We start from the raw sequence: 57,026 nt of genomic DNA on the forward strand, positions 1-57,026 counted from the left end.
GGGTAGGCCGCCACTTCGATGTGGAAATGGTCGCCGGTTTCCTCGCGAATGAACTCCACCAGGTCGTTGGCATGGCGCATTTCGCCGCTGGCCATGCCCATGCCGGAAGGCAGGTCGCCGCGCAGGGCGACGATGCGCTGGATGCCGGCGTCCTTGTAGTGGGCCAGCAGGGCGCGCAGTTCGGCCTTGCTGTCACCGACGCAGGAGAGGTGCGGCGCCGTCGGTACCTGCACTTCGCCGTCCAGTTGCAGCACGGTCTGCAGGGTGCGGTCGCGGGTGGAGCCGCCGGCCCCGTAGGTGCAGGAGAAGAAGTCCGGCTTGTAGCTGGCCAGGTTGCGGGCGGTGGCCAGGAGTTTTTCGTGCCCGGCTTCGGTCTTGGCGGGGAAGAATTCGAAGCTGTAACGGCGTTCTTGGGACATAGGTCTTTCCAGGCTCGAAAGCGTGGGGTGGATGGCGTTCGTCCATCCACCACGCGGAAATGGGCAGTGGACAAGCCGTGGGCTCATCCACCGTACACATCAGTAACGGTAGGAGTCCGGCTTGAACGGGCCTTCCACGGTCACGCCGATGTAGTCGGCCTGCTGGCGGGTCAGCTGGGTGACCACGCCACCGAAGCCCTTGACCATCTCCAGCGCCACTTCTTCGTCCAGCTTCTTCGGCAGCACTTCAACCGAGAGACGGGCGGCCTTCTCGGCGGCCGGCAGCTCGGCGAACTTGGCTTCGAACAGGTGGATCTGCGCCAGCACCTGGTTGGCGAAGGAGCCGTCCATGATCCGGCTCGGGTGGCCGGTGGCGTTGCCCAGGTTCACCAGGCGGCCTTCGGCCAGCAGGATCAGGTAGTCATCGTTCAGCGGATCGAAGCCATCCTTGCCGGTGCGGTGGATCTTGTGCACCTGCGGCTTCACCTCTTCCCAGGCCCAGGTCTTGCGCATGAAGGCGGTGTCGATCTCGTTGTCGAAGTGGCCGATGTTGCACACAACGGCGCGCTTCTTCAGCGCCTTGAGCATGTTGGCGTCGCAGACGTTGACGTTGCCGGTGGTGGTGACGATCAGGTCGATCTTGCCCAGCAGTACGGCGTCGACGCTGGCTTCAGTGCCGTCGTTGAGGCCGTTCTTGTAGGGGGATACCACTTCGAAGCCGTCCATGCAGGCCTGCATGGCGCAGATCGGGTCGACTTCCGCGACCTTCACGATCATGCCTTCCTGGCGCAGGGACTGGGCCGAGCCCTTGCCCACGTCGCCGTAGCCGATCACCAGCGCCTGCTTGCCGGACAGCAGGTGGTCGGTGCCGCGCTTGATGGCGTCGTTCAGGCTGTGACGGCAGCCGTACTTGTTGTCGTTCTTGCTCTTGGTCACCGAGTCGTTGACGTTGATTGCCGGGACTTTCAGGGTGCCGGCCTTGAGCATGTCGAGCAGACGGTGCACACCGGTGGTGGTTTCTTCGGTGATGCCGTGGATCTTGTCCAGCATTTGCGGGTATTTCTTGTGCAGGATCTCGGTCAGGTCACCACCGTCGTCCAGCACCATGTTGGCGTCCCACGGCTGGCCGTCCTTGAGGATGGTCTGCTCGATGCACCACTCGTACTCGTCTTCGGTTTCGCCCTTCCAGGCGAATACCGGGATGCCGGCGGCGGCGATGGCAGCCGCAGCCTGGTCCTGGGTGGAGAAGATGTTGCAGGAGGACCAGCGCACTTCGGCGCCCAGGGCGATCAAGGTCTCGATGAGCACGCCTGTCTGGATGGTCATGTGGATGCAGCCGAGGATTTTCGCGCCTTTGAGCGGCTGCTGGGCAGCGTACTTGCGGCGCAGCCCCATCAGGGCCGGCATTTCGGACTCGGCGATGATCAGCTCGCGGCGGCCCCAGGCGGCCAGGGAAATGTCGGCGACCTTGTAATCGTTGAAATCTGCAGGCGTCATGACAGCGCTCATGCGTAACTCTCCATTCGTAGTGTGCGAATGGGCGCCGTTGATGCGTTTTTCGGTCAGCGGGAGCCGGCCGGGTCGACGCCCCATCCGAGCCTGACAGGCTGAGCCTGCTGCAGCGCCCCTCGGACGGGTGGCGGGAGCGACCGGAGCGGAGCCGGCCGTTTGAAGCCTGCGGATTATAGCGATGGCAGTGGGTAAGCCCAAGGTCTTCCGTCGCCCTGAGCCGAGGCTGATGGTAGCCTTGCGGAATTTCGCGGTAATGGAACAGCCATGGGCAATCACAAGATTGAGATTCGTCGGCGTAACGTCGAGAAGATTCTCCTGGCGGCTGAGCAGGTTTTTGCCGAAAAAGGTTACGCCGGGACCTCCATGGGCGATATCGCCGAAAAAGCCGAACTGCCACGCTCCAACCTGCATTACTACTTCACCACCAAGGACGAGCTTTACCGCGAGGTGCTGTTCGGGCTGCTGGGGGTCTGGAAACAGGACGCCCTGTGCTTCGAGATGTTCGACGACCCGCGGGTCGTGCTGACCAGCTACATCCGCGCCAAGATGAACCATTCGCGCACGCGGCCCCACGGCTCCAAGGTCTGGGCCAACGAGATCATGCACGGCGCTCCGCGGCTCGGCGAGGCGCTCGACGAGCAGCTCTACGGCTGGGCGAAGATGAAGGAGGCGAAGATCCGCCAATGGGTCGAGGACAAGCGCATCCTATCGGTGGAACCGTCGAGCCTGCTGTACATGATCTGGGCCGCGACCCAGCATTACGCCGACTTCGATCATCAGGTGATGATCCTCAACGACCATCAGCCGCTCTCTGACATGCAGTTCGAGCGAGCAGTGCAGACCGTGACCAGCGTAATCCTGCGCGGCATCGGCCTGGAGCCCTGAGGTTTTCAGGGTTGCGTCCCGGCATGCAGGCTGCCGGGGCGCAATCGGCCAGGGTCAGGACGCTTCGCGATAGGGGTTGCGCGGGTCATGCAGCCAGTCCATGAATGGCTTGCCGTTCTCCTGGGGTACCATCTCGATGCAGTCCTGCACCGGGCAGGTGATCTGGCACAGGTTGCAGCCCACGCACTCTTCGTCGATCACTTGGTATTTATGGGTGCCGTCGGTCTGTTTGAGGCTGGCGATGGCCTGGTGTGAAGTGTCTTCGCAGGCGATGTGGCAACGGCCGCAACCGATGCAGGCGTCCTGATCGATCCTGGCAATGACCTGATAGTTCATGTCCAGGTACTTCCAGTCGGTGGTATTGCTCACCGCACGCCCCGAGAACTCCTGCAGGCTGGCGTAACCCTGGCTGTCCATCCATCGCGACAGGCCGTCCTTCATCGCGTCGACAATCCGGAAGCCATGAAGCATCGCTGCCGTGCACACCTGCACCGCGCCGCAGCCCAGTGCGATGAATTCCGCCGCATCGCGCCAGTTGCCGATTCCGCCGATACCGCAGATGGGCAGGCCGTGGGTCTGCGGATCACGGGCGATCTCGGCCACCATGTTCAGGGCTATGGGCTTCACCGCCGAGCCGCAATAACCGCCGTGGGTGCTCCGGCTGCCGACCATCGGATGCGCGACCATGCGCTCCAGGTCGACGCTGGTGATGGAGTTGATGGTGTTGATCAGCGACACCGCATCAGCACCGCCACGATGGGCCGCGCGAGCCGCCATGCGGATATCGGTAATGTTCGGCGTGAGCTTGACGATCACCGGCAACGAGCAATAGGTCTTGCACCAGCGGGTGACCTGCTCGACGTACTCCGGCACCTGGCCGACGGCCGCGCCCATGCCGCGTTCCGGCATGCCGTGGGGGCAGCCGAAGTTCAGCTCGATGCCGTCTGCGCCAGTGGCTTCCACCAGAGGCAGGATGTTTTTCCACGACTCTTCAACGCAGGGCACCATCAGGGAGACGATCAACGCTCGGTCCGGCCAGTCCTTCTTCACCTGGGTGATTTCTCGCAGGTTGATCTCCAGCGAGCGGTCGGTGATCAGTTCGATGTTGTTGATGCCCATGACTTCACGGTTGGCACCGTAGTGGGCCGAGTAGCGCGACGAGACGTTGACCGCTGCCGGGTCCTCGCCCAGGGTTTTCCAGACCACGCCACCCCAGCCAGCCTCGAAAGCACGGATCACGTTGTAGGCCTTGTCGGTGGGAGGGGCGGAGGCGAGCCAGAACGGGTTGGGGGCTTTGATGCCGGCGAAGACAATCGAGAGATCGGCCATTTATGCAGCCTCCTGGTTGAGCATGAGTCGGGCATGGATGGCCTCGGCGGCCAGCTTGCCGTGCTGGACCGCCTGGACCGTGAGGTCCTGACCGAGGCTGGTGCAGTCGCCGCCGGCATACACGCCGGGAATGCTGGTGCGCAGTTGTTCGTCGACCTGGATGCGCTCGCCCGAACGCTTCAGTTCCCGGGCCAGCGGGTCGCTCAGGGCGGAACTGTCGAAGGCCTGGCCAATGGCCTTGAAGATGGCGTCCGCCGCCAGCTCGAAGGTCTCGCCGGTGGTTTGCAGGCGACCTTCTTCCAGCCGGGTGCGGACGAAGCGCATACCGCGTACCTGACCCTGTTCGTTGAGCAGCACTTCCTCCGGCGCGGCCCAGGTCAGCAGGCGTACCTGGTTGGCCTTGGCGATCTCCTGTTCGTGCTCGGTGGCGCCCATTTCTTCCACGCCACGGCGATACACCAGATTGACGTCGCGGGCGCCGAGACGGGCCATCTGCACCGCCATGTCGATCGCAGTATTGCCGGCGCCAAGGACGATGCAACGGTCGGCCAGGGGTAGCTGGCTCAGGTCATCGGCCTGGCGCAGTTCGCGAATGTAGTCGGTGGCGGCGAGCAGGCCGGGGGCATCTTCGTGGGCCAGGCCCAACTGTTTGCTGGCAGCGAGGCCCAGGCCGAGGAACACCGAATCGAACTGCTGATGCAGTTCGGTGAGGCTCAGGTTGTCGCCGAGCTTCTGGCCGTGGCGAATTTCGATACCGCCGATCTCCAGCAGGAACTCCAGCTCGCGCTGGGCGAAGTCGTTCACCAGCTTGTATTTGGCGATCCCGTATTCGTTGAGGCCGCCGGCTTTCTCCCGGGCTTCGAAAATCACCACCTCGTGGCCGTGCAGGGCACAGCGGTGGGCGCAGGACAAGCCCGCCGGACCGGCACCGACCACGGCGATGCGCTTGCCGGTGGAGGCGGCACGCTTGAACGGGTGCTCGGTGAAGTTCGCGTTGTCCAAGGCATAGCGCTGCAGCAGGCCGATCAGTACCGGCGCGCACTCCTGGGCGTTGTTACGCACGCAGGCCTGCTGGCAAAGGATCTCCGTGGGGCAGACCCGGGCGCAGCTGCCACCGAGGATGTTGGCCGAGAGGATTTTCTGCGCCGCGCCCTGGACGTTTTCCTGATGGATATTGCGGATGAAGGAGGGAATATCGATCTCGCTGGGGCAGGCGTTGACGCAGGGCGCGTCATAGCAATACAGGCAGCGCGAGGCTTCCAGCTGCGCCTGACGGTCGTTGAGGGGTGGCGCCAGATCGCGGAAATGATCTGCGAGGGTGGCTCCGTCCTCGTGCGGGCGGGGCAAGTGGTCCAGGGGCTTGATCACGGTTATGGCCTCACAGTTATTGTGGTTTTGCAGCGCCGGTTCGGGAACCTGAGCCGGTGCTGAGGCAGTGAACAGTTCATTGGTAACCACCCAGCCTCTGGGGGCGGGTGTGGCAATGGAGGCGCGGTTTAGCGCTCGACCGCCACCGGCCGTTGCAACTCGGCGCGTTTGTTCAGCAGGTCGAACACCGCTGGGTAGGCCGGTCGCTCGACATAGCGCCCGGCGCCGCGTTCGGCCCGCAGGTCGCCATCGGCCCAGACCAGCTTGCCCTGGCTGATGGTGTGGCTCGGCACGCCGCGCACGGTCTTGCCTTCGAAGATGTTGAAGTCCACCTGCTGGTGGTGGGTCTTGGCCGAAATGGTGCGGGTGCCTTGCGGGTCCCAGAGTACCAGGTCGGCATCGGCGCCAATGCGGATCGCGCCCTTGCGTGGATAGAGGTTGAAGATCTTTGCGGCGTTGGTGGAGGTCAGGGCGACGAAGTCGTGCATCGACAGGCGCCCCGTGTTGACCCCTTCATCCCAGAGTACGGCCATGCGGTCTTCGATGCCGGCGGTGCCGTTGGGGATCTTGCTGAAGTCGTCGCGGCCGGCAGCTTTCTGCTCGGCGCAGAAGCAGCAGTGGTCAGTGGCGGTGGTGTGCAGGTTGCCCGATTGCAGGCCGTGCCACAGCGCATCCTGGTGGCCGCGCGGGCGGAAGGGCGGGCTCATCACGTAACCGGCGGCGGTCTGCCAGTCGGGGTTGCGGTAGACGCTGTCGTCCAGCAGCAGGTGGCCGGCCAGCACTTCGCCGTAGACCGGCTGGCCCTTGCCACGGGCGTAGGTGATTTCGTCCAGGGCCTCCTTGGTCGAGACGTGCACCAGATACAGCGGCGTGCCGAGGGTTTCGGCAATGCGGATGGCGCGGCTGGCGGCTTCGCCTTCGACCTGCGACGGGCGCGACAGCGGGTGGGCTTCCGGCCCGGTGATGCCCTGGGCCAGCAGCTTGCGTTGCAGGTGATAGACCAGCTCGCCGTTTTCCGCATGCACCGTTGGCACCGCGCCCAGTTCCAGGCAGCGTTCGAAGCTGGCCACCAGGGTATCGTCGGCGGCCATGATCGCGTTCTTGTAGGCCATGAAGTGCTTGAAGCTGTTGACCCCGTGATGGCGAACCAACTCGGCCATCTCCTCGCGGACCTGTTCGCTCCACCAGGTAATCGCGACATGAAAGCCGTAGTCGGATGCGGACTTCTCCGCCCAGCCACGCCACTGATGGAAGGCCTCCAGCAGCGACTGCTGCGGATTGGGAATCACGAAGTCGATGATCGAGGTGGTGCCGCCGGCCAGGCCCGCTGCCGTACCGCTGAAGAAGTCTTCGCTGGCGACGGTGCCCATGAAGGGCAGTTGCATGTGGGTGTGCGGATCGATGCCGCCAGGCATCAGGTACTGGCCGCTGCCGTTCAGTACTTCACAGTCTGCGGGAATATCCAGGTTGCTGCCGATGGCCTGGATCAGGCCGTCGGTGCAGAGAACGTCAGCGCGATAGCTATCTTCATGAGTGACAACGGTGGCGCCACGGATCAACAGAGACATGCCGATTTCCTCGCAGGCGGACCGGTCGTGCCGGTTCTTGGTGTTGTTCTGGGTCTGGCATGGGGATTTCGTGATCCTGTCAGACCTGACAGGAATTGAATCTAGTTGCCGATAATGAATTGATCAAGGTTATTTGTTGATCAAATTTATCTTATATAACTACTTGATTAACAAGATAAAAAAATAATTAATCACCAAAATGGTGAGGATGCTCACCGTTTTGACGCACTTGACAAGAACAGAAAATGGTCAAGATTTTCCATGGAAAATCAGCCGCTTGAACCCGGCATGGGAAGGGGCGGGGAAGCCGCAAGAAGGCCCGTCTGCACCAGATTGACCCTGACTGGGCGGACAGGCTGGGCGTCCGCCTGGCACTGATGGCGATGGAGGACATCTCCGTCGGGGTCATCGTTTGGGCAAATTTGTTTCAGATCAGCCAGTTATCTCCAGGTAGCGGGGCTTTCCAGGGTGATTGCGAGCTTTTCGGCATGTTTATTGACTGCCCTCGCAACCGAACTGGCCGGCCTGGAGGTGCTTTACTGGCGATGCACGTACTCCGGCCATCGCATTAGCCCGATGAGCTAACAATCAGAAAAATACTGGAGAGGCCTATGCAACAGATCAGATCGGAAGTGATCGAGCGGGGCGGCCTGTACGAGCTCGCCGCAGGTGAAGATGTCCTCGACAGCCCCCGATACAACCACGACATAGCGCCGACCAAGGTGCAGGAGCGCACCTGGAACAAGTGGCACATCACTGCGCTCTGGGTCGGCATGGCCATCTGCGTGCCCACCTACACCCTTGGCGGGGTGCTCACCGCTTACTTCGGACTCACGGTAGGCGAGGCACTACTGGCGATCCTGCTGGCCAATATCGTGGTACTCATCCCGCTGACGCTTAACGCCTTTGCCGGCACCAAGTACGGCATTCCCTTCCCGGTACTGTTGCGCTCGTCCTTCGGCATGGTTGGCTCCAACGTCCCCTGCCTGATTCGCGCCGTGGTCGCCTGCGGCTGGTTCGGCATCCAGACGATGTTCGGCGGCCTGGCCATCCACCTGCTCCTCGGTTCGCTGTTCGACGGCTGGAAGGCCCTGGGGGGGACCGGCGAGGTGATCGGCTTCATGATCTTCTGGGCCCTCAACCTGTGGGTGGTGCTGCGCGGTGCGGAATCGATCAAATGGCTGGAGACCCTCTCCGCCCCCCTGCTGGTGCTGGTCGGTGCCGGGCTGCTGGTATGGGCGCTGCCCCATGTGTCGCTGACAGAGCTGATGGCGCAGCCGCCGAAGCGCCCTGAAGGGGCTAGTGTCACCGGCTACTTCTTCGCCGGGCTGACGGCGATGGTCGGCTTCTGGGCCACCCTGTCGCTGAACATCCCGGATTTCAGCCGCTACGCGAAAAGCCAGAAGGACCAGATAGTCGGGCAGATCATCGGCCTGCCGCTGACGATGTTCCTGTTCGCCGCCCTCGGTGTGGTGATGACTGCCGCCTCGGCCTCGCTGGTGGGCGAAACCGTGGCCGACCCGGTGAACCTGATCGGCCATATCCAGAGCCCCATCTGGGTCGCCCTGGCGATGGCGCTGATCATCATCGCGACGCTCTCCACCAACACGGCGGCGAACATCGTCTCGCCGACCAACGATTTCCAGAACCTCGCGCCCAAGCGGATCGGGCGCACCAAGGCGGTGATGCTCACCGGGCTGGTGGGATTGGCGCTGATGGCTCATGAGCTGCTGAAGAAGCTTGGCCTGCTGGTTTCCGATGTCAGCCTGGAGACGGTGTATTCCAACTGGCTGCTGGGCTATTCCAGCTTGCTGGGGCCCATCGCCGGGATCATGGTCGTGGACTATTTCTTGATCAGGAAACAGCAACTCGATCTGCCTGGCCTATACCGTGACGGCGTCTACCCGGCCTGGAACCTGGCCGGCTTCATCGCCTTCGGCATGCCTGTGGCGCTGACCCTGATGTCGCTCGGCAGCGATATGTTCAGCTGGTTCTATGACTACGGCTGGTTTACCGGCTCGCTGCTGGGTGGGCTGCTCTACTACGGGGTCTGCAGCCTGCGCAGGAGCCTTGCGGTGCGAGTCGCCAAAGCATCGGTATGAAAATACGCTCGCCCCGGTGCGCCGGGCGGGCCGATACGACCTGTCCTGCTTGAGGAAATCGTCATGACTGTCCTGCAAAGCGTCCTGCAGTCCGCCCATTTACATATCGACAGCCAGAGGCTCTGGCAGTCGCTGATGGAGCTTGCCAGGCTCGGAGCCACGGCCAAGGGCGGTGTCTGTCGCCTGGCCCTGACCGATCTGGATCGTCAGGCCCGCGACCTGTTCGTGCAGTGGTGCGAAGCGGCAGGCTGCACGGTGAGCATCGATGCGGTTGGCAACATCTTCGCTCGCCGCGCCGGGCGCAACGCGCAGCTGCCACCGGTGATGACTGGCAGCCACATCGATACCCAGCCCACGGGCGGCAAGTTCGACGGCTGTTTCGGCGTGCTGGCCGGTTTGGAGGTGATTCGCACCCTCAACGACCTCGGAGTGGAAACCGAGGCGCCGTTGGAGGTCGTGGTCTGGACCAATGAAGAGGGCTCGCGCTTCGCCCCCTGCATGATGGGGTCGGGTGTGTTCGCGGAAAAATTCACCCTTGAGGAAGCCCTGGCCAAGACCGATGCCAATGGCGTGACGGTTGGCGAGGCACTCAACGCTATCGGCTACGCGGGCAGTCGCCACGTCAGCGGACATCCGGTTGGCGCCTACTTCGAAGCCCATATCGAACAGGGGCCGATTCTCGAAGACCAACACAAGACCATTGGAGTGGTGCTCGGTGCGCTGGGGCAGAAATGGTTCGACCTCAAGCTGCGGGGTGTCGAAGCCCACGCTGGGCCGACGCCGATGCACCTGCGCAAAGATGCCCTGGTGGGCGCAGCGACGGTAGTCGCTGCGGTCAATCGCGCCGCTCTGGGCCATCAGCCCCATGCCTGCGGCACTGTCGGCTGCCTGCAAGCCTATCCGGGCTCGCGCAACGTGATTCCGGGGGAGGTGCGCATGACCCTGGACTTCCGTCACTTGGAGCCCGAACGCCTGGATTCGATGATCGCCGAGGTGCGTCAGGTTATCGACAACACCTGCAATGAACACGGCCTGAGCTACGAGCTGACCCCGACGGCCGACTTCCCGCCGCTGTACTTCGACAAAGGTTGCGTGGCTGCCGTGCGCGAAGCCGCTGAGGGGCTCGGCCTGACGCACATGGACATCGTCAGCGGCGCCGGGCATGACGCCATCTTCCTCGCCGAACTCGGCCCGGCCGGGATGATCTTCGTGCCGTGCGAGGGCGGCATCAGCCACAACGAGATCGAGAATGCCACTCCTGACGACCTGGGGGCCGGTTGTGCGGTGCTGTTACGGGCGATGCTCAGCGCCTCGGTGGCGGTCGCCAAGGGTCGGTTGGCCGCCTGATTGGCCGATCTGCCAGAAGATAGCGTCGCGCGGTCAAGGATCGTTCCCAGGGGGTGGGAGAAGCTGGCGGGCCTCTTCTCCTCCTCCTGGAACCTCCATGACCCTTGCCAACTGGTGCGTATTCATCGCCCTGTTTCTGCCTTACCTGTCCACGGCTACGGCCAAGTTCTCCGGGGGTGATTTCGACCCCCGGCAGAACCATGACCCGCGCACTTTCCTCGAGGAGCTTCCGGGCTGGCGCAAGCGCGCCGATTACGCCCAGCTCAACGCCTTCGAAGTGACCTCTACCTTTGCCGCGGCGGTGATCATCGCGCTGTTCGTGGTAGCGGCCTGAGCCTGCGACCATCTGTCGCGAGGGTTGGCATCTTTGCGCGAGGTGCGGATACTGGCGGCCCGCCGTCAGCCCGACCCGTGATTTACGCCGATGAACGTCAAGACGCTCCTGATCGTTGCCGCCACCTGCCTGAGCCTTGCTGCGTGTGGTGGCGTGGACCCCAATTCGCCACTGGGCAAACGCCAGGCCATCTTCAAGGACATGCTGCGCACCAGCGAAGACCTCGGTGGCATGCTGCGTGGGCGCATCACCTTCGACGAGCAGCGCTTCGCCACCGGGGCGACCAAGCTCGACCAGCTTTCACGCCAACCCTGGCAGCACTTCCCGCAGGTCCAGGAAGGCGACTCCGACAGCGCCGCCCGCGACGAGGTCTGGCAGCGCCAGGAGCGCTTCCAGGAACTGGTGCGTGAGCTCGAGGCCAGCACTGGCCAGCTGGCCAGTGCGGTACAGACCCGTCCGTTCACCCAGGCCGGCGTTGCGCCGCTGGTGCAGAAGGTCGAGGACAACTGCGAAGCCTGTCACCAGGAATTCCGCGCTTACTGAAGCGCGGCGAAGCCTGCCACTCCAGTCGCCTCGAGTTGAAGTCGCAGGCTCCGGACTTCCGGATGCCTGAAGAACGAGACCAGCTGCCTGGCGCGGGTCGGCCCGATGCCGGCCATCTCGCGCCACTGGCGTTCGTCACGCTGGCTCAGCAGATCCCAGTGTTCGCCCAGTCGGGCCTTGCCCGTGGGTGGCAGGCCCAGCGCCTTCAGCCAGACTGCAAACGACTGTTGACGGGCATCGCGGAAGCGCTGTGCCGTCGCCATTGCGCTGCGCTCGGCAAAGCCGGGAATTCCTGCCAGAGCGGATTCATCGAGGGCCAGCCAATCGAGCAGCCGCTCCAGTTTTCCGGCCGCCCGGAGCTTCGCCCAGGTGCCTGGCCCTACTCCGCGCAGATCCAGTCCCTGCTTGCTGCTCAGCCATTGCAAGCGTGCGAGGAATTGCTCCTCGCAACCGGGAGTGGGGCGCCAGCAGCTCAGCGTGTGGTAATCCTGCGGGTCCGGAACGTCCAGCGGTTCGCGCAGCGAAGCCCGCGTCACCACTGACTCCAGGCGCGGGATGGTCAGCCCGGCCAGGGCGATGGCGACCCGGTCGCCAGGGCGGATGTCCAGGCGCTGCCACCGCTGCAGCGAGCCCAGCCCGACCCGCTCGATGCGTCGGTCATCCAGTTCGACCGGGGCAAGGCGCAGCAGCGGGGTGATGCGGCCGGTGCGCCCGACCTTGAATTCCACCGCGCGGACTTCCGCCAGCGCCTTGGCGAAGGGGTATTTCCAGGCCATCGCCCAGTTCGGTGGTTCAGCTCGCCATCGGCTCGGATCGGGGCGTGACCCTTGGCGAATCACGACACCATCGCTGGCGAATGGCAGGGCAGTGCGATACCAATGCTCACGCCATTCGGCGACGTCGTCCGCGCGGGTGACCGGTTGGCTGAATGCGACGCTGTCGCTGAAGCCCAGGGCTTTCAGGCCCTTGAGGCGGTCGCTCATGTTGAGCGGGCCGGTTGGCCAGTCCCAGACGAAGAGGCCAATTCCGGCCGCATCCATCTCACTCAGGCTATGCCGCGCCATGAGTCCGGCGACCCGGCCGCGCGCATCCTGGCTGCCGGCACTGGCCTGTATGTGTCCCGGTAGCCGCCAATAAAGCTCGCCTTGCAGGATCAGTTCGCCGCTGCTGGGGAGCTGTTGCGCGATAGCCGGGATGCGCCGTGCCTGGGCCGTCCAGTCCTGCCCTCGGCTGCCGTCGCCCCGGCTGATGGCCTGGGTCAGCCGGCCTTGTCGATAGACCAGGGTCACGGCGACGCCATCCACTTTGGGCTGCACCCAGAGGTCCTTGCGTTCGCCCATCCAGCGCCGCAGGTCGGCGAGGTCCTTCAGCTTGTCGAGGCCAGTCTGGGGTATCGGGTGGGGTATCTGGCCCTTGTTCGTGGCCAGTGGGTCATTGGCTGCCAGGGTGCTGGTAGAGAAGCAGCTGCGCAGTTGCTCCAGGCGGACGCGGGCCTGGTCGTACAGCTCGTCGTCGATCAGTGAACGGCCCTGGCGGTGATACGCATCGTCCCACTCGGTGAGCTGGCGGCTCAGGGCGGCCAGTTCGGAATCGGCGCGAGCGATTGTCCAGTCGGGGCATTCTCCGGCCAGCGCAGTCAGGCAAGGGAGAAGGAAAAGAAGCGCAATACGCTGCGTCATGGCGAGCCTCCGTGCTCGTGTGGTCGGCGGCCAGTCTAGGGCGGGCCGGTGTGGGCGGAGGCTGGAGGGGCTGTCGGGAGCGGCTGGGTTTGGTTGCGGAAATGGCTTGGGACCGAGGTGCCAACGAAAAAGCCCCGCACGAGGCGGGGCTTTCGTCGACCGGTTGGGCTTACAGACCTGCGGCGACGCGCAGGGCTTCGGCCTTGTCGGTGCGTTCCCAGGTGAACGTGGTGAAGGTGTCGTCACCATAGGTCGCTTCGTGGGGAGTACGGCCGAAGTGTCCGTAGGCGGCGGTAGCCTGGTACATCGGGTGCAGCAGGTCGAGCATCTTGGTGATGGCGTACGGACGCAGGTCGAAGTGCTCGCGAACCAGTTGGACGATGCGCTCGTCGCTGATCTTGCCGGTGCCGAAGGTGTTGATCGAGATCGAGGTCGGCTGGGCCACACCGATGGCGTAGGACACCTGGATTTCGCAACGGTCGGCCAGACCCGCGGCGACGATGTTCTTCGCCACGTAACGGCCGGCGTAGGCAGCGGAACGGTCAACCTTGGACGGATCCTTGCCGGAGAACGCGCCGCCACCGTGACGGGCCATGCCGCCGTAGGAGTCGACGATGATCTTGCGGCCGGTCAGGCCACAGTCGCCCACCGGGCCGCCGATGATGAACTGGCCGGTCGGGTTGATGTGGAACTGGGTGTCCTTGTGCAGCAGTTCGGCCGGCAGGGTGTGCTTGACGATGAGTTCCATCACCGCTTCCTGCAGGTCGTTGTGGCTGACGTCCGGGCTGTGCTGGGTCGACAGCACCACGGCGTCGATACCGACGACCTTGCCGTTCTCGTAGCGGCAGGTGACCTGGCTCTTGGCGTCCGGGCGCAGCCACGGCAGCAGACCCGATTTGCGCGCTTCGGCCTGGCGCTCGACCAGACGGTGGGAGAAGCAGATCGGCGCCGGCATCAGCACGTCGGTTTCGTTGCTGGCGTAGCCGAACATCAGGCCCTGGTCGCCAGCGCCCTGGTCTTCCGGCTTGGCGCGGTCAACGCCCTGGTTGATGTCCGGGGACTGCTTGCCAATGATGTTGATGATGCCGCAGGTGGCACCGTCGTAGCCGACGTCGGAGCTGTTGTAGCCGATGTCGATGATGACCTTGCGCACCAGCTCTTCCAGATCGATCCAGGCACTGGTGGTGATTTCGCCGGCAACAATGGCCACACCGGTTTTCACCAGGGTTTCACAGGCGACGCGGGCGTGTTTGTCTTCAGCGATGATGGCGTCGAGGACGGCATCGGAAATCTGGTCGGCGATCTTGTCCGGATGGCCTTCGGACACGGATTCGGAGGTAAACAGGGAGTATTCGCTCATCTATCGGTTTTCCTATTTAGTTACCGGTGGGTGAGTTCGCTTCGTGAATCTGGTTTGGCGAATTGCCTCACCTGAATCTGAAAGCCATTTCGTAAGCCAATGTAGAGGCTCTCGCCGGGCGTGAGCCCCGCGGCATTGGCCCAACGGGCCAGATCGTCCTGTTCGAAGCCCAACCAGAGATCGCCGCAGGCCTCCCTGGCCCAACTCTGATTGTGGCTGCACAACTCGGTCACCAGCAGGCTGCCTCCCGGCTTTACCCGCTGTGCCAACAGCTTCATTGCGTCGGCTGGCGTGGCGAAATGATGCAAGACCATGTTCAGCACTACGCAGTCGGCTGCTATGTGTTCGTCATTCAGGGCGTCGGCGAGCTTGAGTTCGACGTTGCCCAGTCCTGCTGCGTTACAGCGCATCCGCGCCAGCTCCAGCATCGCCGGGCTGTTGTCCAGCGCGGTCACCTGGCTGAAGCGTCGGGCCAGGTCCGGCAGGAACCCGCCGTCGCCAGGGCCGACTTCCAATGCGGTGGCATCGCGCGCAAAGGCCAGGGCATCCAGCACGGCCAATACGCTGTCACGGTATTGCGGCAATCCTGCGATCAGGTCTTGCTGCGCCTGGAATTTCTCCGCCGCGCGGGTGAAGAAGTCGCGGCTGACGGCTTCTCGTTGCGCATGCACTTCCTTGATGCGCGCGCCGACCTCGGCTGGGAGGTCCAGTTCGTCGACCTCTGCCAGCAGGGCCGCGTGCAGCGTGCCGCCGAAGCGTTCGTTCTGCGGCAGGGCGCGGCGATAGAAAATCGCGTTGCCTTCGCGTCGTGTGGCTACCAGGCCAGCCTGGGCCAGCACCTTGAGATGGTGGCTCATGCCTGATTGACCGGTGGCGAAGATCTGCGCCAGTTCCAGTACGCCAAACGAGTCGTTGGCCAGGACGCGCAGCACAGTCAGGCGCAGCGGGTCACCGCCGGCTTTGCACAGGGCGGCCAGCTCATCGCTGTCGTCGTGGCGGATCTGGGGTACGCGCAGGCTCATAAGGCGCGCAGTCTAGCCCCCGAGTCCAGGTGTCGCAATGCCAATATCAAAAAGTTTTGATATTGGCTGATCAAAGGTCAGGCCGCGCCGCGCGCGAGCTTCGCGGAAGGCGGTTGGCGCCGGGCTCAGGGTTTGCCCTGGCCGCCATGAAACTGGGAGGAGTCACCGGGCAGGCGTTTTTCGCGTCCCTGGGCGTTGCCCTGGCGCTAATGCTGGCTGTGGTCTGGTTGCGGTGATGTGCCATACGCTGGCTGGTTTGTGGCACGGCGAGCTGTTCCACGCCCCCTGTCTGACGGCCATCGAGGGGCTTGTAATGCGCTGAATGCGCAAACAACGACCATCTGTCATTGCCCGCGACCTGCCGGCTGGGCGAAAATGGCCGCCTTTTTTCGATTAGCCGTCTATTCAGACCTGCAGGAGATAAGCGATGCCCAGCCGTCGTGAGCGTGCCAATGCCATTCGTGCCCTGAGCATGGATGCGGTGCAGAAAGCCAACAGCGGCCACCCCGGCGCACCCATGGGCATGGCCGATATCGCCGAAGTGCTCTGGCGGGATTACCTGCAGCACAACCCGAACAATCCGCTGTGGCCCAACCGCGACCGCTTCGTGATGTCCAACGGCCATGGCTCGATGCTGGTCTACTCGCTGCTGCATCTCAGCGGCTACGACCTCGGCATCGAAGACCTGAAGAACTTCCGCCAGCTGCACAGCCGCACTCCGGGCCACCCGGAATATGGCTACACCCCAGGCGTCGAGACCACTACTGGCCCGCTGGGCCAGGGCATCGCCAACGCCGTCGGCTTCGCCCTGGCGGAAAAAGTGCTGGCTGCGCAGTTCAACCGTGAAGGCCATGCCATCGTCGACCACAACACCTACGTGTTCCTCGGCGACGGCTGCATGATGGAAGGCATCTCCCACGAAGTCTGCGCCCTGGCCGGCACCCTGGGCCTGGGCAAGCTGATTGCCTTCTACGACGACAACGGCATCTCCATCGACGGCGAAGTCCATGGCTGGTTCACCGACGACACCCCGAAGCGCTTCGAAGCCTACGGCTGGCAGGTGATCCGCAATGTCGACGGTCATGACGCCGACGAGATCACGACCGCCATCGAGACCGCGCGCAAGAGCAGCGACCGTCCGACACTGATCTGCTGCAAGACCGTGATCGGCTTCGGTTCGCCCAACAAGCAGGGCAAGGAAGAGTGCCACGGCGCTCCGCTGGGTGCCGACGAGATCGCCCTGACCCGCGCAGCCCTGGGCTGGAATCACGCGCCCTTCGAAGTTCCGGCTGACATCTATGCGGAGTGGGACGCCAAGGTTGCCGGCGCTGCCCGCGAAGCTGCCTGGAACGAGCGCTTTGCCGCCTATGCCGCTGCACACCCAGAGCTGGCCGCCGAGTTCCAGCGCCGTATCAAGGGTGAGCTGCCGGCTGACTTCTCCGCCAAGGCCGACGCCTACATTGCCGAAGTCGCTTCCAAGGGCGAGACCATTGCCAGCCGCAAGGCCAGCCAGAATGCACTGAACGCGTTCGGCCCGCTGCTGCCGGAATTTCTCGGCGGCTCCGCCGACCTGGCCGGCTCCAACCTGACCCTGTGGAAAGGTTGCAAGGGCGTCTCCGCTGAGGACGCTACCGGCAATTACATGTACTACGGCGTGCGTGAGTTTGGCATGAGCGCCATCATGAACGGCATCGCCCTGCATGGCGGCTTCATCCCCTATGGCGCCACCTTCCTGGTGTTCATGGAATACGCCTGCAACGCCGTGCGCATGGCTGCCCTGATGAACAAGCGTGTGCTGTTCGTCTACACCCACGACTCCATCGGCCTCGGCGAAGACGGCCCGACCCACCAGCCGGTCGAGCAGCTCGCCAGCCTGCGCTGCACGCCGAACCTGAACACCTGGCGTCCGGCCGACGCGGTGGAATCTGCCGTGGCCTGGAAGTCCGCCATCGAGCGCAATGACGGCCCGTCGGCGCTGATCTTCTCGCGCCAGAACCTGCCGCACCAGCCACGTGATGCCACCCAGGTGGCGAACATCGCCCGCGGCGGATACGTGCTGAAGGACAGTGATGGCGAGCCGGAAGTGATCCTCATCGCCACCGGTTCCGAAGTCGGCCTGGCTGTTCAGGCCTGGGACGCACTCACTGCCCAGGGCCGCAAGGCTCGCGTGGTGTCCATGCCGTCCACCAACCTGTTCGACCAGCAGGACGCCGCCTACAAACAGGCCGTGCTGCCAGTGCAGGTTGGCGCGCGCATCGCCATCGAGGCTGCGCACACCGACTTCTGGTACAAGTACGTCGGCCTGGAAGGCCGCGTCATCGGCATGTCCAGCTTCGGCGAGTCGGCTCCCGCGCCGGCGCTCTTCGAGCACTTCGGTTTCACCGTGGACAATATCGTCGCTACCGCCGAAGAACTGCTGGACGTCTGACCCACCCGTAGGAGCGAGCTCTGCTCGCGAAGCTTTTTTGCGTCGCGCAGAGTTCGCGAGCGGAGCTCGCTCCTACAGGGATTCCTTCCCCCAGCCCAGCGAGCGCCCATGCCTAGCAATCGCCTCTTCAAAGTCGCCCTCAACGGATACGGCCGCATCGGTCGCTGCGTGCTGCGCGCGCTGTACGAGCGCAGTGGTGGGGCTAACTTCGAGATTGTCGCGTTGAACGATCTGGCCGATCAGGCCAGCGTCGAATACCTGACCCGCTTCGACTCCACCCACGGCCGGTTCCCCGGCGAAGTGCGGGTGGACGGCGACTGCCTGCACATCAACGGCGATTGCGTGAAAGTGCTGCGAAACGCCGACCCCGAGGGTATCGACTGGGCGAGTCTGGGCGTGGACCTGGTGCTGGAATGCTCCGGTCAGTACACCCATCGCGAGCAAGCCGAACGCTTCCTCGCGGCCGGCGCGCCTCGGGTGCTGTTCTCCCAGCCGATGGCCAGCGAGGCCGATGTCGACGCCACGATCGTCTTCGGCGTGAACCAGGCGAGCCTTACCGGCGGCGAAAGACTGGTGTCCAACGCCTCCTGTACGACCAACTGCGGGGTGCCGCTTTTGAAACTTCTCGACGAGGCTGTGGGTCTGGAATACATCTCCATTACCACCATCCACTCGGCGATGAACGACCAACCTGTAATCGATGCCTATCACCATGAAGACTTGCGCCGCACGCGTTCGGCTTTCCAGTCGGTGATTCCGGTCTCCACCGGCCTCGCCCGGGGCATCGAGCGCCTGCTGCCGGAACTGACCGGGCGCATCCAGGCCAAGGCCATCCGCGTACCGACGGTCAATGTGTCCTGCCTCGACATCACCCTGCAGACCGCCCGTGACACCTCGGCCGCCGAGATCAACCGGGTGTTGCGCGAGGCCGCCGAAAGCGGTCCGTTGAAGGGGCTGCTGGCTTACACCGAGCTGCCCCACGCCAGCTGCGATTTCAACCACGATCCCCATTCCGCCATCGTCGACGGCAGCCAGACCCGCGTGTCCGGCCCGCGCCTGGTCAACCTGCTGGCCTGGTTCGACAACGAATGGGGCTTCGCCAACCGTATGCTCGACACTGCAGATCACTACCTGCAGGTTTCCGCTGTTTCTCGTTAACAACCAGCCCCGTGAAGGACTGACCCCCATGACCGTGTTGAAAATGACCGACCTCGACCTCCAGGGTAAGCGCGTGCTGATCCGTGAGGATCTCAACGTGCCGGTGAAGGACGGCGTCGTGAAGAGCGATGCGCGCATCCTTGCTTCCCTGCCGACCATCAAACTGGCACTGGAGAAGGGCGCGGCGGTAATGGTCTGCTCGCACCTGGGTCGTCCGACCGAAGGCGAGTTCTCCGAAGAGAACAGCCTCAAGCCGGTCGCCGACTACCTGGCCAAGGCCCTGGGCCGCGACGTGCCGCTGGTCGCCGATTATCTGGATGGCGTCGACATACAGCCCGGCCAGGTCGTGCTGTTCGAGAACGTGCGTTTCAACAAGGGCGAGAAGAAGAACGCCGACGAGCTGGCGCAGAAGTACGCCGCCCTCTGTGACGTCTTCGTGATGGACGCCTTCGGCACCGCCCACCGCGCCGAGGGCTCGACCCATGGCGTGGCCAAGTTTGCCAAGGTTGCCGCTGCCGGCCCGCTGCTGGCCGCCGAGCTCGACGCCCTGGGCAAGGCCCTGGGCAGCCCGGCCCGCCCGATGGCCGCGATCGTCGCCGGCTCCAAGGTTTCCACCAAGCTCGATGTGCTGAACTCGCTGAGCCAGATCTGCGACCAGTTGATCGTCGGTGGCGGCATCGCCAACACCTTCCTTGCCGCCGCGGGCTACAAGGTCGGCAAGTCCCTCTATGAGGCCGATCTGGTCGACACTGCCAAGGCCATCGCCGCCAAGGTCAGCGTGCCGCTGCCGGTCGACGTGGTGGTTGCCAAGGAGTTTGCCGAGACCGCCGAGGCGACCGTCAAGGCCGTCGCGGATGTTGCCGACGACGACATGATCCTTGACATCGGCCCGCAGACCGCTGCTCAGTTCGCCGAGCTCCTGAAGTCGTCCAGGACTATTCTGTGGAACGGCCCGGTTGGCGTCTTCGAGTTCGACCAGTTCGGCAACGGCACCAAGGCCCTGGCCCTGGCCATCGCCGACAGCCCGGCCTTCTCCATCGCTGGTGGTGGCGACACCCTGGCCGCTATCGACAAGTACGGTGTGGCCGAGCAGATCTCCTACATTTCCACTGGCGGCGGCGCTTTCCTCGAGTTCGTCGAGGGCAAGGTGTTGCCGGCTGTGGAAGTGCTGGAGCAGCGTGCCAAGGCTTGAATCAACGGGGGCGCAGCGCCGCCCCTGGCTCAGGGAAGGAGAATCGGATGAGAGCTGTGTTCGCTCTGGCGGCACTGGCCCTGATAGGCGGTTGTGGCAGCCAGCCGCCGTCGGATGACAATTGGACCCACTGGGTCTGCGACAGCCAGGTCGAGCTACTCTGGCGTTTCGCCGACAGCGACAAGGAGCGCGTCGACCTGCGTCTGGGGGGCAGCGATGTCGTCCATCGCCTGAAGCTGGAGCGCTCCGGCTCCGGCAGCTTGTTCACTGACGGTAACCTGGCCCTTCACACCAAGGGTGATGAGGGGCTGGTCTACTGGGCCGCTACGGATGATCTGATCGGGCGAGGCTGCAAAGCCCCCTGACGTTGTTTCTGCCGGGGCAGGATGCACGACCGCTCCTCCCGGAAACTTGAACCCGGCCTGCCCGTGCGGCAGGCTTTGCACTTTGACAGCCCACCCACTCGGGAGACTGAAACACCATGGCACTCATCAGCATGCGCCAGTTGCTGGACCACGCCGCCGAATTCGGCTACGGCGTACCGGCTTTCAACGTCAACAACCTGGAACAGATGCGCGCCATCATGGAAGCGGCCGACAAGACCGATTCCCCGGTGATCGTGCAGGCCTCCGCCGGTGCCCGCAAATACGCTGGCGCCCCCTTCCTGCGCCACCTGATCCTGGCTGCCATCGAAGAATTCCCGCACATCCCGGTGTGCATGCACCAGGACCACGGCACCAGCCCAGACGTCTGCCAGCGCTCCATCCAGCTGGGCTTCTCCTCCGTGATGATGGACGGCTCCCTGCGTGAAGACGGCAAGACCCCGTCCGACTACGAATACAACGTGCGCGTGACCCAGCAGACCGTTGCCTTCGCCCACGCCTGCGGCGTGTCCGTGGAAGGTGAACTCGGCTGCCTGGGTTCCCTGGAAACCGGCCAGGCCGGTGAAGAAGACGGCGTTGGCGCCGAAGGCATCCTGGACCACAGCCAGATGCTGACCGATCCGGAAGAGGCCGCCGACTTCGTCAAGAAGACCCAGGTGGACGCCCTGGCCATCGCCATCGGCACCAGCCACGGCGCCTACAAGTTCACCAAGCCGCCGACCGGTGACATCCTCGCCATCGACCGCATCAAGGAAATCCACAAGCGCATCCCCAACACCCACCTGGTGATGCACGGTTCTTCCTCGGTTCCGCAGGACTGGCTGGCGATCATCAACGAATTCGGCGGCGACATTAAGGAAACCTACGGTGTCCCGGTCGAAGAAATCGTCGAAGGCATCAAGCACGGCGTGCGCAAGGTGAACATCGACACCGACCTGCGTCTGGCTTCCACCGGTGCCATCCGTCGCTTCCTGGCCCAGAACCCGGCCGAGTTCGATCCGCGCAAATACTTCGCCAAGACCGTCGAAGCCATGCGCGACATCTGCATCGCCCGTTACGAAGCCTTCGGCACCGCCGGCAACGCCTCCAGGATCAAACCGATCTCCCTGGACGGCATGTTCGCGCGCTACGCCAAGGGTGAGCTGGTCGCCAAGGTCAACTAAGGCGTCGAGCTGTTCCCTGGGAGCCCCGCATTGCGGGGCTCTTTTGTATTCGCCCTGAGGAATGCCGATGCGCCTACCGTTAACGATCGGCCTTGCCCTGTTTCTGGGTGGCTGCGCCGCTACGCCGACCTTGGCCCCCGCGCCTCCACCCGGGCCGTTGCCCGGCGATCCGCAGCAGTGCCTCAGCCGCGCGGACTGCACCACCAAGACCTCGCGCACGTTGATGTTCGTCTTCGACTACGCCGAGGCGGGAGGTGCGCTGGTGCAGCGTAAGGGAAGTTGGTTGTTCACCCCGTCGGCGGCCAAGCCCACGGGCTGGCCCAGCCTGAAAATTCGTCTCGCGGATCCACCGACAGGGCGCTTCGAGTTCGCCAGCCAGTGTCCGGAGGGGGATTGCCGGATCGGTGAAGGTGACCTGCTGCGCGTCTATCGCAGCTATCTGGGCGAGCAGCCTTGCTCGTTGCTGGATTCCAAGGCTTTGGCTCGGTGCCTGGAGTCGACTTCCCGATCCCCCTCTCCCTGAAGAAAGAGGGGAGAGGCCCGTCATAACCCCCGATGCTCAATCCTCAGGTCATAGAAGGTCGCCGCACCGGCCTCGGTTTCGTATCCCGTGTTGTCCTGCACATAGGTACCCGCCTTGAAGTACAGCGACTTGGGCGCCCAGTCCGGCGACAGCTGCTGGCTCCAGAGATTGCCGTTGACCAGCACGCTGAGCTGGCCATTGGGTGAGAGGTTGATTACGTAGCTGAAGCGCTGGTTGAGGGGAACGCCGCTGAGCAGTGGGATCACCGTGCTGGTCTCGTCATCCGGCGAGTTGCGCACTTTGGCGACGATGTTGGCGGTGCTGGTCCTGGTCTTGAACTGGTACTCGAGCTTGAGCAGCGGGCTGGTGCTGCCGAAGGCGTGGATCTGACCGATGACGATCTTCCCGGTCGAGGGCACTTGGCTCACGCGCAGGTTGGCGCTGAGGTAATTGTCGGCGTTGGAATATGTCCAGTTGCGCAGTTTGCCGTCGGCGTAGGTTTCGCGCAGCTCAGTACGGGGATAAGTCGCGTTGCTGGTGGTCGTGCCGTTCACCGGCGTCCAGAAGAACAGGCTGTCGGGCGTGGATTGAAAGTGCTGGTCCTGATAGCCACCCACCAGCAGCGGCGTCTCGATCGTGACGGCGGGCACGCCAACGGGGAGGGTCAGGTTCCAGGTGGCAAGGTCGATCATGACTGTGTTCTCGAAAGAACCTTCAGTCGGGCGCTGCGTATCCACGACGCTGCTTTCGCTCTGACGGCAATCCGGCCAACTGCGCACGAACTAAAAGTGGAGGTTGCTGGTGTGGCAGTTGTCTGCCCTGTCGTCCGAAGGCGTGAATGGCCGCCTCGCGAGGGCTTTATAGGGCCTGCCCGGTGGTTTGTCAGCCACTGATAGCCATTATGTTGGCGTCAATAAATTGGTGTTTTTCTCATTTGCCAGCATTTCGCTATTGGTCCGTGGCCGGACTCCGATGGGTGACAGGAATCGGAGCGCTTGATGGGCAAGGAGTTTCTTCCCGCGGGGGCGTCATTTTTTTGGAGGCCTGCCGGCATCGGCTCTTGAGGTAAGTGCGAAATATCCGACGAGCGGCAGCGTGATTTGTGAGTGATCCGCAGATGGGCATTCCAGAGACCTCGCACCCCAGGCATATCTCCGACGGCACGGTCCTCGTGGTAGGTCGACGTCGGGTAGACTGTCGCGCCTTTCCCGTTACCGATACCTGTTGCATGACGCCGCTCAAATACCTCCGGGGCTATCCCGCCCACCTGCAGGAACAGATTGCCCTGATGATCGAAGCGGGACGCCTGGGCGATTACCTCGAGCGGCGCTACCCCGGTCGGCATGAAGTGCAGAGCGACAAGGCGCTGTACAGCTACGCCATGACCCTGAAGCAGGAGCACCTGCGCAACGCCCCCGCGCCGGACAAGGTGCTCTACGACAACAAGCTGGACGTGGTGCACAAGGCCCTCGGCCTGAACACGGCGATCTCGCGGGTGCAGGGTGGCAAGCTCAAGGCGAAGAAGGAAATCCGCGTGGCCTCGTTATTCAAGGAAGCGGCGCCGGAGTTCCTGCAGATGATCCTGGTGCATGAACTGGCCCACCTGAAGGAGCGCGACCATAGCAAGGCCTTCTACCAGCTGTGTGAGTACATGCTGCCGGGCTATCACCAACTGGAGTTCGACCTGAGGGTCTACCTGACCTGGCGCGAGCTGCCGCGCTGATAGGTCTCGGCGCTGCCTGCTAGGCTGAACAGAGTTCAGTAGCGGCCTGAGGTCCCTGGACATGTACCTTGGCAGACGCGCGCTCGGTTTATCTTTCTGCCTGCTGTGCCTGATCCCCCTCGCCAGTGCGCGTGAGTGGATTGCCGTGGGCACGGACTTCCCTGGGATCTTCCAGATGACCCCCGCCGGCGAGCCGCGTGGGTTGGGTGTCGATGTCCTGCGCGAAGTCGCTCGTGAGCTGGGAGATCAGGTGCGTTTCGAACTCTACCCTTGGGCGCGGGCGCAGAAGCGGGTGGAGGATGGGCTGGCCGACGTATTGATCGGCCCCTATCGGACGGCCGCCCGCGAACGACGCTTCCTGTTCAGCGAACCGGGCTTCTATCGCGATCGCATCGTCTTCTATGCCCGCGCCGGCACCACCAATGCCTGGGACGGTAGCCTGGGTAGCGTCCGGGGCCAGCGTATCGCGATCATTCATGGCTGGGTCTATGGCGAGCACTTCGAGGCCATGCGTGGTGGGCTCGATCTGCAAATGGCGGCTTCGGTGGAGAATGCCTTGAAGATCCTGATGGCCGAACGGGCCGACCTGGTGGCCAGTAACGAGCGCGATACCCGCCCCCGCATCACCGCCCTCGGCCTGGATCGCGAGGTCATCCGACTGGAGCCGGCCATCGACACCCAGATCGGCTATTTCGCCCTGCCCCGAGACTCGGGCCACAGCGCCCTGCGCGAGGCGATCGGGGGTGTACTGCGCAAGATGCGCGAAGATGGCCGCTTGGCGACGATGGCCGAACCCTACGCCATTCCCTTGCCTTGAGGCGGGCAGTTCAATCCGGGAAAAATGGCCATGGGCTAGCAGGGCTCGTCCGGCTACACTTGCCCGCAGCCAAGGGGGAGGGTTGGGGTGAGCGCAGCAGAGTCGGATTATTCGGTCTATCGCCGGGTCGTCACCCAGTTCATGAATGGCGAGGAGCAGTTGCCCAGCCTGCCGACCATCACCCTGGATATTCGTCGGGCTCTGGTCAACCCGAACACCAGCGTCCTGGGTCTGACTCGGGTCATCAGCAAGGACCCGGCCCTGAGCGCCTTGTTGATGAAACACGCCTCCAGCATTGCGTTTCGCACCACCCAGGCGCCGAAGACCCTGGAGCAGGTGATCCGCCTGCTGGGCATGCTGGAAGTTGACCGGGTAACCCTGGTGCACAGCCTGAAGAGCCTCTTCACGCTGCATGGCGTGGCGCACAGGAACCTGTTCATCAGTGTCTGGGGTCGCATGACCCAGCAGGCGAGCATCAGCGCGGTGCTGGCGCGTCCGCTGGGATTCCCCTCCGCCGATCACGCACTGCTCGCCAGCCTGCTCAGCGATGTGGGAGAGCTGGCGATACTCTCGGCCTTCAAGGACGCCAGCCAGGTGCCGTCGCCTGAGGTCTACGCCCGTCTCTGCCGAGAGTACGGCAAGTCACTGGGCATCATCGTGTTGAAGAAGTGGGCGGTCGACGAATGCTACATCGACGTCGTGCGCAATGCTGGCGACTGGACCTTCACCGAGGGGCGTGGCGTTTGCCTGATCGACCTGGTCAACCTTGGCCGCTACCACGCGTTGCGCGATGAAGACGTGCATGGCCGGCTCCCGCTCCTGGGCGAACTGGCGGCCCACCGGAAGCTGGTGCCGCCGCTGGACGCGCAGGATGCCACGGGTGCCTTGGCCCTGGTCGCCAGCCAGCAGGAAGCGATCCAGCGGATGACCAGTTCGCTGCGCTGAACCCGGTTGGGCTGGCACGCCTCTCAGAGCCGCCAGAATGGCTTCAGCGCTTCATCCAGCGCCTGTTCGCGAGTCAGACCGACATCACGCAGGGCCCGGGCGTCGAGGTCGAGCAGGGCCTTGCGGGTGTGCAGTCTCAGCCAGAAGCGCGTCCAGCGGCTGCCCCCAATGCTCGTCGTTGTGCAAATCGGCTGCTGCTGTGCTTCTTCCAGCTCATGTGTGTGCAGGGTCAGGCGTATATCGCTCAGGCCGTTCATGGTGCGCTCCTCTTGCCCTCTGGCGGTGGGGTGGGACCATGATGGCGGTGTGGTGAAATTAGATACAGACTCACGCTTTCGGTATTTTTCTAATACAGATTGCATGATTAGCTGTCTGAATCGTAAATTTACTGACCATCTGTACTGGCTGTATCAATCTATATGGCACGGCGAGGGCACAGTCATGAAGCTCTACATCAAGCTGGCGGAAACCCTTGGCGAGCGCATCGAGCAAGGCTATTACCAACCGGGTGACCGACTGCCTTCGGTGCGCTCGCTGAGCGTGGAGCACGGCGTCAGCCTCAGCACCGTACAGCAGGCTTACCGGATGCTGGAGGACAGCGGCCTGGCCGAACCACGGCCGAAGTCGGGCTATTTCGTCCCGCAGCGTCGCCACGCCCCGGCACTGCCCGCCGTCAGCCGAGCCCCGCAGCGGCCGGTCGACGTCTCCCAGTGGAATGACGTGCTGGATCTGGTCAAGCGCAGCGCGCAGGACAATGTGGTGCAACTGGGGCGCGGCATGCCGGACATTAGTTCACCGACCTTGCGACCCCTGCTGCGCAGCCTCGGGCAGATCAGCCGTCGACAGGACAGCAACGGCCTGTATTACGACAGCATCTACGGCACCCAGGCCCTGCGCGAGCAGGTGTCGCGGTTGATGCTCGATTCGGGCTGTCAGATCCCCGCCAGCGATATTGTGATCACCACGGGCTGCCACGAAGCGTTGTCGGTGTCGATCCGCTCCATCTGCGAGCCGGGCGACATCGTTGCCGTGGATTCGCCGAGCTTCCACGGCGCCATGCAGGCCTTGAAAGGCTTCGGTATGAAAGCCCTGGAGCTGCCGACCGACCCGGTCAATGGCATCAGCCTGGAGGCGTTGGAACTGGCCTTGGAACAGTGGCCGATCAAGCTGATCCAGCTCACGCCTAGCTGCAACAACCCGCTCGGCTACATCATGCCGGAGGACCGCAAAAAGGCGTTGGTGACCCTGGCGCAGCGCTATGACGTGGCGATCCTGGAAGACGACGTCTACGGTGACCTGGCCTACCGCTACCCGCGCCCGCGCACGATCAAGTCCTTCGACGAGGATGGCCGCGTGCTGCTCTGCAGCTCCTTCTCCAAGACCGTGGCGCCGGGGATCCGCGTGGGCTGGGTCGCGCCGGGCCGCTACCTCGACCGGGTGCTGCACATGAAGTACATCTCCACCGGCGCCACCGCCACTCAGCCGCAGATGGCGCTGGCCGAATTCATCGGCAAGGGTCATTACGAACCTCACCTGCGGCGAATGCGCAGCCAGTACCAGCACAGCCGCGACCAGATGATCGACTGGGTGATGCGCTACTTCCCCGAAGGCACCCGCGCCAGCCGTCCCCAGGGCAGTTTCATGCTATGGGTGGAGCTGAGTGAGGACTTCGACACTCTGCGTCTGAACCGCGCCCTGCTGCCCAAAGGTGTGCAGATCGCCGCTGGCAGCATCTTCTCCGCCTCCGGCAAGTACCGGAACTGCTTGCGCATGAACTATGCGGCCAAGCCCACGCCGGCGCTTGAGGCCGCGGTGCGGGCGGTGGGGGAGACGGTGAAGGAGTTGATGGGGGAGTAACGGCTATGCGGGGGTGTCGACTTTTGTGGGGGCGTAGCGTTGCCCCAACTCAAAGCCAGTGAGCATCCCAGAAGGGGTAGTCGCCTATCTGTTCCACCAGTCCGGCCCGCAGGGGATTAGCCACGATATAGCGGGCGACCTTGCGGATGTCTTCCTCCCTACGCAGGGCGTGATCGTGAAATCCCTTCTGCCAGATCGGTTGGGAACCCGGCAGAAAATGGCCCAACTGCCGGGAAGAGCGCCCCTTGAGCACCTTGACCGCAGTGGATATGGCAACCGGCCCGTTGAGTTGCAGCAGCCAGTGCAGGTGCTCAGGCATCAGTACCCAAGCGATGGAATGGAGCAGGTTCTGTTCTTGCAGGCGTCGCATTTCGGCGATGACCAGGCGGGCCATAGCGAAGTTCCTGAACAACGGCGCTCGCCCTTTAGTGGTAGTGGTGATGTGGTAGATCTGGCCGGCTCGAGATGCACGGCCCTTCAGACGATCGTCGCTCGGCATTTCCATTGCCCTCAGGGTGCAGAAGGCAATGACTCTATGGGGTGGGGAGTGACGGCTGGGCTGGAGCTGGCTGGGAAACGGATGATCCAGGAATGGGAAGCTGCCGAAGGCCGACAAGAACAGCAGGGCAAGGCCCTGCCAAGCGCTTTCACGCCACCTTCCTCTCACTCAACAGGTGCGCCGCCAGGGTCCGCAGCGGGCCGAGCTGGCGGCAGATCAGGCCGAGTTCGGTCTGCACCAGGCGGGGGCGGTCGTTCATGTCTTCCGGGAGCTGCTCCAGAGCCTTGGCCAGTGTCTCTTCTTCATCTCGATGGATGCTGATTGGGCGCCGGTCGGCGAGCCCCTGGGCGATGCAGTCGAGACTCTCGGCTATCTGTTCGGCGGCCTGTTCGGAGACCGGGGTTAGGGCTTCCCCCGGCTGTTCGCCACGATGCGCGCCAAGGGCAGAGAGGTAGCTGAGCAGGGTGTGGGAGAGCACCAGGAAGCGGAAACCGATATCCGCCTCCTTCCGGAAATGGCCGGGCTCCATCAGCATGTTCGATAGCGTGGTGGACAGCGCTGCGTCGGCATTGTGTGCGTTGCGCCGGGCCAGGCGGTAGGCGAGGTCGTCGCGCTTGCCGCTGGCGTACTGCTGCATGATCTGGCGCAGATAGCGGCTGTTGCAGCTCAGAGTGTTGGCCACCACCTGGTTGAGGCGTCGACCTTGCCAGTCGGGGAGGATGAAGATCACCGCGAGGCCGGCGATCAGGCTGCCCAGCAGGGTATCCACCAGGCGCGGGAGGAACAGCCCGTAGCTGTCGCCGATCTGGTTGAAGCAAAACAGCACCAGCAGGGTGATGGCGGCCGTGGCCAGCGTGTAGCGCGTGGCGCGAGTGGCGAAGAACACCACGCCGGCGATCACCGCAAAAACTGATTGTGCCAGGGCGTTGGGGAACAGATCGAACAGCGCCCAGCCGAGGGCCAGGCCGATCAGGGTGCCCGCGATCCGTTGCACGAGCTTACGTCGTGTCGCGCCGAAGTTGGGTTGGCAGACGAAGACTGTAGTCAGCAGGATCCAGTAGCCCTGGGTCGGGTGTATCAGGTGCAGTACGCCATAGCCGGCGGAGAGCGCCAGGGCCATGCGCAAGGCGTGACGAAACACCAGCGAGGTAGGCGTGAGGTTCTGTTTCAGACGTTCCCAGACATCCTTGAGCCCTTTCGGCGAGCGGTCCAGCAGGCTGCTGTCCTGTGCCTCTGCGAGGGCATCGGGGTTGCTCGCGTCGGTCAGCAGTCGGTCGAGGGTGGCGAGGTTGCCGGCCAGCGCGCTGAGCGAGCGCAGCAGGCCGCGCCAGGCGGGGTTGCTCTGCAGACGCAGGTGGTCGAGCGATTTCTTGAGGTCTTCCAGGGCCTGGGTGCCGTCCAGATAGTCGAACGGCTGGCGCATCTGGATGGCCCGACCCAGGGCCTGACAGGCGCCGCCTTGCTGGCGCAGCAGACGCTGGCAGCGGAACAGCACGTCGCTGTGGAAGAAGGTCTCGGCCAATTCGTTGTAGGGGTGGTGTGATGAGCTGGCGCGCTCGTGGATGTCCTGGGCCAGGAAATACAGCTTCAGGTAGCGGTTGACCTTGGGGCCGGGGCGGCCGTTGCCAACCCGGTGCAGAATGATTTCCTTGGCGGCATTGAGCGCGGCGACTACGCGGCCGTTCTGCTGGGCCAGGGCCAGGCGGCGCGCTTCGACATCCAGGTGGCGCACTGGCTCGAGCAGGGCGGACTTGAGCTTGAGGTACTGCCCCAGTTCACGGTACAGCCGGGCTAGGCTCTGTTGCACCGGCTGGTGGGTGAACAACGCTTGCCAGAGGACGGAGAGCAGACCGTACCAGGCGGCACCGGCCACCAGCAGCAGCGGTTCTTGCCAAAGGTTGGTGGGGGCGCCGTCGCGCTGGTCGACGCCAATCATGGTGTAGATCGAGAGAATCAGCGTGGCCGAGGCGATGGTGGCGTAGCGCTCGCCGAGAGCGCCGAGCATGGTCAGGCCGAAACTGGCCAGGGCCAGGGCGCTGACGAAGACCCAGGGATAGGGAAACAGCAACTCCACCGACAGCGAGGCCAGGCTGAAGCAGCCCAGGATCACCAGCAGTGCGGTCAGGCGGCCCTGCCAGTTGTCGTCGGTTTCGGCCAAGGCACTGGCGATGATGCCGAGGAACAACGGGATCAGCAGGTCCATGCGGTCCTGCTGCCAGCACAGCGCCATGCTCCCGGTAAGGGCAACGAAGACGCGCAGGCTGTAGCTGAATTTGTCCAGCGCCCACAGGCGGCGAAGTGATTCTGTAAGTCGGGTCGAGGGCATGGCGGCCTTGTGGGCTGATGTCCGGTTGCGGCTGTGTTGCCGGCTACAGCCTAAGGGCTTCGGCGCGTGCTGTCAGCCGCATCGTGGATGGGAGATCGATTTGTCTTCTTGCAGGTGCGTCGAGTCAGATCCAGGGTTCGTGTTTGCTTGCACGATGGTGCTGGCTTGACTGGCCGCGCCCCAGGATTTGGTGCAGGCTAGGTGGGTCTACCGGCCAACAATCACTTTCGGATGCCATGGATGAGAAGACGCTGTGGTGTAGTCTTTATCGCCCTGCTTTTCGCCCTGGGCGGTGCCCGGGCTGAGCAACTGCGCATGGCTGCAAATGTCTGGCCGCCTTTTACCGATGCGCGCCTGGTCGGCAACGGCCTGGCGAGCGAGGTGGTCAGCGCCGCATTCAAGCGGGCCGGGCATACCACCGAATATGTCGAGGTGCCTTGGGTCCGAGCCCTGCGCGGGCTGCAGCAGGATGATTACGACCTGATCGTCAGCGCCTGGTACAGCGATGAGCGGGCCCGCTATGGCCTGTTCTCCGAACCCTACCTGACCAACCGGATCCTGTTCCTCAAGCGCAAGGGTACGCCTGTCGAGTTTGCCAATAGGGCAGACCTTGGCTCGCACAGCATTGCCGTCGGGCGCGGCTACAGCTACTCCGCTACCTTCGATAACGATGCGACGCTGAACAAGGTGCCGGTGCAGGACTTCCTGATGGCCGCAAGGATGCTTGCGGCCGGTCGCGTCGACTTGACCCTGGAGGACGAGTGGGTTGCGCGCTTCCACCTCAAACGCGAGCTCAAGGCAGTCAGTGATCAACTGGAGTTCCTGCCCCGGCCACTGAGCGAGAACGGCCTGCACATCCTGGTCCGCCGCAGCCACCCGCGCCACCGGCAGTTGGTCGAGGACTTCAACCGCTCAGTGCGGGCAATGAGGGAGGACGGCAGCTACGCGGCGATCTTCAGGCGACACGGTTTCGAGTGAAGACCGTGCGCCTCCCGATTGTTCAGAGGGTTCGCACCTTGTAGGAACGGCCCTTGATCTTGCCATCGCTAAGGCGCTTGAGTGCCTGCTTGGCGATACCGCGCTCCACCGCGACGAAGGCCTGGAAGTCGAAGATAGCGATCTTGCCCACCTGGCTGCCGGGAATGCCTGCCTCGCCGGTCAGGGCGCCGAGAATGTCGGCAGGACGCAGCTTCTCCTTGCGGCCACCGTTGATGCACAGGGTCACCATGGGCGGCAGCAGCGGCTCTTTGTTCTTCACCACCAGCTCGTCCAGCCGCTGCCAGTTCAGCGGGGCCTTCTGCAGGTCTTCGATGGCCTGGGCGCGATTGGCCTCGGCGGGTGCTACCAGACTCAGGGCCAGACCTTTCTCACCGGCACGGCCGCTGCGACCGATGCGGTGAATGTGCACTTCCGGGTCGCGCGACAGTTCGACGTTGATCACCGCTTCCAGCCCGGCGATATCCAGCCCGCGCGCAGCGACGTCGGTGGCCACCAGCACACTGCAACTCTGGTTGGCGAACAGGGCCAGCACCTGGTCACGCTCGCGCTGTTCCAGATCGCCATGCAGCGACTGCGCCGATACACCATGGGATTGCAGATGGGCCTCCAGCTCCTGGCACTGCTGGCGGGTGTGACAGAAGGCGACGCAGGATTGCGGGCGCACCTGTTGCAGCAGGCGCAGGACGGCGTCCATCCGCTGGCGTGGGTCGATTTCGTAGAAGCGCTGCTCGATCTGGTTGTCGTCGTGCAGGGCTTCGACCTTGACCTGTTGCGGGTTGCGCATGAAAGTCTTGGCCAACTGTTCGATCCCGGCCGGGTAGGTCGCGGAGAACAGCAGGGTCTGCCGTTTCGCCGGTGTCTGCCCAATGATCTCGGCGATGCTGTCGTAGAAGCCCATGTCGAGCATGCGGTCGGCTTCGTCCAGCACCAGGGTGTTCAGCCCGTCGAGGACCAGGGTGCCCTTGCGCAGGTGTTCCTGCACCCGGCCCGGGGTGCCGACGATGATGTGCGCGCCATGCTCGAGGGAGCCGACCTGCGGGCCGAAGGGCACGCCGCCGCACAGCGTCAGCACCTTGATGTTGCCGTGGCCGCGGGCCAGGCGGCGAATTTCCTTGGCAACCTGGTCGGCCAGTTCGCGAGTGGGGCACAGGACCAGCGCCTGGCAGCCGAAGAAGCGCGGATTGAGCGGCTCCAGCAGGCCGATGCCGAAGGTGGCAGTCTTGCCGCTGCCGGTCTTGGCCTGGGCGATCAGGTCGTGCCCTTTGAGGATCAGCGGCAAGCTCTGCGCCTGGATGGGCGTCATTTCCCTGTAGCCGAGGGTGTCGAGATTGGCCAGGGTAACGGCGGACAAGGGCAGGGTGCTGAAGGCGGCGGTGGTCACGTTGATGGTCTGCTGGGGCGAATGGCTGCGCAGTTTAGCAGGAAGGCGCCTCGGCTCCCCGCTCGGAGACGGAATGAGCTTTCATCCCACGTCAAAGATGGATTGCGCTGGCCTGCTACCCTTGCGACAGTTCTTCTTCCTACCGTTGGCTGCCAAGGCGCTTGCGATGCGTGTGCTCTGCCTCTTCAGTTTGCTGCTGTTGCACCTGCCTCTGCGCGCGGCGGAATGGTTTCCGCTGGAGGCCCAGGTCGATGGCCGTTCGGCCAGCTACCGACCGTTGATGCAGGCGAGCAAGCCCTGGCGTATTTGTGCGTTGCTGCCCCATGGCATGGACCGCTATTGGTGGGGCGTAGCCTGGGGACTCCACGAGGAGGCGCGACGCCAGGGCGTGCAGCTTGGGGTCTATGAAGCGGGCGGCTACCAATACCCAGATATGCAGCGGGCGCAGCTGACTCGCTGCATCCAGCTTGCCGCCGATGCCTATGTGGTCGCCGCCATCAATACCCAGGGGTTGTGTGACGAGATCGCCCTGCTGCACCGCGATGGCGTCCCGGTGATCGATCTGGTCAACCGCATCGACTGTCCCGGCATCAGTGCCCGCTCACAGGTGGACTTCGCCGATATGGCCAAGGCGGCGCTTGCCTATATCCAACGTCACAGTGGCGGACGCGCGGTGCGCGTAGGCTGGCTGCCCGGGCCACAGGATGCCGGCTGGGTTGCGGACGCCGAGCGTGGTCTGCAGGCTGCACTCAAAGGTGGTTCGGTGACGCTCGTATCGGGCGGTTATGGCCCGGTGGATCGCTCGACCCAGGCGGTGCTGGTGCGCCAGCTGCTGGCGCGCGAGCCCGAGCTCGATTACATCCTGGGGAATGCCGAGGCTGCGGCCTTCGCGGCCCAACTGGTGCGCAGCGGTGGTTCGCGCTATCGCGCCCAGGTGGTGTCGCTCTACGCCACTGAGCGGATTCTGGAGTCCATCAGGGATGGCGGGATCCTCGCAGCGCCTACGGATTCGCCAGTCATCCAGGCGCGGGTCGCAATCGACTTGGCAGTGCGGGCCCTGGAGGGAAAGCAATCGCCGGTGCGGGTCAGCCCGCTGATCGAGGTAATCGACCAGGCGAATCTGAAGCGCTTTGACTTCGGTCGCCTGATGCCACCCTCGGGGCATTGGATGATTCGGCAGGAGTTGCCGGAGTAGGGGGGGCTAGCGGGGCGGGGCTACCCTCACCCCCGGCCCCTCTCCCAGAAGGAGAGGGGCGCGGTTCGTGCAGTCCATAGGCACCGCGCATGTCCCGTCGGGGCGAATTCATTCGTGATGCAGCCTGCAAGGCTGCCTGTCTCCAAAACGAAACGGCCCCTGGCGTGGTGCGCCAGGGGCCGTTTCATTCAGGCGGCTACCTTACAGCTGGCGAGCGGGGGTGCCGCGCACCGGCTTTTCACCGGCAACGTAGTACTTCGCCTTGCTGCGAGGCAGGCCTTTGCGGCCGCGGATTTTGTCGGCGATCTTCTCGGCGATCATGATGGTGGTCGCGTTGAGGTTGCCGGTGATGATCTCCGGCATGATCGAGGCGTCCACCACACGCAGGCCTTCCATGCCGTGCACGCGGCCCTGGCCATCCACTACCGCCATGTCGTCGGTGCCCATCTTGCAGGAGCAGGAGGGGTGGAAGGCGGTTTCCGCGTGGGTGCGGATGAATTCGTCCAGTTCGGCATCGCTCTTGAGGTGTGCGCCCGGGCTAAGTTCGCGGCCACGGAACGGGTCCAGCGCAGGCTGCGCCATGATCTCGCGGGTGATGCGGATACCATCGCGGAATTCCTGCCAGTCCTGTTCGGCGGACATGTAGTTGAACAGGATGCTCGGGTGCTTGCGCGGGTCCTTGGACTTCAGGTGGATGCGACCACGGCTCGGTGAACGCATGGAGCCCATGTGGGCCTGGAAGCCGTGCTCCTTCACCGCGTTGCTGCCGTTGTAATTGATCGCTACTGGCAGGAAGTGGTACTGGATGTTCGGCCACTTGAATTCCGGACGGGTGCGGATGAAACCGCCCGCTTCGAAATGGTTGCTGGCGCCCTTGCCACTGCCGAGGAACAGCCACTCGGCGCCGATCGCCGGCTGGTTCCACCATTGCAGGGCGGGATACATGGATACCGGCTCCTTGCAGGCATATTGCAGGTAGAGCTCCAGGTGGTCTTGCAGGTTGGCTCCGACGCCCGGCAGGTCATGCACTACGGGTATGTCGAGGTCGCGCAGCAGGGACGCCGGCCCCACGCCGGAGCGTTGCAGCAGTTGCGGCGAGGCAATGGCTCCGCTGCACACCAGCACTTCGCGGCGGGCATGCACGGTCACTGGGCTGTTGTCATCGCCCTTGAGGTAGGCGACGCCGATGGCACGCTTGCCGCTGAACAGCACGCGGTCAGCCTGGGCGTGGGTAACGATAGTCAGGTTGGAGCGGTTGCGCGCCTGGTCCAGGTAGCCGCGGGCGGTGCTGGAGCGGCGCCCCTTCGGGGTCACGGTCCGGTCCATGGGACCGAAGCCTTCCTGTTGGTAGCCATTCAGGTCTTCGGTGCGCGGATAACCGGCTTGCACGCCGGCCTCGATCATGGCGTGGAACAGTGGGTTGTTGCCGGCCTTGGGCGTGGTCACGCTCACCGGGCCTTCGCCGCCGTGATAGTCGTTCGGGCCGATGTCGCGGGTTTCCGCCTTGCGGAAGTAAGGCAAGCAGTCCAGGTAGGTCCAGTCTTCCAGGCCCGGCGCCTTGGCCCAGCTGTCGAAGTCCATGGCGTTGCCGCGGATGTAGCACATGCCGTTGATCAGCGAGGAGCCGCCCAGGCCCTTGCCACGGCCGCACTCCATGCGGCGGTTGTTCATGTAGGGCTCTGGATCCGTCTCGTAGGCCCAGTTGTAGCGGCGGCCCTGCAGTGGGTAGGCGAGGGCGGCGGGCATCTGGGTGCGGAAGTCCAGGCGATAGTCAGGGCCGCCAGCTTCGAGGAGCAGCACGCTGACGTCGGCGTCTTCGGTCAGGCGGGTGGCCAGGACGTTACCGGCAGAACCGGCGCCAACAATGATGTAATCGAATTCTTGTGACATGTGACTTACCTGCTAAATGACCCGGAGTGGCTCCGGGGCGCGGCAAACTTCTTCCCGGATTACGCCGGGCTACCGGGGCCATAGCCCGGAGGAAGGCTGGAAGCATGGCGTTCACGCTTCCAGGGCTTCGTCCAGGCTGGCATGGGTCAGAACACCGAGTAGTAGTCGCCCAATTCGACTTGGACAGACTTGATGCGGGTGTAGTGAGCCAGGGTGGTCAGACCGTTCTCGCGACCAACGCCGGACTGCTTGTAGCCACCGACGGGCATCTCGGCAGGCGACTCGCCCCAGGTGTTGATCCAGCAGATACCGGCTTCCAGCTTGTGGATCACTCGGTGGGCGCGGGCCAGGTCGCGGGTGACGACGCCGGCGGCGAGGCCGTATTCGGTGTCGTTGGCGCGGCGAATGACTTCTTCCTCGGTGTCGTAGGCGAGGATGCTCATCACCGGCCCGAAGATTTCTTCGCGAACGATGGTCATGTCATCGGTGCAGTCGGTGAATACGGTCGCGGCGACGTAGGCGCCTTTGGCGAATTCGCCGTCGGTGACGCGCTCGCCGCCGATCAGCAGGCGCGCGCCTTCCTTGCGGCCGGCTTCGATATAGCCAAGCACGCTTTCCATGTGGGCGAAGCTGGTCAGCGGGCCGAAGTTGGTGTTGGCGTCTTCCGGGTTGCCCAGGCGAATGCGCTTCACGCGCTCGACCACCTTGGCTTCGAATTCGGCCTGCAGGGCGCGCGGGATGAATACGCGGGTGCCGTTGGTGCAGACCTGGCCGGAGCTGAAGAAGTTGGCCATGACGGCGATGTCGGCGGCACGGTCGAGGTCGGCGTCGTCGAAGATGATCAGTGGCGACTTGCCGCCCAGCTCCATGGTCACTTCCTTCAGCGAGGAACTGGAGGCGCTGGCCATAACCTTCTTGCCGGTGGAGGTGCCGCCGGTGAAGGAGATCTTCTCGATCAGCGGGTGCTCGGTCAGCCACTGGCCGACTTCACGGCCGCTGCCGGTGAGGACGTTGAACACACCGTCCGGCACGCCGGCTTCGGTGTAGATTTCGGCTAGCTTCAGGGCGGTCAGCGGGGTGACTTCGCTGGGCTTGAAGATCATGGCGTTGCCGGCGGCCAGGGCCGGGGCGGATTTCCACATGGCGATCTGCACGGGGTAGTTCCAAGCGCCGATACCAGCGACCACGCCCAGGGGCTCGCGGCGGGTGTAGACGAAGCTGGTTTCGCGCAGCGGGATCTGCTCGCCTTCAATGGCAGGGATCAGGCCGGCGTAGTACTCGATCACGTCGGCGCCGGTCACGATGTCCACGGCGCGGGTTTCGGCCAGCGGCTTGCCGGTGTCCAGGGTCTCCAGCTCGGCCAGTTCGTCGTTGCGCTCACGGAGGATCTCCACTGCGCGGCGCAGGATGCGCGAGCGCTGCATGGCGGTCATCGCAGCCCAGACCTTCTGGCCTTCGACAGCGCTGGCGACGGCGCGCTCGACGTCGTCCTTGCCGGCACGCTGGACAGTGGCCAGCACTTCACCATTGGCTGGGTTCACGGTCTCGAAGCTGCTGCCGCTGGTGGAGTCGACGTAGCGGCCGCCAATGTAGAGCTTCTGTTCTTCGAATCGGGCCATGGTGGTTGTCCTCTCTAGGTCTTGTGGGCGCAAGGCGGCCGGGCGGTTCAAGCCGCCTGCTTGGCCAGTTGTTGATCAAGGAATTCGTAAGCGAGCCGGCGGGCCTGCTCAGTATCGAAGGCCTCTCCGGACAGCGCGCCGCGCAGCCACAGGCCGTCGATCAGCGCAGCCAGGCCACGAGCGGCGGTACGGGCGCTTTCTACGTCGAGCTCGCGGCGGAACTGCCAGCAGAGATTCGAGTAGAGGCGGAGGTCGTTGATGCGCTGCAAACGGCGCAGCGATGGCTGGTGCATGCTGCTGGCCCAGAACGCCAGCCAGGTCTTCATGGCCGGGCCGTTGACCTGGGTTTCGTCGAAGTTGCCGTCGATGATCGAACGCAAATAGCCGCGCGGGGATTTATCGCGCATGGCTTCGCGGCGCTTGCGCACCGCCTCCTGCAAGTCGTTCATGAGGAAGCGCATGGTGGCTTCCAGCAGGCCGTTCTTGTCCTGGAAATAGTGGCTGATGATGCCGTTGGAGACCCCCGCCAGGCGGGCGATGTAGGAAATGCTGGCGTCACTCATCCCAACCTGGTCGACGGCCTCGAGGGTCGCGTGGATCAGCTGGGTGCGGCGCAGTGGCTGCATTCCAATCTTGGGCATGGGGGCTCCTCCTCTCCGGCGTATCCGGGTGGGTTGAAATCCAGCCTACTTTATTTTTATTGAACGTTCAAACAACAAAGAATAAGCTGCGCACCATGGAACGGGATGCGGCAGTTCGCCGCACCTTTTTCAGGCCATCGACCTGACCTCGGACGGTGGTGTGGGACTGTCGTTGCGCCCAACAGGCGCCTGCTTTCACTGCCCCTGGAGCCAATCTCCAAATGAGTACTGCTTCTCCAACAACAAAAAGCCACGGGAAGGTGCGCCTGAATCCGGTCGTGTTCTTCGGGTCCACTGCGCTGATCGTGCTTCTCACGGTTGCCTTGATCGCATTCCCCGACAGCGCAGGTGCCTGGCTCGGCCAGGCCCAGAGCTGGCTGTCGCGCAGCTTCGGCTGGTACTACATGCTGGCCATCGGCGCTTATCTGTTCTTCGTGCTTTACGTGGCGTTCTCCCGCTACGGCCATCTGCGCCTGGGTGCCGATGACGACAGGCCCGACTTCAGTTACGGCGCCTGGGCCGGCATGCTGTTCTCCTCCGGGATCGGCATTTCGCTGCTCTATTTCGCCGCCTCCGAGCCCATCGACCACCTCTACAACCCGCCGGAAGGCGAGCCGGGCAGCCAGTCCGCTGCGCGCCAGGCGCTGCAGCTGACTTTCCTGCACTGGGGCGTACACGGCTGGGCGATCTATGCGCTGGTGGGCCTGGCGGTCGGCTATTTCGCCTATCGCCACAAACAGCCGCTGGCCCTGCGTTCAGCGCTCTATCCGCTGTTCGGCGAGCGCCTGATGAAGGGCTCAGTGGGTAACGCGGTGGATTGCTTTGGCATCTTCGTGACCCTGCTGGGCCTGGTGACCAACCTCGGTATCGGTTCCCTGCAGGTCTCCTCCGGCCTTGAGTACCTGTTCGGCTTTCCGCACAGCCAGGGCGCGCTGTTGTCGGTGATCCTCGTGATGAGCGCGGTGGCCACCCTGGCTGCGGTGTCCGGCATCGAGAAGGGCATCCGTCGCCTGTCGAACCTGAACATCATTCTGTTCAGCGGTCTGCTGGTGTTCGTGCTGCTCGCGGGGGATACCCTGCACCTGCTCAACGGTTTCGTACAGAACCTGGGCGACTACCTCAACGGCCTGGTGCTGAAGACCTTCGACCTCTACGTCTATACCGGCCAGTCCGGCAAGAGCGAAGAGTGGATGGGCCTGTGGACCCTGTTCTACTGGGCGTGGTGGATTTCCTGGGCCCCCTTCGTGGGCATGTTCGTGGCCCGTATCTCGCGTGGTCGTACCGTGCGCGAGCTGGTGTGTGGTGTACTGCTGATCCCGCTGGGCTTCACCCTGGCCTGGCTGTCGGTGTTCGGCAACAGCGCCCTGGAGCTGGTGATGAACCAGAACGCGGCAGATCTTGGCAAGGCGGCGCTGGAACAGCCGGCGATGTCGATCTACCTGCTTCTGGAGCATTACCCCTGGTCCAAGGTGGTGATCGGCCTCTCGATCTGCGTCGGCTTCGTGCTCTTCCTCACTCCGGCTGACTCCGGCTCGGTGATGCTGGCCAACCTCTCTCGTGAGGAGGGCGATCTCGACGAAGACGCGCCGAACTGGCTGCGGATCTTCTGGTCCGCGCTGGTGACCCTGGTGACCATCGGCCTGTTGTTCGCCGGTAACTTCACCGCCATGCAGACCGTGGTGGTGTTGGCGGGGCTGCCGTTCTCGGTTGTGCTGTTGCTGTATATGTTCGCCCTGCTCAAGGCGATGAAGGCCGACCTGGCGGCGACCCAGCCGGTCCCGACGGTGCGGCCAGCACTGCGTGGCGAAGCGGCCTGATCCTTTGCCAGTGGTAACGAAAAAGCCCAGTCCAGTGACTGGGCTTTTTCGTTTCGCATGGGTAGGACGGGTCAGGCAGCACTCCGGTGAGCGCAGCGATACTCAACGAAGGGAATTGGCAGCTGCTTGATGGGTATCGCAGATGTCCGGCCAGGATGATCATGGGCAAACCCTTGCCTACGTGTCCCGGCAATCGTTATCTAGCTGTCCTGGCAGCACACAGGCTCAACCCATCCTGCGGGGTGCTGCCTTGGCCAACTGCAGGTCGAGGTATTCGAAGGCGATCCGCAGGGCCTGCTCGGTTTGGAACGCATCGCCAGATAGCGCACTTCGCAGCCACAGGCCGTCGATCAGCGCGGCCATGCCCCGCGCCGCGGCGCGGGCCTCGTCGAGCGGCAGTACACGGCGGAACTCACAGCAGAGATTGGAGTAAAGCCGGTGGTCGTTGATCCGCTGCAAGCGGCGCAGTGCCGGCTGGTGCATGCTGCTGGCCCAGAACGCCAGCCAGGTTTTCATGGCCGGGCCACTGACCTGGCTGTCATCGAAGTTGCCTTCAACGATGGCCCGCAGCTGCGCACGTGGGCTATCGTCCCGCAGCCTGGTGCGACGCTGGCGCACCGCACTGCTGAGGGCGGCCATCAGGTGACGCATTGTGGCTTCCAGCAGGCCGTTCTTGTCCCGGAAGTAGTGGCTGATGATGCCGTTGGAAACGCCGGCGAGACGGGCGATGTAGGCGATGCTGGCATCGCTCATGCCGACCTGGTCGACGGCCTCGAGGGTGGCCTGGATCAACTGCGAACGGCGGATCGGCTGCATTCCGACCTTGGGCATCAGGGATTTCCACCATGCTCTGCGGATTTGGGAGGGCGCAGTCTAGGGGGTATTCGATTGATCGATCAATCGATGGGATTGATCGATCCTGGTCGGGCCAACCCCCTCGCGTTAACGAAGGGGCTACCGTCAGCTTCGCTCAGCGCTGTTGCGGCGCCGGTTGCTGCTGGGTGATGCAGTGGATGTTACCGCCGCCGAGGAGGATCTCCCGGCCTGGCACCATGACCACTTCATGCTCCGGGAACACGCGCGCGAGGATCGCCTCGGCCGTGGCGTCCTTCGCATCGTCGAACTTCGGCGCGATGATGCCGCCGTTGACGATCAGGAAGTTGACGTAGGATCCGGCAAGGCGGATCGACGGATCGCGCTCCTGGGTGCCTTCCACCAGATCGACGCCCGCGCATTCTTCCTCGGTGGCGTAGATCGGGCCTGGAATTGGCATCTTGTGCACGACCAGCTGGCGGCCCTTGGCGTCGCGGGCGCTTTCCAGCACCTTCATCGCTGCCTGGCAACGCGGGTAGTTCGGGTCCTGCGGGTCGTCGGTCCAGGCCAGCAGCACTTCACCCGGGCGAACGTAGCAGCAGAAGTTGTCCACATGGCCGTCGGTCTCGTCGTTATACAGACCGTCCGGCAGCCAGATGATGGTGTCTACCGCCAGGTGCTCGCGCAGCACTGCCTCGATCTGCTCGCGGTCGAGGTGCGGGTTGCGATTCTTGTTCAGCAGGCATTCTTCAGTGGTGATCAGCGTGCCTTCGCCATCCACGTGGATGGAGCCGCCTTCCAGCACGAAGCCGTCGGTGCGGTAGCGCTTGCTGTGCTCGATCTCGAGGACCTTGCGCGCCACCTGGTCATCGCGGTTCCAGGGGAAGTAGAGGCCGCCGTCGAAGCCGCCCCAGGCGTTGAAGGTCCAGTCCACGCCACGTACGTCACCCTGGCCATTGACCACGAAGGTCGGGCCGGTGTCGCGCACCCAGGCGTCGTCGGTGCTGATTTCCACCACGCGGATGTTCGGCTCGTCCAGGCGGGCGCGGGCGTTCTCGTACTGGCCGGCGGAGACGCAAACGGTCACCGGCTCGAAGCGTGCGATGGCCTTGGCCACAGCGGTGAAGGCTTCCTGCGCGGGCTTGCCGCCCAGGCGCCAGTTATCCGGCCGCTCGGGCCAGACCATCCAGGTCTGGCTGTGCGTTTCCCACTCGGCAGGCATGCGGAAGCCGTCGTCGCGCGGGAGGCTGTTCAGTGTGTTCATCGGTCCACCTCTATTTGCGAACTGGGGCCAGGGCCGGGCCCGCTACAGCAGGCATCCTGCGGCAGCGGACCAGGGCCCCGTGGCTGGAATCAGGACGCCAGCGAGCCGTCCAGGGTCTTGATCGGGCCATAGAGGTTCGGGCGACGGTCACGGAACACACCCCAGGCGCTGCGTACGCGCTCAAGCTGGTCGAGGTCGAAGCTATGCACCAGGATACCTTCCTCGGTCTGGTCCAGTTCCTCGACTTTTTCGCCGAACTGGTTGGCGATGAAGGAGGAGCCGTAGAAGGTGATGTCGTAACCGTCCTGCTCTTCCTTGCCGATGCGGTTGGAAGCCACCAGCGGCATCAGGTTGGCGCCGGCATGGCCTTGCTGCACACGCTGCCAATGATCGCGAGAAATGATGTTGGGGTCATGCGGCTCGCTACCGATGGCGGTCGGGTAGAAGAGAATTTCGGCGCCGAGCAGTGCCATGCAGCGCGCGCTCTCTGGGTACCACTGGTCCCAGCAGATACCGACGCCGATCTTGGCGTAGCGGGTGTTCCACACCTTGAAGCCGGTGTCGCCCGGGTTGAAGTAGTACTTCTCGTGGTAGCCCGGGCCATCCGGGATGTGGCTCTTGCGGTAGATGCCGAGGTTGCTGCCATCGGCGTCGATGATCGCGATGCTGTTGAAGCGTGCGCGGCCGGCCAGCTCGAAGAAGCTGATGGGCAGCACGACTTCAAGCTCTTTGGCGACCTTCTGGAAGTGCGCGATGGCTTCATTGACTTCAGCTGGGGTCGCCAGCAACAGGTAGTCCGCATTGGGCTTCTGGCAGAAATAGGGGGTCTCGAAGAGTTCCTGGATCAGGATGATCTGCGCGCCCTTGGCGGCGGCCTGGCGGACCAGCTTCTCGGCGTTGGCGATATTCGCGGCGCGATCCCAGGAGCAGGCCATCTGGGTAGCGGCGACGGTAACGATGCGGGACATGGAACACCTCGTAAGGACGATTACGAATAGGTCGTTAGAACCTAGCAGACGACCTGTGGCAATGCCGTGTCGGCGGGGCGGTGCCCGCCGTTCGGATGCTGACTTTATAGTCGATAAAAATCCGTATTAGAAGCGTAATTTTTCTATTGCAGCGCAGTGATCGATTATTAAACGGATAAATATCCGATTTATGTCCAATTAGTCCGCTTTCGGGGCCGGGCGTTTGGGTAGGAAGGGCGGCAGGTAGAGGCCGAGGTAGGCATCGAACACCCGCATGCCCTCCTCGGCCAGGCGCGGGGTGATTTCGCCGTGTAGCTGCACCGAGCGGGCATAGACACGGTCGCCCAGTTCCATGGCCAGAGCGAAGACGTCGATATCGTCGGGCAGGGTCGGCAGTTCGAAATGGCGCTCGAAGAGGATGTGCATCAGCCGGCCGAGTTCGATGTCGTGCTGGCGGTCGGCCTGGGTCACCTCGGTGAGGCCGTGTTGGGCCAGGATCAGTTGGCGCGCCGCGGCATCGGCGGCATAGATCGACAGCATGCGCTCCTCCACCAGCCGTGATAGATCGCGCCAGTGGCGCAGGCCGTCATGGGCGATGGGTTGCTGCAGGCAGGCGCGGAAAGCGGCATGCACGTCTGTGGTAAGGGCCTCGAGGATGGCCGGCACGCTGGAGAAGAAATGGTAGACGGAGGAGGGGGGCATCTCCGCGCGCTCAGCGACGGTGTAGATCGACAAGTTGGCAACGCCTTGCTCTGCGAGCAGGGTGCGGGCGGCGTCGAGTATCCCGGTGATACGCAGTTGGCTGCTGGCGCGAGGCTTGCGGGTAGTGGCGTGACGCGACATGGGAGGCTCCTCTCCTTCGAGCCGCTATTGGACGTCAGGCCGCGGGGCGGCGGCAAGTGCGGGGAATGGGCAGGGCGCTGCGCTGGCCGTTTGTCGTAGGAGCGAATTCATTCGCCTGGTAATCAAAATGGCGGCGGTGCAGCCCTTTGCGAATGAGTTCACACCCACAGGAGCAGGGCGCCACCTTGGGCGCTATTTCCCTGCGCGAAACGCGGCCCAGACCTGGTCGCGGGTGGCCCCGAGCTTTTCCGGCAGGGCCTCCAGTGGGAACAGCCGGCGCTTCGTGTCCTTGTCCGGGTAGAGGCCTGGCTGGTTGCGCAGAGCCTCGTCCAAGTACTGACGAGCATCCGCATTGCCACTGGGGTAGAGGGTTTCGCTGGTGATCCTGGCCGCGACCTGAGGCTCAAGCAGGTAGTCGATGAATCGGTGCGCCAGGTCGGCGCGGTAGGCGCTGGCAGGAATCACGAGGTTGTCGATGAACAGCACCGAGCCTTCCTGCGGGACGATGAAGTTCACCGGCTGGCCGGCTGCTGCGGCATTCAGGGCATCGCCGACCCAGGCCATGGCGATGCAGAGTTTTCCGGCATTGAGATCGGCGATGTAGCGCTGGCTATCGACGTAGCGCAGGTTCGGACGCAGCGCGGCGAGCAAGTCGCCGCTGCGTTTCAGTCGGCTCGGGGCGCTGCGGGCGAGGCTGCGCCCCTGATAGTTGAGCAGGACCGCCAGGGTTTCGTCCGGGGCGTCCAGCAGGCTGATCCCGCATTGGCTCAGGCGAGCACTTTGCTGTGGATCGAAGAGCAGGCTCCAGCTCTGGGGAAGTGGGCCGCCAAAGGCCTTTTCCGCTTTCGGAGTGTTCACGGCCAGGCCAACAGCGCCCCAGAGGTAGGGCACCGCGTGCTGGTTATTCGGGTCGGAGGCGGCCACCTTGCTCAGCAGTTGTTTGTCGAGGTGCTTGCGATTGGGTAGCAGCTTGAAGTCCAGCGGCTGCAAGCGCCCGCTGGTGATTAGTCGAGGCAGTTCGTTATGCGAGGGAACCGCGACATCGATCGGCTCGCCACCGGCCATGGCCTGGTCCAGTTCTTCGGCGCTGCTGAAGGTGCGGTAATCGACACGAATGCCGGTGTGTTGCTCGAAGTCCTTGAGCACCTGGGGGGCGATGTAATCGTTCCAGTTGTAGACGCGGATCAGGTCTTCGGCCTGAGCCAGCGTGGGGAGCAGTGCGAGCAACAGCGGGGCGAGCAAGCGGGGCATGACTTCCTCCCTGATGTGAACATGCAATCTCGGTCTTTTGGGGTTTTGCCGGTCGGAGAAGCCGAGCGAGCAATTGCGAAGAGGCAGATAAAACGACGCCGGCCCTTGGGGCCGGCGTTGTGGACTCGCTTACACGGTATGCAGATACCAGTTGTATTCGAGGTCGGAGATGGAGTGTTCGAACTCCTCCAGCTCGCTTTCCTTACAGGCGACAAAGATGTCGATGTAATCCGGGCTGATGTACTTGGCCAGAATTTCGCTGTCGTCCAGTTCGCGCAGTGCATCGCGCAGGTTGTTCGGCAGGCTCTGTTCCAATTGCTCGTACGAGTTGCCTTCGATGGGGGCGCCGGGCTCGATCTTGTTGGTCAGGCCGTGGTGGATACCCGCAAGGATCGCCGACATCATCAGGTAAGGGTTGGCATCGGCACCGGCAACGCGGTGTTCGAGGCGTACCGAGTCCGGGCTGCCGGTCGGCACGCGCAGCGCGACGGTACGGTTGTCCAGGCCCCAGCTCGGTGCGTTCGGTACGTAGAACTGCGCGCCGAAACGGCGGTAGGAGTTCACGTTCGGGCACAGGAAGGCCATCGACGCTGCCATGGTCTCGAGCACACCGCCGACCGCATGACGCAAAGCGGCGTTCTGCTCGGGATCATCGGCGGTGAAGATGTTCTTGCCGGTCTTCTTGTCGATGAGCGAAATGTGCACGTGCAGGCCGTTGCCCGCCTGGCCCGGATAGGGCTTGGCCATGAAGGTGGTGTCCATCTCATGGTCGTAGGCGATGTTCTTGATCAGGCGCTTGAGCAGCACCGCGTAGTCGCATGCCTTGATCGCATCGGTGACGTGGTGGAGGTTGACCTCGAACTGCGCCGGGGCGCTTTCCTTGACGATAGCGTCGGCCGGAATGCCCTGGACCTTCGCCGCTTCGAGGATGTCCTGGAGGCAGTCGGCATATTCATCCAGGTCGTCGATCAGGTAAACCTGGGTCGACTGCGGACGCTTGCCGGAGATCGGCGAGCGAGGCGGCTGCGGACGGCCGTTCAGGTTCTCCTGGTCGATCAGGTAGAACTCCAGTTCGAAAGCCGCGCAAATAGTCAGGCCCAGCTCGTCAAACTTCTCCACGACCTGACGCAGTACTTCACGTGGGTCAGCAAAGAAGGGCTGGCCTTCCAGTTCGTGCATGGTCATCAGCAGCTGCGCGGTAGGACGCTTCTGCCAAGGCTCGTCACTGAGGGTTCCCGGGATGGGATAGCAGATGCGGTCAGCGTCGCCGATGTCCAGGCCGAGGCCTGTACTTTCGACGGTGGATCCATTGATGTCGAGAGCGAAGAGTGAAGCAGGGAGGTTGATGCCCTTTTCGTAGACTTTGTGGAGGCTGGCGCGTTCGATTCGCTTGCCTCGTACCACTCCATTCATATCTGCAATTAGTAGGTCGACGAACTGGACCTCAGGATGTTCCTTAAGGAATTCGTTCGCTTCTTGAAGCTGAACGGCACTCGGGGGTACCGACATGATGCAACACCTTTTTTGTTAAAAATATCAATCACGCAGAATCTAAGGTGAGAGTCAATCCGAATCACCCCAGGTTGTCAAGCTGACCCTATTTTGCCCTAAAAGTGGGCCTGATGGCCAGTTTTGGGGCGTTCCAGGGCGTTCATACTTCTCTCGGAGCCATGCCGGGCGCGGTGCTCAGTGGAGTGTGTTCAATTTTTTACGGCCCTATTGTGTAAAAAAATGAACAACGCTAAGCTCGGTCGAAACCCATAACAGCAATAAAACGGGTGTCTCATGGCTCGCCTGCCGTTGATCGGCGTAACCGCTTGTACCAGGCAGTTAGGATCTCAGTCCTACCACACTGCGGGTGACAAATACGTTCGTGCGGTGGCGGTCGGAGCCGGGGGGCTTCCCCTGGTGATTCCGGCCCTCGCGGAACTCATTGATCAGCCAACTCTCCTGGCCAGCCTGGATGGACTGCTTTTCACCGGCTCTCCTTCCAATATAGAACCTCATCATTATCAAGGCTCGGCCAGTGAGCCGGGCACGCCGCATGACCCGGGGCGCGATGGCACCACTTTGCCTCTTATTAGCGCAGCAGTAGCGGCAGGTATTCCGGTGCTGGGGATCTGTCGCGGCTTCCAGGAGATGAATGTGGCATTCGGCGGCACCCTGCATCAGAAGGTGCATGAAGTAGAAGGACTCATGGATCACCGCGAGCCGGACGATCAGCCGCTCGAGGTCCAGTACGCCCCCCGTCATCCGCTGCATGTGCAGCCGGGGGGCATTCTCGACGGCATCGGCTTGCCGTCCGAGATCCAGGTCAACTCCATTCATGGCCAGGGCGTTGAACGTCTGGCGCCGGGCCTGCGTGTAGAGGCTCTGGCGCCAGATGGGTTGGTCGAGGCCTTTTCGGTCGAAGGCGCCAGCAGCTTTGCCCTCGGAGTGCAGTGGCACCCCGAATGGCAAGTTCGATCCAACCCAAACTATCTCGCCATCTTCCAGGCCTTTGGTGAGGCTTGCAGGAAGAGGGCGGGGAAACGCTGAACGGGGAGATCGCCTGCAGTTAGCCGATGAGTTTGCCGGGTCATGGAGTTCGGACTGTACTGTCCGTGGCTGGAAGCCCCTGTGTGGACGATCGGTAGCAAACCTGCAGATGCCTTCTTGTGAAGCTCTCAATCCTGAGGTCTTTATGACTACCAAGCTCGACCAGCTCACAAGCTGGCTGAAAGAACGCAAAATCACCGAAGTTGAATGCATGATCAGTGATCTTACTGGTATTGCACGAGGTAAGATCTCGCCGACGAACAAGTTTCTGGACGAGAAGGGCATGCGCCTCCCGGAGAGCGTGCTGCTGCAGACCGTAACCGGCGACTACGTCGAAGACGACATTTATTACGAGCTGCTCGACCCGGCCGACATCGATATGTTCTGCCGTCCTGACGAGCATGCCGTCTATCTGGTGCCTTGGGCTATTGAACCCACCGCGATGGTGATTCACGACACCTTCGACAAGCAGGGCAACCCGATCGAGCTGTCCCCGCGCAACCTGCTCAAGCGCGTGCTCAAGCTCTATGCCGACAAGGGCTGGAAGCCCATCGTTGCGCCGGAGATGGAGTTCTACCTGACCAAGCGCTGCGATGACCCGGACTTCCCCCTGCAGGCGCCGTTAGGCCGCTCGGGCCGCCCGGAGACTGGTCGCCAGTCCTTCTCGATCGATGCGGCGAACGAATTCGACCCGCTGTTCGAGGACATGTACGACTGGTGCGAAATGCAGGACCTGGATCTGGACACCCTGATCCACGAGGAAGGTCCGGCGCAGATGGAGATCAACTTCCGTCACGGTGATGCCCTGGAACTGGCCGACCAGATCCTGGTGTTCAAGCGCACCATGCGTGAGGCCGCGCTCAAGCACAACGTGGCAGCCACCTTCATGGCCAAGCCGATCACCGACGAGCCGGGCAGTGCCATGCACCTGCACCAGAGCGTGATCGACATCAAGACCGGGAAAAACATCTTCTCAAATGAAGATGGCTCCATGAGCGAGTTGTTCCTGCACCACATCGGTGGCCTACAGAAGTACATCCCCGAGGTGTTACCCCTGTTCGCGCCCAACGTGAACTCGTTCCGCCGTTTCCTGCCGGATACCTCGGCGCCGGTGAACGTGGAGTGGGGCGAAGAGAACCGTACCGTGGGCCTGCGCGTACCGGATGCCGGGCCGCAGAACCGGCGTGTGGAAAACCGCCTGGCCGGCGCCGATGCCAACCCTTACCTGGCCATCGCCGCCAGCCTGCTGTGTGGCTACATCGGCATGGTGTCGGGCGCCAACCCGAGCGCGCCGGTGAAGGGCCGTGGCTACGAGCGCCGCAATCTGCGCCTGCCGCTGACCATCGAGGCGGCGCTGGAGCGGATGGAAAGCTGCCGGGATATTGAAGAATACCTGGGCAGCAAGTTCGTGAAGGCCTATGTCGCGGTCAAGCGCGCCGAACATGAAAACTTCAAACGGGTGATCAGCTCCTGGGAACGTGAGTTCCTGCTGCTCTCCGTCTGATCCAGAACGGAGTGTCGGCCACGCCGGCCGGCACTCCAGATGTGTGTATATCGAGGTATGGATATGAACAGCCAAGTGACCAACCCCCAGACCCGTGAGTGGCAAGCGCTCGGTCGCGACCACCACCTGCCACCGTTCACCGACTACAAGGCGCTGAACGCCAAGGGTGCGCGGATCATCACCAAGGCAGAGGGCGTTTACATCTGGGATAGCGAGGGCAACAAGATCCTCGACGGCATGGCGGGCCTGTGGTGCGTCAACGTCGGTTACGGCCGTGAGGAGCTGGTGCAGGCTGCGGCTCGCCAGATGCGCGAGCTGCCCTTCTACAACCTGTTCTTCCAGACCGCGCATCCGCCGGCACTGGAACTGTCCAAAGCCATCGCCGACATCGCCCCGGAAGGCATGAACCATGTGTTCTTCACCGGTTCCGGCTCCGAGGCCAACGACACCGTGCTGCGCATGGTTCGCCATTACTGGGCCATCAAGGGCCAGCCGCAGAAGAAAGTCATCATCGGCCGCTGGAACGGCTATCACGGCTCCACAGTTGCCGGCGTCAGCCTGGGCGGCATGAAAGCGCTGCACGGACAGGGCGACCTGCCGATCCCCGGGATCGAGCACATCGCGCAGCCCTACTGGTTCGGCGAAGGCGGTGACATGGCGCCGGAAGAGTTCGGCGTATGGGCGGCCGAGCAGCTGGAGAAGAAGATTCTCGAAGTGGGTGAGGAGAAGATCGCGGCCTTCATCGCCGAGCCTATCCAGGGCGCAGGTGGTGTGATCGTTCCGCCGGAAACCTACTGGCCGAAGATCCGCGAGATCCTCGCCAAGTACGACATCCTCTTCGTCGCCGACGAAGTGATCTGTGGCTTCGGCCGCACCGGCGAGTGGTTCGGCAGCCAGTACTACGGCCTTGCCCCGGACCTGATGCCTATCGCCAAGGGTCTGACCTCCGGCTACATCCCCATGGGCGGCGTAATCGTGCGTGACGAGATCGTCGATACCCTGAATGAGGGTGGAGAGTTCTACCACGGCTTCACCTACTCTGGTCACCCGGTTGCGGCTGCGGTAGCGCTGGAGAATATCCGCATCCTGCGCGAAGAGAAGATCGTCGAGAAGGTCAAGGCGGAAACGGCACCGTATTTGCAGAAGCGCTGGCAGGAGCTGGCTGACCACCCGTTGGTTGGCGAGGCGCGTGGGGTCGGGATGGTTGCGGCCCTGGAGCTGGTCAAGAACAAGAAGACCCGCGAGCGTTTCGCCGACGGCATCGGGATGCTGTGCCGTGAGCACTGCTTCCAGAATGGTCTGATCATGCGCGCGGTCGGCGACACGATGATCATTTCGCCGCCGCTGGTGATCAACAAAGATGAGATCGACGAACTGGTGACCAAGGCACGCAAGTGCCTGGACCTCACCGCGAGTGCAGTCAAAGGCTGAGAAAAAGGGCTGGCTTACGGCATTTCGCGATTGCGACTGTTGTAAGCAAGCCCTCGACCTTGCCAGACTTCGCCGGTGCGTTGGCCAGGCTCACCGAGTGGTGGCGTATTCGGTACGACGCCGCTCGGACACTTCAACAAAAAATGGAGCTACCCGCATGATCAAAAACTTCGGCAAAACCCTGCTCGCCCTGACCCTGGCTGGTGCCGTGGCCGGCATGGCCCAGGCTGACGACAAGGTACTGCACGTTTACAACTGGTCGGACTACATCGCCCCGGATACCGTCGAGAAATTCACCAAGGAAACCGGCATCAAGGTCGTCTACGACGTATTCGACTCCAACGAGACCCTTGAGGCCAAGCTCTTGGCCGGCAAGTCGGGTTACGACATCGTGGTGCCGTCCAACAACTTCCTGGCCAAGCAGATCAAGGCCAAGGTTTACCAGCCGCTGGACAAGTCCAAGCTGCCGAACTGGAAGAACCTGGACACGAACCTGCTGAAGACCGTCGAAGTGTCCGATCCGGGCAACAAGTACGCCTTCCCCTACATGTGGGGTTCCATCGGCATCGGTTACAACCCGGACAAGGTCAAGGCCGTACTGGGCGACAACGCCCCGGTGGACTCCTGGGACCTGCTGTTCAAGCCGGAAAACATCGAGAAGCTGAAGGCCTGCGGCGTTTCCTTCCTCGACTCGCCCACCGAGATCCTGCCGATCGCCCTGAAGTACCTGGGCCACGATCCGCTGAGCCAGGACCCCAAGCAGCTGAAGGAAGCCGAGGCGCTGTTCCTCAAGATCCGTCCGCACATCACCTACTTCCACTCTTCCAAGTACATCTCCGACCTGGCCAACGGCAACCTCTGCGTGGCCGTGGGTTACTCGGGTGACGTGTACCAGGCCAAGTCCCGCGCCGAAGAGGCCAAGGCCGGTGTGAACGTCGCCTACAACATTCCGAAAGAAGGTGCTGGTACCTTCTTCGACATGATCGCCATGCCGGCAGACGCGGCTAACCCCGAAGCTGCCTACGCCTTCATGAACTTCCTGATGAAGCCGGAAATCATGGCGGAGATCACCAACGAGGTGCAGTTCCCCAACGGGAACGCCGCCGCCACCGATCTGGTCGACGAGGCGATCCGCAAGGACCCGGGTATCTACCCGACCCAGGAGACCATGGCCAAGCTCTACGCCTTCCCGGACCTGCCGGCCAAGGTGCAGCGCGCAATGACTCGTACCTGGACCACCATCAAGTCGGGCAAGTAAGCACGGCTCCCGTGCCCGGCGGGGACTCCCCGCCGGTGCCCGGACCGAGAAGCAGAGAACCGTGAGTTCATTGGTCCGGGTGCGGGAATAACCTGGGCTCCTTCCGGCGACGCCGGAGACCACAAGAGGACGAACCTGTGCATTTCCAGATCCGCAAGATGATGATCACTGCCGTCACCACCTTGAGCCTGGTCGCCCAGGCCCAGGCCCAGGCGGATCAGTCGGTGCATATCTATAACTGGTCGGACTACATCGGCGAGACCACCCTGGCGGATTTCCAGAAGGAAACCGGCATCAAGCCGGTGTATGACGTCTTCGATTCCAACGAGACCCTGGAAGGCAAATTGCTGGCGGGCCACACCGGCTATGACGTCGTGGTGCCGTCCAACCACTTCCTCGGCAAGCAGATCAAGGCGGGCGCGTTCCAGAAGCTCGACCGCAGCCAACTGCCCAACTGGCAGAACCTGGACCCGAACCTGCTCAAGCAGCTCCAGCGCAATGATCCCGGCAACGAGTACGCCGTTCCCTACCTGTGGGGCACCAACGGCATCGGCTACAACGTGGAGAAGGTCAAGGCTGCGCTTGGCGTGGACCACATCGACTCCTGGGCGATGATCTTCGAGCCCGAGAACATCAAGAAGCTGAGCCAGTGCGGCGTGGCGTTCCTCGACTCGGCCGATGAGATGATTCCGGCCATGCTCAACTACCTGGGCCTGGACCCCAACAGCAAGAACCCGGACGACTACAAGAAAGCCGAGGCCAAGCTGATGGAGATCCGTCCCTATGTGACCTACTTCCACTCCTCCAAGTACATTGGCGACCTGGCCAATGGCGACATCTGCGTCGCTGCCGGTTTCTCCGGCGACATCTTCCAGGCCGCGGCGCGTGCCGAGGAAGCGGGCAAGGGTGTGGAAATCGCCTATTCGATTCCGAAAGAGGGCGGCAACCTCTGGTTCGACATGCTGGCCATTCCGGCCGGGGCGACGAACGCCAAAGAGGCCCATGCCTTCATCAATTACCTGCTCAGGCCCGAGGTGATCGCCAAGGTCAGCGACTACGTTGGCTATGCGAACCCAAACCTCAAGGCCAGTGAGCTAATGGATCAGGAAGTACGTACCGACGAGTCCGTCTACCCGCCACAAGCGGTGCTGGACAAGCTCTATGTTTCGGCGGAGCTGCCGCCGAAAGTCCAGCGGCTGATGACCCGCAGCTGGACCAAGGTCAAGTCGGGCAAATGACGCACGGCCGGGACGCCCGCCATCCGCGGCGGGCCCACCGCGCCACCAAGGCGTAGCCATGCAGGATGCTTGGCTCTCGCCCATGCTGTAAAAACGCGCCCGGCCGCGGTGGTCGGGTAGTAAATTCTGGGAGTGTGGTAATGGCAATAGCCTCCGGTGCCTACAAGAAAGCCCTCGAGGGCAACCAGCAGCCTAAAGAGGTGCTGGTGAAAATCGACCGGGTGACCAAGAAGTTCGACGAGACGGTGGCTGTGGACAGCGTGTCCCTGGACATCAAGAAGGGTGAGATCTTCGCCCTGCTCGGCGGTTCCGGTTCGGGTAAATCAACGCTGCTGCGCATGCTCGCAGGCTTCGAGCGGCCGACCGATGGACGCATCCTCCTCGACGGCGTCGACATCACGGATATGCCGCCCTACGAGCGCCCGATCAACATGATGTTCCAGTCCTATGCGCTCTTCCCGCATATGACTGTTGCGCAGAACATCGCCTTCGGACTTAAACAGGACCGTCTGCCTGCCGCCGAGATCGACCAGCGCGTCAACGAGATGCTCAAGCTCGTACAGATGACCCAGTTCGCCAAGCGCAAGCCGCATCAGCTTTCCGGCGGTCAGCGTCAGCGCGTGGCTCTGGCTCGCTCGCTGGCCAAGCGTCCGAAGTTGTTGCTGCTCGACGAGCCGATGGGCGCCCTGGACAAGAAACTGCGTTCGCAGATGCAGCTGGAACTGGTGGAGATCATTGAGCGCGTGGGCGTGACCTGCGTGATGGTGACCCACGACCAGGAAGAGGCCATGACCATGGCCCAGCGCATCGCCATCATGCACCTGGGTTGCATCGAACAGATCGGTAGCCCGGTGGATATCTACGAGACTCCGATCAGCCGCCTGGTCTGCGAATTCATCGGCAACGTCAATCTGTTCGACGGCGAAGTGGTGGAGGACGCCGAGGCCCATGCGTTGATCGCCTGCCCGCAACTGGAGCGACCGATCTTCGTCGGCCACGGCGTGACCACCTCGGTGCAGGACAAGCGCATCACCTACGCCCTGCGTCCGGAGAAGCTGCTGGTCACCACCGAACAGCCCGCCTGCGAGTACAACTGGTCGCGCGGCAAGGTCCACGACATCGCCTACCTGGGCGGCCACTCGGTGTTCTACGTCAAGCTGCCAAACGGCTCCATCGTCCAGTCCTTCGTCGCCAACGCCGAGCGCCGCGGCACTCGTCCGACCTGGGATGACGAAGTGTTCGTCTGGTGGGAAGACGATAGCGGAGTGGTGCTGCGGTCATGAGAATTCCCAAACTGAAAAATGTGCTGCCGAGCGGCCGGCACCTCGTCATCGGGGTACCGTTCTTCTGGCTGTTCCTGTTCTTCCTGCTGCCCTTCGTCATCGTGCTGAAGATCAGCTTCGCCGAAGCGGACGTGGCGATTCCCCCCTACACGGACATCTACACCTGGGCTGACAACCAGCTGCAGGTCATCCTCAACCTGGGTAACTACCTGATACTCAACGAGGACGAACTGTATTTGGCGGCCTATCTGGGTTCGCTGAAAATCGCCTTCTTCAGCACCCTGCTCTGCCTGCTGATCGGCTACCCGATGGCCTACGCCATCGCCCGCGCCGGCAAGGAAGCGCAGACCGTGCTGCTGTTGCTGATCATGATGCCGACCTGGACGGCGATCCTGATCCGCGTCTACGCGTGGATGGGCATCCTCAGCAACAACGGGCTACTGAACAGCTTCCTGATGGGCCTGGGCTTGATCAGCGAGCCGCTGCAGATCCTCAACACCAACACCGCGGTGTACATAGGCGTCGTCTACTCGTACCTGCCGTTCATGATCCTGCCGCTCTACGCCAACCTGGTGAAGCACGACCCAAGCTTGCTCGAAGCGGCCTCGGACCTCGGTTCGAGCACCTTCAACAGCTTCTGGAAGATCACTGTGCCGCTGTCGAAGAACGGCATCATCGCCGGCAGCATGCTGGTGTTCATCCCGGTGGTAGGCGAGTTCGTGATCCCGGAACTGCTCGGCGGCCCCGAGACCCTGATGATCGGCAAGGTGCTCTGGCAGGAGTTCTTCAACAACCGCGACTGGCCGGTGGCATCCGCGCTGGCGGTGGTGATGCTGGCGATCCTGATCGTCCCGATCATTCTCTTCAACCGTAACCAGGCGAAAGAACTGGAGGGCAAGGTATGAAACGCTTCGGTTTCTCCACCTTGATGCTGTGGGCGGGTCTGCTGTTCATCTATCTGCCGATGCTGATCCTGGTCATCTACTCCTTCAACGGTTCCAAGCTGGTAACCGTCTGGGGCGGCTGGTCGGTGAAGTGGTACGTTGGCCTGCTGGACAACACCCAGCTGATGAGCTCGGTCGGCCGCTCCCTGGAGATCGCCCTCTACACTGCGGTGGCCGCGGTGGCACTGGGAACCCTGGCGGCCTTCGTGCTAACCCGTATCCCGCGCTTCAAGGGGCGTACGGTGTTTGGCGGCATGGTCACTGCGCCGCTGGTGATGCCGGAGGTGATCACCGGTCTGTCGCTGCTGCTGCTGTTCGTGGCCATGGCGCAATTGATCGGTTGGCCCCAGGAGCGTGGCATCGTCACCATCTGGATCGCCCACACCACGTTCTGCTCGGCCTACGTGGCGATCGTGGTATCGGCGCGCTTGCGTGAGCTGGACCTTTCCATCGAAGAGGCGGCCATGGACCTGGGCGCTCGACCTTGGAAGGTGTTCCTGCTGATCACCATCCCGATGATCGCGCCTTCGCTGGCGGCGGGCGGCATGATGTCATTCGCCCTGTCGCTGGACGACCTGGTCCTGGCCAGCTTCGTCTCCGGTCCCGGCTCCACCACCCTGCCGATGGAGGTTTTCTCCGCCGTGCGCCTGGGGGTGAAGCCGGAAATCAACGCCGTGGCCAGCCTGATCCTGCTGACCGTCTCGCTGTTCACCTTCTTCGCCTGGTTCTTCACTCGCCAAGCCGAGGAGCGTCGCAAGCGGGCCGTCCAGCAGGCGATGGATACCATGGCCGAGGAAGCCGCCGGCTCCAGTTGGAAACCGGCTCAGGCTGCCTGATCGCTTAAGCCGATACGACAATGGCCACCTTTGGGTGGCCATTGTCGTTTTCAGTGGGGGCTTGGCAGGCCGCCGGCCTGCTTGGCGAATGAATTCACCCCTACAGAACTGCGCCGCTCCCTTCCCCCTTTGGGAGAGGGGCCGGGGGTGAGGGATGCCTCATGCCGCGCCAGAGCTGTTGGGCTTCAGATGCATTTGCCCAACCCGCAGTTCTCAGTTCGCCGGCTTTAGCACCAGCGTTTCCCGGCTGTTGGCTTTCACGTCTTCCTCGCTGAAGTGCATCGGCAGGTATTCGCCTTTGATGTACGCCTCGGCCTGGTCGGCGTAGTGGCGGTCGAAGGGCACCCCGCTCTGGCCAACCGGGTTGATGCCCAGGCCGTGGGCACCGTCGGCGAGGTCGATCAGGCGACGCGTCGAGGGGCCGTAGATCACCTGCCAGGGCGCCGGGCCGACCCGGTGCGAGAGATTGTTCGGCGTTTCGTGGCCACCTGGTGCGGCAAAGGCCCCGACATTGAACAACCTATCCAGCGGCTGCTGCTGACCCAGCGGGTGGTTGTGCGTCAGGGGGTGCGCCGATCCCCAGATCCATTTGGCGCTGTCATCGCCAAAAGTCTTCTGCAGATGGGCGAGGCTCGCCTGCCAGGCCACCTTGACGATGTCGGCGCGTTTTTCGACAGGCTCGGTGCCGCGCTTATCCCACCAGGGCGAACCGGCATCCGCGGTCAGGCGTGGCAGGGCCACGTCGAGCGCGCGGGTCTGTAGCAGGCTGTCGAAGAATGCATCGCCCAGTTCGTCGCGCATCACGGCGTTGGTCAGCTCGTAGGCCAGTTG

The 57,026-nt window shown here is 63.2% G+C and carries 48 protein-coding genes, 1 pseudogene and 1 riboswitch (2 of these 50 only partly in view); of the genes and pseudogenes, 26 read left to right on the forward strand and 23 right to left on the reverse strand.

What is annotated here, in order from left to right:
• Window positions 1-419, reverse strand: partial view of a methylenetetrahydrofolate reductase [NAD(P)H] gene (gene metF, locus J7302_RS16670; protein WP_215377206.1) — the start only. 427 nt of this gene lie to the left of the window's left edge; 419 of the gene's 846 nt are visible here — the first part of the coding sequence; its start codon is at window positions 417-419; its stop codon lies beyond the left edge, outside the window.
• 99 nt (window positions 420-518) lie between these two features.
• The gene (gene ahcY / locus J7302_RS16675) at window positions 519-1,928 is read right to left on the reverse strand and encodes an adenosylhomocysteinase (RefSeq protein ID WP_215377208.1); all 1,410 of its coding nucleotides are present in this window, start codon (window positions 1,926-1,928) and stop codon (window positions 519-521) included.
• A gap of 22 nt (window positions 1,929-1,950) precedes the next feature.
• Window positions 1,951-2,055: riboswitch (S-adenosyl-L-homocysteine riboswitch) on the reverse strand.
• Window positions 2,056-2,195: 140 nt separating this feature from the next.
• On the opposite strand from ahcY, the gene J7302_RS16680 reads away from it, so the two are divergent.
• Window positions 2,196-2,816: a TetR/AcrR family transcriptional regulator gene (locus J7302_RS16680; protein ID WP_215377210.1), complete on the forward strand. Its 621-nt coding sequence runs from the start codon at window positions 2,196-2,198 to the stop codon at window positions 2,814-2,816.
• Window positions 2,817-2,870: 54 nt separating this feature from the next.
• On the opposite strand, the gene preA is transcribed toward J7302_RS16680, so the two are convergent.
• From preA to hydA, 3 genes are all read right to left on the reverse strand, one after another.
• Entirely contained in the window at window positions 2,871-4,145 is a 1,275-nt protein-coding gene (preA, locus tag J7302_RS16685) for an NAD-dependent dihydropyrimidine dehydrogenase subunit PreA (protein WP_215377212.1), read from the reverse strand.
• A complete protein-coding gene (locus J7302_RS16690) occupies window positions 4,146-5,546 on the reverse strand; it encodes an NAD(P)-dependent oxidoreductase (RefSeq protein WP_251702123.1) in 1,401 nt (466 codons plus the stop codon). It abuts the gene before it with no gap.
• A gap of 95 nt (window positions 5,547-5,641) precedes the next feature.
• Window positions 5,642-7,081 (reverse strand): dihydropyrimidinase, encoded by a 1,440-nt coding sequence (gene hydA / locus J7302_RS16695; RefSeq protein WP_215377217.1) that lies wholly within the window; start codon window positions 7,079-7,081, stop codon window positions 5,642-5,644.
• Between the two features lie 611 nt (window positions 7,082-7,692).
• Here hydA and J7302_RS16700 point away from each other — a divergent pair.
• The 4 genes and pseudogenes from J7302_RS16700 (at window position 7,693) to J7302_RS16715 (ending at window position 11,407) form a co-directional block, all read left to right on the forward strand.
• Window positions 7,693-9,183 carry an NCS1 family nucleobase:cation symporter-1 gene (locus J7302_RS16700; protein WP_215377219.1) on the forward strand — a complete coding sequence of 497 codons (1,491 nt, stop codon included), beginning with the start codon at window positions 7,693-7,695 and terminating at the stop codon, window positions 9,181-9,183.
• Between the two features lie 63 nt (window positions 9,184-9,246).
• A complete protein-coding gene (locus J7302_RS16705; RefSeq protein ID WP_215377222.1) occupies window positions 9,247-10,530 on the forward strand; it encodes a Zn-dependent hydrolase in 1,284 nt (427 codons plus the stop codon).
• A 97-nt stretch (window positions 10,531-10,627) separates the two neighbouring features.
• A pseudogene (locus tag J7302_RS16710) lies at window positions 10,628-10,843 on the forward strand (MAPEG family protein); the annotation flags it as partial.
• 111 nt (window positions 10,844-10,954) lie between these two features.
• Window positions 10,955-11,407: a c-type cytochrome gene (locus J7302_RS16715; protein WP_215377226.1), complete on the forward strand. Its 453-nt coding sequence runs from the start codon at window positions 10,955-10,957 to the stop codon at window positions 11,405-11,407.
• Here J7302_RS16715 and ligB read toward each other — a convergent pair.
• The 3 genes from ligB to J7302_RS16730 all read right to left on the reverse strand — a co-directional run bounded on the left by ligB (window position 11,401) and on the right by J7302_RS16730 (window position 15,468).
• Complete coding sequence (gene ligB / locus J7302_RS16720) at window positions 11,401-13,086, reverse strand: NAD-dependent DNA ligase LigB (RefSeq protein WP_215377228.1); 1,686 nt, start codon at window positions 13,084-13,086, stop codon at window positions 11,401-11,403. The two genes, J7302_RS16715 and ligB, sit on opposite strands and share 7 nt — an antisense overlap.
• 169 nt (window positions 13,087-13,255) lie before the next feature.
• Window positions 13,256-14,446 (reverse strand): methionine adenosyltransferase, encoded by a 1,191-nt coding sequence (gene metK / locus J7302_RS16725; RefSeq protein ID WP_215377231.1) that lies wholly within the window; start codon window positions 14,444-14,446, stop codon window positions 13,256-13,258.
• A 20-nt stretch (window positions 14,447-14,466) separates the two neighbouring features.
• Window positions 14,467-15,468: an ArsR/SmtB family transcription factor gene (locus tag J7302_RS16730; RefSeq protein ID WP_215377233.1), complete on the reverse strand. Its 1,002-nt coding sequence runs from the start codon at window positions 15,466-15,468 to the stop codon at window positions 14,467-14,469.
• 427 nt (window positions 15,469-15,895) lie between these two features.
• Between J7302_RS16730 and tkt the strand changes: the two genes are divergently transcribed.
• The 6 genes from tkt to J7302_RS16760 all read left to right on the forward strand — a co-directional run bounded on the left by tkt (window position 15,896) and on the right by J7302_RS16760 (window position 22,315).
• Entirely contained in the window at window positions 15,896-17,896 is a 2,001-nt protein-coding gene (gene tkt / locus J7302_RS16735) for a transketolase (protein ID WP_215377236.1), read from the forward strand.
• Between the two features lie 108 nt (window positions 17,897-18,004).
• Window positions 18,005-19,054 carry an erythrose-4-phosphate dehydrogenase gene (gene epd, locus J7302_RS16740; protein WP_215377238.1) on the forward strand — a complete coding sequence of 350 codons (1,050 nt, stop codon included), beginning with the start codon at window positions 18,005-18,007 and terminating at the stop codon, window positions 19,052-19,054.
• Between the two features lie 28 nt (window positions 19,055-19,082).
• Window positions 19,083-20,246, forward strand: a complete 1,164-nt coding sequence (locus J7302_RS16745; RefSeq protein WP_215377240.1) for a phosphoglycerate kinase — start codon at window positions 19,083-19,085, stop codon at window positions 20,244-20,246.
• 47 nt (window positions 20,247-20,293) lie between these two features.
• Window positions 20,294-20,611 (forward strand): MliC family protein, encoded by a 318-nt coding sequence (locus J7302_RS16750; RefSeq protein WP_215377242.1) that lies wholly within the window; start codon window positions 20,294-20,296, stop codon window positions 20,609-20,611.
• 116 nt (window positions 20,612-20,727) lie between these two features.
• Window positions 20,728-21,792, forward strand: coding sequence for a class II fructose-bisphosphate aldolase (fba, locus tag J7302_RS16755; protein ID WP_215377245.1), 1,065 nt, complete (start codon window positions 20,728-20,730; stop codon window positions 21,790-21,792).
• A 67-nt stretch (window positions 21,793-21,859) separates the two neighbouring features.
• Window positions 21,860-22,315, forward strand: a complete 456-nt coding sequence (locus J7302_RS16760) for a hypothetical protein (protein WP_251702112.1) — start codon at window positions 21,860-21,862, stop codon at window positions 22,313-22,315.
• Window positions 22,316-22,335: 20 nt separating this feature from the next.
• Here the strand turns inward: J7302_RS16760 and J7302_RS16765 are convergent, their stop codons facing one another.
• Entirely contained in the window at window positions 22,336-23,007 is a 672-nt protein-coding gene (locus J7302_RS16765; RefSeq protein ID WP_215377249.1) for a polysaccharide lyase family 7 protein, read from the reverse strand.
• Between the two features lie 536 nt (window positions 23,008-23,543).
• Between J7302_RS16765 and J7302_RS16770 the strand changes: the two genes are divergently transcribed.
• From J7302_RS16770 to J7302_RS16780, 3 genes are all read left to right on the forward strand, one after another.
• On the forward strand, window positions 23,544-24,038 hold the full coding sequence (locus tag J7302_RS16770; protein ID WP_215377251.1) for a M48 family metallopeptidase: 495 nt from the start codon (window positions 23,544-23,546) through the stop codon (window positions 24,036-24,038).
• Window positions 24,039-24,099: 61 nt separating this feature from the next.
• Window positions 24,100-24,855 carry a substrate-binding periplasmic protein gene (locus tag J7302_RS16775; protein WP_215377253.1) on the forward strand — a complete coding sequence of 252 codons (756 nt, stop codon included), beginning with the start codon at window positions 24,100-24,102 and terminating at the stop codon, window positions 24,853-24,855.
• A gap of 87 nt (window positions 24,856-24,942) precedes the next feature.
• A complete protein-coding gene (locus tag J7302_RS16780) occupies window positions 24,943-25,800 on the forward strand; it encodes an HDOD domain-containing protein (RefSeq protein WP_215377256.1) in 858 nt (285 codons plus the stop codon).
• Window positions 25,801-25,823: 23 nt separating this feature from the next.
• On the opposite strand, the gene J7302_RS16785 is transcribed toward J7302_RS16780, so the two are convergent.
• Window positions 25,824-26,057, reverse strand: coding sequence for a DUF1127 domain-containing protein (locus J7302_RS16785; protein ID WP_215377258.1), 234 nt, complete (start codon window positions 26,055-26,057; stop codon window positions 25,824-25,826).
• Window positions 26,058-26,241: 184 nt separating this feature from the next.
• Here J7302_RS16785 and J7302_RS16790 point away from each other — a divergent pair, with 184 nt between their 5' ends.
• Window positions 26,242-27,657, forward strand: a complete 1,416-nt coding sequence (locus J7302_RS16790) for an aminotransferase-like domain-containing protein (RefSeq protein ID WP_215377260.1) — start codon at window positions 26,242-26,244, stop codon at window positions 27,655-27,657.
• Between the two features lie 49 nt (window positions 27,658-27,706).
• Here the strand turns inward: J7302_RS16790 and J7302_RS16795 are convergent, their stop codons facing one another.
• Together J7302_RS16795 and yccS are read right to left on the reverse strand one after the other, a co-directional pair.
• The gene (locus J7302_RS16795; RefSeq protein ID WP_215377262.1) at window positions 27,707-28,162 is read right to left on the reverse strand and encodes an REP-associated tyrosine transposase; all 456 of its coding nucleotides are present in this window, start codon (window positions 28,160-28,162) and stop codon (window positions 27,707-27,709) included.
• A gap of 142 nt (window positions 28,163-28,304) precedes the next feature.
• Entirely contained in the window at window positions 28,305-30,482 is a 2,178-nt protein-coding gene (yccS, locus tag J7302_RS16800) for a YccS family putative transporter (protein WP_215377265.1), read from the reverse strand.
• Between the two features lie 240 nt (window positions 30,483-30,722).
• Here yccS and J7302_RS16805 point away from each other — a divergent pair, with 240 nt between their 5' ends.
• Window positions 30,723-31,460 carry a substrate-binding periplasmic protein gene (locus J7302_RS16805; protein WP_251702113.1) on the forward strand — a complete coding sequence of 246 codons (738 nt, stop codon included), beginning with the start codon at window positions 30,723-30,725 and terminating at the stop codon, window positions 31,458-31,460.
• Window positions 31,461-31,482: 22 nt separating this feature from the next.
• Here the strand turns inward: J7302_RS16805 and dbpA are convergent, their stop codons facing one another.
• Window positions 31,483-32,862, reverse strand: coding sequence for an ATP-dependent RNA helicase DbpA (dbpA, locus tag J7302_RS16810; RefSeq protein WP_215377269.1), 1,380 nt, complete (start codon window positions 32,860-32,862; stop codon window positions 31,483-31,485).
• A 73-nt stretch (window positions 32,863-32,935) separates the two neighbouring features.
• Here dbpA and torT point away from each other — a divergent pair, with 73 nt between their 5' ends.
• Window positions 32,936-34,057: a TMAO reductase system periplasmic protein TorT gene (gene torT / locus J7302_RS16815; RefSeq protein ID WP_251702114.1), complete on the forward strand. Its 1,122-nt coding sequence runs from the start codon at window positions 32,936-32,938 to the stop codon at window positions 34,055-34,057.
• 201 nt (window positions 34,058-34,258) lie between these two features.
• On the opposite strand, the gene betA is transcribed toward torT, so the two are convergent.
• From betA to betI (J7302_RS16830), 3 genes are all read right to left on the reverse strand, one after another.
• Window positions 34,259-35,947 (reverse strand): choline dehydrogenase, encoded by a 1,689-nt coding sequence (gene betA / locus J7302_RS16820; RefSeq protein ID WP_215377272.1) that lies wholly within the window; start codon window positions 35,945-35,947, stop codon window positions 34,259-34,261.
• 146 nt (window positions 35,948-36,093) lie between these two features.
• Complete coding sequence (betB, locus tag J7302_RS16825; RefSeq protein ID WP_215377275.1) at window positions 36,094-37,566, reverse strand: betaine-aldehyde dehydrogenase; 1,473 nt, start codon at window positions 37,564-37,566, stop codon at window positions 36,094-36,096.
• Between the two features lie 47 nt (window positions 37,567-37,613).
• Window positions 37,614-38,207 carry a transcriptional regulator BetI gene (gene betI, locus J7302_RS16830; protein ID WP_215377277.1) on the reverse strand — a complete coding sequence of 198 codons (594 nt, stop codon included), beginning with the start codon at window positions 38,205-38,207 and terminating at the stop codon, window positions 37,614-37,616.
• Window positions 38,208-38,485: 278 nt separating this feature from the next.
• On the opposite strand from betI (J7302_RS16830), the gene J7302_RS16835 reads away from it, so the two are divergent.
• Window positions 38,486-40,024, forward strand: coding sequence for a BCCT family transporter (locus J7302_RS16835; protein WP_215377531.1), 1,539 nt, complete (start codon window positions 38,486-38,488; stop codon window positions 40,022-40,024).
• Between the two features lie 225 nt (window positions 40,025-40,249).
• Here J7302_RS16835 and betI (J7302_RS16840) read toward each other — a convergent pair whose 3' ends face one another.
• The 6 genes from betI (J7302_RS16840) to J7302_RS16865 all read right to left on the reverse strand — a co-directional run bounded on the left by betI (J7302_RS16840) (window position 40,250) and on the right by J7302_RS16865 (window position 46,672).
• Window positions 40,250-40,855: a transcriptional regulator BetI gene (gene betI / locus J7302_RS16840; protein ID WP_215377279.1), complete on the reverse strand. Its 606-nt coding sequence runs from the start codon at window positions 40,853-40,855 to the stop codon at window positions 40,250-40,252.
• Window positions 40,856-40,994: 139 nt separating this feature from the next.
• Entirely contained in the window at window positions 40,995-42,101 is a 1,107-nt protein-coding gene (gene aguA, locus J7302_RS16845) for an agmatine deiminase (RefSeq protein ID WP_215377282.1), read from the reverse strand.
• A gap of 89 nt (window positions 42,102-42,190) precedes the next feature.
• Window positions 42,191-43,069: an N-carbamoylputrescine amidase gene (gene aguB / locus J7302_RS16850; protein ID WP_215377284.1), complete on the reverse strand. Its 879-nt coding sequence runs from the start codon at window positions 43,067-43,069 to the stop codon at window positions 42,191-42,193.
• A 198-nt stretch (window positions 43,070-43,267) separates the two neighbouring features.
• On the reverse strand, window positions 43,268-43,912 hold the full coding sequence (locus J7302_RS16855; RefSeq protein ID WP_215377286.1) for a TetR/AcrR family transcriptional regulator: 645 nt from the start codon (window positions 43,910-43,912) through the stop codon (window positions 43,268-43,270).
• 192 nt (window positions 43,913-44,104) lie between these two features.
• The gene (locus J7302_RS16860) at window positions 44,105-45,163 is read right to left on the reverse strand and encodes a polyamine ABC transporter substrate-binding protein (RefSeq protein WP_215377288.1); all 1,059 of its coding nucleotides are present in this window, start codon (window positions 45,161-45,163) and stop codon (window positions 44,105-44,107) included.
• Between the two features lie 129 nt (window positions 45,164-45,292).
• Window positions 45,293-46,672: a glutamine synthetase family protein gene (locus tag J7302_RS16865; protein ID WP_215377290.1), complete on the reverse strand. Its 1,380-nt coding sequence runs from the start codon at window positions 46,670-46,672 to the stop codon at window positions 45,293-45,295.
• Between the two features lie 276 nt (window positions 46,673-46,948).
• Between J7302_RS16865 and J7302_RS16870 the strand changes: the two genes are divergently transcribed.
• From J7302_RS16870 to J7302_RS16905, 8 genes are all read left to right on the forward strand, one after another.
• Window positions 46,949-47,701, forward strand: coding sequence for a gamma-glutamyl-gamma-aminobutyrate hydrolase family protein (locus J7302_RS16870; RefSeq protein WP_215377292.1), 753 nt, complete (start codon window positions 46,949-46,951; stop codon window positions 47,699-47,701).
• Between the two features lie 145 nt (window positions 47,702-47,846).
• Window positions 47,847-49,205 (forward strand): glutamine synthetase family protein, encoded by a 1,359-nt coding sequence (locus J7302_RS16875; RefSeq protein ID WP_215377294.1) that lies wholly within the window; start codon window positions 47,847-47,849, stop codon window positions 49,203-49,205.
• Between the two features lie 63 nt (window positions 49,206-49,268).
• The gene (locus J7302_RS16880) at window positions 49,269-50,636 is read left to right on the forward strand and encodes an aspartate aminotransferase family protein (RefSeq protein ID WP_215377297.1); all 1,368 of its coding nucleotides are present in this window, start codon (window positions 49,269-49,271) and stop codon (window positions 50,634-50,636) included.
• A 157-nt stretch (window positions 50,637-50,793) separates the two neighbouring features.
• Window positions 50,794-51,894, forward strand: coding sequence for a polyamine ABC transporter substrate-binding protein (locus tag J7302_RS16885; RefSeq protein WP_215377299.1), 1,101 nt, complete (start codon window positions 50,794-50,796; stop codon window positions 51,892-51,894).
• Window positions 51,895-52,052: 158 nt separating this feature from the next.
• Complete coding sequence (locus J7302_RS16890) at window positions 52,053-53,132, forward strand: polyamine ABC transporter substrate-binding protein (RefSeq protein WP_215377533.1); 1,080 nt, start codon at window positions 52,053-52,055, stop codon at window positions 53,130-53,132.
• 140 nt (window positions 53,133-53,272) lie between these two features.
• A complete protein-coding gene (gene potA, locus J7302_RS16895; protein WP_215377301.1) occupies window positions 53,273-54,415 on the forward strand; it encodes a polyamine ABC transporter ATP-binding protein in 1,143 nt (380 codons plus the stop codon).
• Complete coding sequence (locus J7302_RS16900) at window positions 54,412-55,320, forward strand: ABC transporter permease subunit (RefSeq protein WP_394359097.1); 909 nt, start codon at window positions 54,412-54,414, stop codon at window positions 55,318-55,320. Before potA ends, J7302_RS16900 begins: the two co-directional genes overlap by 4 nt.
• Entirely contained in the window at window positions 55,317-56,195 is an 879-nt protein-coding gene (locus J7302_RS16905; protein WP_215377303.1) for an ABC transporter permease subunit, read from the forward strand. Before J7302_RS16900 ends, J7302_RS16905 begins: the two co-directional genes overlap by 4 nt.
• A gap of 213 nt (window positions 56,196-56,408) precedes the next feature.
• Here the strand turns inward: J7302_RS16905 and J7302_RS16910 are convergent, their stop codons facing one another.
• A protein-coding gene (locus J7302_RS16910) for a penicillin acylase family protein (protein WP_215377305.1) crosses the window boundary here: on the reverse strand, window positions 56,409-57,026 show its end. 1,764 nt of this gene lie beyond the right edge of the window; 618 of the gene's 2,382 nt are visible here — the last part of the coding sequence; the start codon falls outside the window, past its right edge — the gene reads right to left on this strand; the stop codon is at window positions 56,409-56,411.

This window comes from Metapseudomonas boanensis, from assembly GCF_018704125.1.
Lineage (GTDB): Bacteria > Pseudomonadota > Gammaproteobacteria > Pseudomonadales > Pseudomonadaceae > Metapseudomonas > Metapseudomonas boanensis.

Excerpts from the sequence above, each read along its gene's own strand:
- potA (WP_215377301.1), top strand. The coding sequence starts at position 53,273 with ATGGCAATAGCCTCCGGTGCCTACAAGAAAGCCCTCGAGGGCAACCAG.
- J7302_RS16765 (WP_215377249.1), bottom strand. The coding sequence starts at position 23,007 with ATGATCGACCTTGCCACCTGGAACCTGACCCTCCCCGTTGGCGTGCCC.
- metK (WP_215377231.1), bottom strand. The coding sequence starts at position 14,446 with ATGAGCGAATACTCCCTGTTTACCTCCGAATCCGTGTCCGAAGGCCAT.
- J7302_RS16680 (WP_215377210.1), top strand. The coding sequence starts at position 2,196 with ATGGGCAATCACAAGATTGAGATTCGTCGGCGTAACGTCGAGAAGATT.
- J7302_RS16785 (WP_215377258.1), bottom strand. The coding sequence starts at position 26,057 with ATGAACGGCCTGAGCGATATACGCCTGACCCTGCACACACATGAGCTG.
- betB (WP_215377275.1), bottom strand. The coding sequence starts at position 37,566 with ATGGCCCGATTCGAAGAACAGAAGCTCTACATTGGCGGCCGCTACGTC.
- J7302_RS16700 (WP_215377219.1), top strand. The coding sequence starts at position 7,693 with ATGCAACAGATCAGATCGGAAGTGATCGAGCGGGGCGGCCTGTACGAG.
- J7302_RS16715 (WP_215377226.1), top strand. The coding sequence starts at position 10,955 with ATGAACGTCAAGACGCTCCTGATCGTTGCCGCCACCTGCCTGAGCCTT.
- torT (WP_251702114.1), top strand. The coding sequence starts at position 32,936 with ATGAGCTTTCATCCCACGTCAAAGATGGATTGCGCTGGCCTGCTACCC.
- J7302_RS16900 (WP_394359097.1), top strand. The coding sequence starts at position 54,412 with ATGAGAATTCCCAAACTGAAAAATGTGCTGCCGAGCGGCCGGCACCTC.
- J7302_RS16775 (WP_215377253.1), top strand. The coding sequence starts at position 24,100 with ATGTACCTTGGCAGACGCGCGCTCGGTTTATCTTTCTGCCTGCTGTGC.
- J7302_RS16795 (WP_215377262.1), bottom strand. The coding sequence starts at position 28,162 with ATGGAAATGCCGAGCGACGATCGTCTGAAGGGCCGTGCATCTCGAGCC.
- J7302_RS16875 (WP_215377294.1), top strand. The coding sequence starts at position 47,847 with ATGACTACCAAGCTCGACCAGCTCACAAGCTGGCTGAAAGAACGCAAA.
- J7302_RS16770 (WP_215377251.1), top strand. The coding sequence starts at position 23,544 with ATGACGCCGCTCAAATACCTCCGGGGCTATCCCGCCCACCTGCAGGAA.
- J7302_RS16760 (WP_251702112.1), top strand. The coding sequence starts at position 21,860 with ATGCGCCTACCGTTAACGATCGGCCTTGCCCTGTTTCTGGGTGGCTGC.
- betI (WP_215377279.1), bottom strand. The coding sequence starts at position 40,855 with ATGCCCAAGGTCGGAATGCAGCCGATCCGCCGTTCGCAGTTGATCCAG.
- J7302_RS16805 (WP_251702113.1), top strand. The coding sequence starts at position 30,723 with ATGAGAAGACGCTGTGGTGTAGTCTTTATCGCCCTGCTTTTCGCCCTG.
- J7302_RS16705 (WP_215377222.1), top strand. The coding sequence starts at position 9,247 with ATGACTGTCCTGCAAAGCGTCCTGCAGTCCGCCCATTTACATATCGAC.
- J7302_RS16890 (WP_215377533.1), top strand. The coding sequence starts at position 52,053 with ATGATGATCACTGCCGTCACCACCTTGAGCCTGGTCGCCCAGGCCCAG.
- ahcY (WP_215377208.1), bottom strand. The coding sequence starts at position 1,928 with ATGAGCGCTGTCATGACGCCTGCAGATTTCAACGATTACAAGGTCGCC.
- tkt (WP_215377236.1), top strand. The coding sequence starts at position 15,896 with ATGCCCAGCCGTCGTGAGCGTGCCAATGCCATTCGTGCCCTGAGCATG.
- aguA (WP_215377282.1), bottom strand. The coding sequence starts at position 42,101 with ATGAACACACTGAACAGCCTCCCGCGCGACGACGGCTTCCGCATGCCT.
- fba (WP_215377245.1), top strand. The coding sequence starts at position 20,728 with ATGGCACTCATCAGCATGCGCCAGTTGCTGGACCACGCCGCCGAATTC.
- J7302_RS16880 (WP_215377297.1), top strand. The coding sequence starts at position 49,269 with ATGAACAGCCAAGTGACCAACCCCCAGACCCGTGAGTGGCAAGCGCTC.
- preA (WP_215377212.1), bottom strand. The coding sequence starts at position 4,145 with ATGGCCGATCTCTCGATTGTCTTCGCCGGCATCAAAGCCCCCAACCCG.
- ligB (WP_215377228.1), bottom strand. The coding sequence starts at position 13,086 with ATGACGCAGCGTATTGCGCTTCTTTTCCTTCTCCCTTGCCTGACTGCG.
- betI (WP_215377277.1), bottom strand. The coding sequence starts at position 38,207 with ATGCCCAAGATTGGAATGCAGCCACTGCGCCGCACCCAGCTGATCCAC.
- yccS (WP_215377265.1), bottom strand. The coding sequence starts at position 30,482 with ATGCCCTCGACCCGACTTACAGAATCACTTCGCCGCCTGTGGGCGCTG.
- J7302_RS16790 (WP_215377260.1), top strand. The coding sequence starts at position 26,242 with ATGAAGCTCTACATCAAGCTGGCGGAAACCCTTGGCGAGCGCATCGAG.
- hydA (WP_215377217.1), bottom strand. The coding sequence starts at position 7,081 with ATGTCTCTGTTGATCCGTGGCGCCACCGTTGTCACTCATGAAGATAGC.
- J7302_RS16745 (WP_215377240.1), top strand. The coding sequence starts at position 19,083 with ATGACCGTGTTGAAAATGACCGACCTCGACCTCCAGGGTAAGCGCGTG.
- J7302_RS16870 (WP_215377292.1), top strand. The coding sequence starts at position 46,949 with ATGGCTCGCCTGCCGTTGATCGGCGTAACCGCTTGTACCAGGCAGTTA.
- J7302_RS16730 (WP_215377233.1), bottom strand. The coding sequence starts at position 15,468 with ATGAGCCTGCGCGTACCCCAGATCCGCCACGACGACAGCGATGAGCTG.
- betA (WP_215377272.1), bottom strand. The coding sequence starts at position 35,947 with ATGTCACAAGAATTCGATTACATCATTGTTGGCGCCGGTTCTGCCGGT.
- J7302_RS16865 (WP_215377290.1), bottom strand. The coding sequence starts at position 46,672 with ATGTCGGTACCCCCGAGTGCCGTTCAGCTTCAAGAAGCGAACGAATTC.
- J7302_RS16860 (WP_215377288.1), bottom strand. The coding sequence starts at position 45,163 with ATGCCCCGCTTGCTCGCCCCGCTGTTGCTCGCACTGCTCCCCACGCTG.
- J7302_RS16905 (WP_215377303.1), top strand. The coding sequence starts at position 55,317 with ATGAAACGCTTCGGTTTCTCCACCTTGATGCTGTGGGCGGGTCTGCTG.
- J7302_RS16855 (WP_215377286.1), bottom strand. The coding sequence starts at position 43,912 with ATGTCGCGTCACGCCACTACCCGCAAGCCTCGCGCCAGCAGCCAACTG.
- epd (WP_215377238.1), top strand. The coding sequence starts at position 18,005 with ATGCCTAGCAATCGCCTCTTCAAAGTCGCCCTCAACGGATACGGCCGC.
- J7302_RS16885 (WP_215377299.1), top strand. The coding sequence starts at position 50,794 with ATGATCAAAAACTTCGGCAAAACCCTGCTCGCCCTGACCCTGGCTGGT.
- J7302_RS16750 (WP_215377242.1), top strand. The coding sequence starts at position 20,294 with ATGAGAGCTGTGTTCGCTCTGGCGGCACTGGCCCTGATAGGCGGTTGT.
- aguB (WP_215377284.1), bottom strand. The coding sequence starts at position 43,069 with ATGTCCCGCATCGTTACCGTCGCCGCTACCCAGATGGCCTGCTCCTGG.